This is a genomic window from Rhizobium leucaenae USDA 9039, from assembly GCF_000426285.1.
GTDB lineage: Bacteria > Pseudomonadota > Alphaproteobacteria > Rhizobiales > Rhizobiaceae > Rhizobium > Rhizobium leucaenae.
Window position 1 is genome coordinate 1 of record NZ_AUFB01000014.1, and the last position, 56,812, is coordinate 56,812.

52 protein-coding genes and 7 pseudogenes (1 of these 59 cut by a window edge) are annotated in these 56,812 nt (G+C 58.7%); 23 read left to right on the forward strand and 36 right to left on the reverse strand.

Annotated features, from left to right (window positions below):
- A partial coding sequence (locus tag K290_RS36375) for a sigma factor-like helix-turn-helix DNA-binding protein (RefSeq protein ID WP_202595633.1) occupies nt 1–171 on the reverse strand: 171 nt, incomplete at its 3' end.
- Nucleotides 172–642: 471 nt separating this feature from the next.
- The gene (locus tag K290_RS38755) at nt 643–771 is read right to left on the reverse strand and encodes a hypothetical protein (RefSeq protein ID WP_280749981.1); all 129 of its coding nucleotides are present in this window, start codon (nt 769–771) and stop codon (nt 643–645) included.
- Between the two features lie 429 nt (nt 772–1,200).
- Here K290_RS38755 and K290_RS36380 point away from each other — a divergent pair.
- The 6 genes and pseudogenes from K290_RS36380 to K290_RS0120240 form a co-directional block, all read left to right on the forward strand.
- Nucleotides 1,201–1,509 (forward strand): annotated as a pseudogene (locus K290_RS36380) (DDE-type integrase/transposase/recombinase); the annotation flags it as partial.
- 224 nt (nt 1,510–1,733) lie between these two features.
- Nucleotides 1,734–2,081 carry a BON domain-containing protein gene (locus K290_RS36385; protein WP_081670369.1) on the forward strand — a complete coding sequence of 116 codons (348 nt, stop codon included), beginning with the start codon at nt 1,734–1,736 and terminating at the stop codon, nt 2,079–2,081.
- A gap of 310 nt (nt 2,082–2,391) precedes the next feature.
- The gene (locus K290_RS0120215; RefSeq protein ID WP_028753566.1) at nt 2,392–2,598 is read left to right on the forward strand and encodes a cold-shock protein; all 207 of its coding nucleotides are present in this window, start codon (nt 2,392–2,394) and stop codon (nt 2,596–2,598) included.
- A 689-nt stretch (nt 2,599–3,287) separates the two neighbouring features.
- A pseudogene (locus K290_RS34600) lies at nt 3,288–4,159 on the forward strand (transglutaminase family protein).
- Nucleotides 4,160–4,255: 96 nt separating this feature from the next.
- The gene (locus tag K290_RS0120235; protein WP_028753568.1) at nt 4,256–5,068 is read left to right on the forward strand and encodes a transglutaminase-like domain-containing protein; all 813 of its coding nucleotides are present in this window, start codon (nt 4,256–4,258) and stop codon (nt 5,066–5,068) included.
- Nucleotides 5,069–5,095: 27 nt separating this feature from the next.
- Nucleotides 5,096–5,887: an NYN domain-containing protein gene (locus K290_RS0120240; RefSeq protein ID WP_028753569.1), complete on the forward strand. Its 792-nt coding sequence runs from the start codon at nt 5,096–5,098 to the stop codon at nt 5,885–5,887.
- 246 nt (nt 5,888–6,133) lie between these two features.
- Here the strand turns inward: K290_RS0120240 and K290_RS36395 are convergent, their stop codons facing one another.
- The 6 genes and pseudogenes from K290_RS36395 to K290_RS0120275 all read right to left on the reverse strand — a co-directional run bounded on the left by K290_RS36395 (nt 6,134) and on the right by K290_RS0120275 (nt 11,199).
- The gene (locus K290_RS36395; RefSeq protein WP_081670371.1) at nt 6,134–6,691 is read right to left on the reverse strand and encodes a fatty acid desaturase family protein; all 558 of its coding nucleotides are present in this window, start codon (nt 6,689–6,691) and stop codon (nt 6,134–6,136) included.
- Nucleotides 6,692–6,944: 253 nt separating this feature from the next.
- Nucleotides 6,945–7,445, reverse strand: a complete 501-nt coding sequence (locus K290_RS0120250) for a hypothetical protein (RefSeq protein ID WP_245276596.1) — start codon at nt 7,443–7,445, stop codon at nt 6,945–6,947.
- Between the two features lie 168 nt (nt 7,446–7,613).
- The gene (locus K290_RS38415; RefSeq protein ID WP_245276597.1) at nt 7,614–7,793 is read right to left on the reverse strand and encodes a hypothetical protein; all 180 of its coding nucleotides are present in this window, start codon (nt 7,791–7,793) and stop codon (nt 7,614–7,616) included.
- Nucleotides 7,794–7,973: 180 nt separating this feature from the next.
- Nucleotides 7,974–8,903: pseudogene (locus tag K290_RS36400) on the reverse strand (IS1380 family transposase); the annotation flags it as partial.
- Between the two features lie 301 nt (nt 8,904–9,204).
- Nucleotides 9,205–10,833, reverse strand: a complete 1,629-nt coding sequence (groL, locus tag K290_RS0120270) for a chaperonin GroEL (RefSeq protein WP_028753574.1) — start codon at nt 10,831–10,833, stop codon at nt 9,205–9,207.
- A gap of 48 nt (nt 10,834–10,881) precedes the next feature.
- Nucleotides 10,882–11,199, reverse strand: a complete 318-nt coding sequence (locus tag K290_RS0120275) for a co-chaperone GroES (protein WP_028753575.1) — start codon at nt 11,197–11,199, stop codon at nt 10,882–10,884.
- A gap of 511 nt (nt 11,200–11,710) precedes the next feature.
- Here K290_RS0120275 and K290_RS0120285 point away from each other — a divergent pair.
- The 3 genes from K290_RS0120285 to K290_RS0120300 all read left to right on the forward strand — a co-directional run bounded on the left by K290_RS0120285 (nt 11,711) and on the right by K290_RS0120300 (nt 12,892).
- Nucleotides 11,711–11,974 (forward strand): hypothetical protein, encoded by a 264-nt coding sequence (locus K290_RS0120285; RefSeq protein ID WP_028753576.1) that lies wholly within the window; start codon nt 11,711–11,713, stop codon nt 11,972–11,974.
- Nucleotides 11,975–12,293: 319 nt separating this feature from the next.
- A complete protein-coding gene (locus K290_RS0120295) occupies nt 12,294–12,614 on the forward strand; it encodes a hypothetical protein (RefSeq protein ID WP_028753577.1) in 321 nt (106 codons plus the stop codon).
- Between the two features lie 2 nt (nt 12,615–12,616).
- The gene (locus K290_RS0120300) at nt 12,617–12,892 is read left to right on the forward strand and encodes a DUF1488 family protein (protein ID WP_028753578.1); all 276 of its coding nucleotides are present in this window, start codon (nt 12,617–12,619) and stop codon (nt 12,890–12,892) included.
- Between the two features lie 507 nt (nt 12,893–13,399).
- On the opposite strand, the gene K290_RS0120310 is transcribed toward K290_RS0120300, so the two are convergent.
- Complete coding sequence (locus K290_RS0120310) at nt 13,400–13,747, reverse strand: hypothetical protein (RefSeq protein ID WP_028753580.1); 348 nt, start codon at nt 13,745–13,747, stop codon at nt 13,400–13,402.
- Between the two features lie 298 nt (nt 13,748–14,045).
- On the reverse strand, nt 14,046–15,236 hold the full coding sequence (locus tag K290_RS0120315) for a patatin-like phospholipase family protein (protein WP_028753581.1): 1,191 nt from the start codon (nt 15,234–15,236) through the stop codon (nt 14,046–14,048).
- Here K290_RS0120315 and K290_RS37390 point away from each other — a divergent pair.
- Nucleotides 15,220–15,468 carry a hypothetical protein gene (locus tag K290_RS37390; RefSeq protein ID WP_154668636.1) on the forward strand — a complete coding sequence of 83 codons (249 nt, stop codon included), beginning with the start codon at nt 15,220–15,222 and terminating at the stop codon, nt 15,466–15,468. The two genes, K290_RS0120315 and K290_RS37390, sit on opposite strands and share 17 nt — an antisense overlap.
- Before the next feature lie 325 nt (nt 15,469–15,793).
- Here K290_RS37390 and K290_RS0120320 read toward each other — a convergent pair whose 3' ends face one another.
- From K290_RS0120320 to K290_RS0120330, 3 genes are all read right to left on the reverse strand, one after another.
- Nucleotides 15,794–17,722, reverse strand: a complete 1,929-nt coding sequence (locus K290_RS0120320; protein ID WP_028753582.1) for a DUF3604 domain-containing protein — start codon at nt 17,720–17,722, stop codon at nt 15,794–15,796.
- Nucleotides 17,723–17,846: 124 nt separating this feature from the next.
- Nucleotides 17,847–18,851 (reverse strand): HupE/UreJ family protein, encoded by a 1,005-nt coding sequence (locus tag K290_RS0120325; RefSeq protein WP_051264145.1) that lies wholly within the window; start codon nt 18,849–18,851, stop codon nt 17,847–17,849.
- Between the two features lie 3 nt (nt 18,852–18,854).
- A complete protein-coding gene (locus K290_RS0120330; RefSeq protein ID WP_028753584.1) occupies nt 18,855–19,727 on the reverse strand; it encodes a peptidyl-prolyl cis-trans isomerase in 873 nt (290 codons plus the stop codon).
- Between the two features lie 323 nt (nt 19,728–20,050).
- On the opposite strand from K290_RS0120330, the pseudogene K290_RS38420 reads away from it, so the two are divergent.
- Nucleotides 20,051–20,682, forward strand: a pseudogene (locus K290_RS38420) (recombinase family protein); the annotation flags it as partial.
- A 27-nt stretch (nt 20,683–20,709) separates the two neighbouring features.
- Here K290_RS38420 and tnpC read toward each other — a convergent pair.
- From tnpC to tnpA, 3 genes and pseudogenes are all read right to left on the reverse strand, one after another.
- Nucleotides 20,710–22,044, reverse strand: a pseudogene (tnpC, locus tag K290_RS34620) (IS66 family transposase); the annotation flags it as partial.
- Nucleotides 22,045–22,112: 68 nt separating this feature from the next.
- Nucleotides 22,113–22,466 carry an IS66 family insertion sequence element accessory protein TnpB gene (gene tnpB, locus K290_RS0120340; RefSeq protein ID WP_028753585.1) on the reverse strand — a complete coding sequence of 118 codons (354 nt, stop codon included), beginning with the start codon at nt 22,464–22,466 and terminating at the stop codon, nt 22,113–22,115.
- Entirely contained in the window at nt 22,463–22,825 is a 363-nt protein-coding gene (tnpA, locus tag K290_RS0120345) for an IS66-like element accessory protein TnpA (protein WP_245276598.1), read from the reverse strand. The genes tnpB and tnpA overlap by 4 nt, the downstream gene beginning before the upstream one ends.
- A gap of 540 nt (nt 22,826–23,365) precedes the next feature.
- Here tnpA and K290_RS0120350 point away from each other — a divergent pair.
- On the forward strand, nt 23,366–23,644 hold the full coding sequence (locus tag K290_RS0120350; protein ID WP_028753587.1) for a hypothetical protein: 279 nt from the start codon (nt 23,366–23,368) through the stop codon (nt 23,642–23,644).
- A gap of 56 nt (nt 23,645–23,700) precedes the next feature.
- Here K290_RS0120350 and K290_RS0120355 read toward each other — a convergent pair whose 3' ends face one another.
- Both K290_RS0120355 and K290_RS34625 read right to left on the reverse strand, forming a co-directional pair.
- On the reverse strand, nt 23,701–23,916 hold the full coding sequence (locus K290_RS0120355) for a hypothetical protein (RefSeq protein ID WP_028753588.1): 216 nt from the start codon (nt 23,914–23,916) through the stop codon (nt 23,701–23,703).
- Between the two features lie 235 nt (nt 23,917–24,151).
- Nucleotides 24,152–24,352 (reverse strand): hypothetical protein, encoded by a 201-nt coding sequence (locus K290_RS34625; protein WP_037135863.1) that lies wholly within the window; start codon nt 24,350–24,352, stop codon nt 24,152–24,154.
- 756 nt (nt 24,353–25,108) lie between these two features.
- Between K290_RS34625 and K290_RS37395 the strand changes: the two genes are divergently transcribed.
- Entirely contained in the window at nt 25,109–25,270 is a 162-nt protein-coding gene (locus tag K290_RS37395) for a hypothetical protein (RefSeq protein ID WP_154668637.1), read from the forward strand.
- A gap of 489 nt (nt 25,271–25,759) precedes the next feature.
- On the opposite strand, the gene K290_RS0120375 is transcribed toward K290_RS37395, so the two are convergent.
- Complete coding sequence (locus K290_RS0120375) at nt 25,760–26,005, reverse strand: hypothetical protein (RefSeq protein ID WP_037135865.1); 246 nt, start codon at nt 26,003–26,005, stop codon at nt 25,760–25,762.
- A 188-nt stretch (nt 26,006–26,193) separates the two neighbouring features.
- Here K290_RS0120375 and K290_RS38970 point away from each other — a divergent pair.
- Nucleotides 26,194–26,401, forward strand: a pseudogene (locus K290_RS38970) (DDE-type integrase/transposase/recombinase); the annotation flags it as partial.
- Between the two features lie 282 nt (nt 26,402–26,683).
- Here the strand turns inward: K290_RS38970 and K290_RS0120385 are convergent.
- The 6 genes from K290_RS0120385 to K290_RS0120415 form a co-directional block, all read right to left on the reverse strand.
- Entirely contained in the window at nt 26,684–26,929 is a 246-nt protein-coding gene (locus K290_RS0120385; protein ID WP_028753590.1) for a hypothetical protein, read from the reverse strand.
- Nucleotides 26,930–26,992: 63 nt separating this feature from the next.
- Nucleotides 26,993–27,172, reverse strand: coding sequence for a hypothetical protein (locus K290_RS37400; RefSeq protein ID WP_065091584.1), 180 nt, complete (start codon nt 27,170–27,172; stop codon nt 26,993–26,995).
- A gap of 66 nt (nt 27,173–27,238) precedes the next feature.
- Entirely contained in the window at nt 27,239–27,379 is a 141-nt protein-coding gene (locus tag K290_RS38000) for a hypothetical protein (RefSeq protein WP_172831036.1), read from the reverse strand.
- Nucleotides 27,380–28,082: 703 nt separating this feature from the next.
- Entirely contained in the window at nt 28,083–28,319 is a 237-nt protein-coding gene (gene rpsU, locus K290_RS0120405) for a 30S ribosomal protein S21 (protein WP_028753592.1), read from the reverse strand.
- Between the two features lie 26 nt (nt 28,320–28,345).
- Complete coding sequence (locus K290_RS0120410; RefSeq protein ID WP_028753593.1) at nt 28,346–28,636, reverse strand: hypothetical protein; 291 nt, start codon at nt 28,634–28,636, stop codon at nt 28,346–28,348.
- A 109-nt stretch (nt 28,637–28,745) separates the two neighbouring features.
- Nucleotides 28,746–28,955, reverse strand: a complete 210-nt coding sequence (locus K290_RS0120415; RefSeq protein ID WP_028753594.1) for a cold-shock protein — start codon at nt 28,953–28,955, stop codon at nt 28,746–28,748.
- Between the two features lie 1,380 nt (nt 28,956–30,335).
- Here K290_RS0120415 and K290_RS0120420 point away from each other — a divergent pair.
- Complete coding sequence (locus K290_RS0120420; protein WP_028753595.1) at nt 30,336–31,160, forward strand: hypothetical protein; 825 nt, start codon at nt 30,336–30,338, stop codon at nt 31,158–31,160.
- Between the two features lie 496 nt (nt 31,161–31,656).
- On the forward strand, nt 31,657–32,460 hold the full coding sequence (locus tag K290_RS0120430; RefSeq protein WP_028753596.1) for a cysteine rich repeat-containing protein: 804 nt from the start codon (nt 31,657–31,659) through the stop codon (nt 32,458–32,460).
- A gap of 301 nt (nt 32,461–32,761) precedes the next feature.
- Here K290_RS0120430 and K290_RS0120435 read toward each other — a convergent pair whose 3' ends face one another.
- The 4 genes and pseudogenes from K290_RS0120435 to K290_RS0120450 all read right to left on the reverse strand — a co-directional run bounded on the left by K290_RS0120435 (nt 32,762) and on the right by K290_RS0120450 (nt 39,112).
- The gene (locus K290_RS0120435) at nt 32,762–35,920 is read right to left on the reverse strand and encodes an efflux RND transporter permease subunit (RefSeq protein WP_028753597.1); all 3,159 of its coding nucleotides are present in this window, start codon (nt 35,918–35,920) and stop codon (nt 32,762–32,764) included.
- Nucleotides 35,921–36,034: 114 nt separating this feature from the next.
- Nucleotides 36,035–37,222, reverse strand: a pseudogene (locus K290_RS34635) (efflux RND transporter periplasmic adaptor subunit); the annotation flags it as partial.
- Nucleotides 37,223–37,391: 169 nt separating this feature from the next.
- On the reverse strand, nt 37,392–37,949 hold the full coding sequence (locus K290_RS0120445) for a DedA family protein (RefSeq protein WP_028753598.1): 558 nt from the start codon (nt 37,947–37,949) through the stop codon (nt 37,392–37,394).
- A gap of 32 nt (nt 37,950–37,981) precedes the next feature.
- The gene (locus K290_RS0120450) at nt 37,982–39,112 is read right to left on the reverse strand and encodes a calcium:cation antiporter (protein WP_028753599.1); all 1,131 of its coding nucleotides are present in this window, start codon (nt 39,110–39,112) and stop codon (nt 37,982–37,984) included.
- A gap of 967 nt (nt 39,113–40,079) precedes the next feature.
- Between K290_RS0120450 and K290_RS0120455 the strand changes: the two genes are divergently transcribed.
- A complete protein-coding gene (locus tag K290_RS0120455) occupies nt 40,080–41,120 on the forward strand; it encodes an MBL fold metallo-hydrolase (RefSeq protein ID WP_028753600.1) in 1,041 nt (346 codons plus the stop codon).
- A gap of 185 nt (nt 41,121–41,305) precedes the next feature.
- On the forward strand, nt 41,306–41,989 hold the full coding sequence (locus K290_RS0120460; protein ID WP_028753601.1) for a cysteine hydrolase family protein: 684 nt from the start codon (nt 41,306–41,308) through the stop codon (nt 41,987–41,989).
- Between the two features lie 31 nt (nt 41,990–42,020).
- On the opposite strand, the gene K290_RS0120465 is transcribed toward K290_RS0120460, so the two are convergent.
- On the reverse strand, nt 42,021–42,752 hold the full coding sequence (locus tag K290_RS0120465) for a dienelactone hydrolase family protein (RefSeq protein WP_028753602.1): 732 nt from the start codon (nt 42,750–42,752) through the stop codon (nt 42,021–42,023).
- Nucleotides 42,753–42,963: 211 nt separating this feature from the next.
- Between K290_RS0120465 and K290_RS0120470 the strand changes: the two genes are divergently transcribed.
- Nucleotides 42,964–44,493, forward strand: coding sequence for a S10 family peptidase (locus K290_RS0120470; RefSeq protein ID WP_037135869.1), 1,530 nt, complete (start codon nt 42,964–42,966; stop codon nt 44,491–44,493).
- On the opposite strand, the gene K290_RS0120475 is transcribed toward K290_RS0120470, so the two are convergent.
- Nucleotides 44,490–46,004, reverse strand: coding sequence for a mechanosensitive ion channel family protein (locus K290_RS0120475; RefSeq protein ID WP_028753604.1), 1,515 nt, complete (start codon nt 46,002–46,004; stop codon nt 44,490–44,492). The genes K290_RS0120470 and K290_RS0120475 overlap by 4 nt on opposite strands.
- A gap of 71 nt (nt 46,005–46,075) precedes the next feature.
- Nucleotides 46,076–46,801 (reverse strand): FadR/GntR family transcriptional regulator, encoded by a 726-nt coding sequence (locus tag K290_RS0120480; RefSeq protein WP_051264169.1) that lies wholly within the window; start codon nt 46,799–46,801, stop codon nt 46,076–46,078.
- A gap of 187 nt (nt 46,802–46,988) precedes the next feature.
- Between K290_RS0120480 and K290_RS0120485 the strand changes: the two genes are divergently transcribed.
- The 3 genes from K290_RS0120485 (at nt 46,989) to K290_RS0120495 (ending at nt 50,535) form a co-directional block, all read left to right on the forward strand.
- Nucleotides 46,989–47,882, forward strand: a complete 894-nt coding sequence (locus K290_RS0120485; protein ID WP_028753606.1) for an aldose 1-epimerase — start codon at nt 46,989–46,991, stop codon at nt 47,880–47,882.
- Between the two features lie 130 nt (nt 47,883–48,012).
- On the forward strand, nt 48,013–48,789 hold the full coding sequence (locus K290_RS0120490) for an SDR family oxidoreductase (protein WP_028753607.1): 777 nt from the start codon (nt 48,013–48,015) through the stop codon (nt 48,787–48,789).
- Between the two features lie 159 nt (nt 48,790–48,948).
- On the forward strand, nt 48,949–50,535 hold the full coding sequence (locus K290_RS0120495) for an aldehyde dehydrogenase (NADP(+)) (RefSeq protein ID WP_028753608.1): 1,587 nt from the start codon (nt 48,949–48,951) through the stop codon (nt 50,533–50,535).
- A gap of 79 nt (nt 50,536–50,614) precedes the next feature.
- Here the strand turns inward: K290_RS0120495 and K290_RS0120500 are convergent, their stop codons facing one another.
- The 4 genes from K290_RS0120500 to K290_RS34640 form a co-directional block, all read right to left on the reverse strand.
- The gene (locus K290_RS0120500; protein WP_028753609.1) at nt 50,615–51,520 is read right to left on the reverse strand and encodes an AraC family transcriptional regulator; all 906 of its coding nucleotides are present in this window, start codon (nt 51,518–51,520) and stop codon (nt 50,615–50,617) included.
- Nucleotides 51,521–51,736: 216 nt separating this feature from the next.
- Nucleotides 51,737–52,981, reverse strand: coding sequence for an adenylate/guanylate cyclase domain-containing protein (locus K290_RS0120505; protein ID WP_051264150.1), 1,245 nt, complete (start codon nt 52,979–52,981; stop codon nt 51,737–51,739).
- Between the two features lie 97 nt (nt 52,982–53,078).
- A complete protein-coding gene (locus tag K290_RS0120510; protein WP_028753611.1) occupies nt 53,079–54,695 on the reverse strand; it encodes an MDR family MFS transporter in 1,617 nt (538 codons plus the stop codon).
- 110 nt (nt 54,696–54,805) lie between these two features.
- Nucleotides 54,806–55,978 (reverse strand): HlyD family secretion protein, encoded by a 1,173-nt coding sequence (locus K290_RS34640; protein ID WP_037135875.1) that lies wholly within the window; start codon nt 55,976–55,978, stop codon nt 54,806–54,808.
- A 137-nt stretch (nt 55,979–56,115) separates the two neighbouring features.
- Here K290_RS34640 and K290_RS0120520 point away from each other — a divergent pair, with 137 nt between their 5' ends.
- On the forward strand, nt 56,116–56,812 hold the 5' portion of the coding sequence (locus K290_RS0120520) for a LysR family transcriptional regulator (protein WP_028753612.1). Its footprint extends 206 nt past the window's final position; 697 of the gene's 903 nt are visible here — the first part of the coding sequence; it begins with the start codon at nt 56,116–56,118; the stop codon falls past the right edge of the window.

Here is a 56,812-nt window from a genome sequence, read left to right on the forward strand (position 1 = left end):
CCCAGGCAAGGGCCAGTTTAACCCAGCCGCCGCTGCGCGCTGCAGATTATCCTGCACCGTGCTACGCGCAATTCCCAACACGACGGCAATCTCACGCGAGCTGGTTCCGCTTGCTGCAAGCCGCAGCATTTGTCGCAAATGTCTCATGGTCAGCCTTCTCTTTGCCGGCATCAAAATCCCCTCGTTCACCGCGAGGTATTTGATGCCAAAGTTGCTGACCCAGGGAGTGATGTTCAGTGTCGAAAACTGGCCGGTCTTTGATCGGAACGGTGGCCGGCTTCAAATCGGAATGGTGGCCGGTCTTTGATCGGATTGGCGGCCGGCTTCACGTCGGAATCCGCAGCCTTGTCACCAAACCATGCAATCACTGTTCCGATCGTTAGCCTGAAAATGCTATGGGCCAGCTGCCTACCGCGAGAGCTTTTATCCAAGGTATGTGATCTTGCTCCGGTCGGTTGCTGTTTTCCCATCATCGCAGCGTTTGCGGACGAATAGGTCGATCTCTCTCAATTCGAATGGCTTTAAGAAGGGCAGCTTTTTCGAGGCGTGCGCCGACATCGCCGGTGGTGATATCGCGGTAAACCGTAGCTGTCTTCTCGTGAATTGGACATATGAACCGCTTCTCGTGTGATCTAGCCATGTTCATAGCCCCATCCTAAGTGCCGGAAAGCCGATGGCGAGACCTGCCGTTGCTCCGGCCAATAAGACCGACGCTTCGATGAAAAATAGTGTCAAGCTGTGCCCGTTTAAGGCAAAAAGAACGGGTTTCATGTTCACTCCTTTTATAATTATTTTCTAAGAGTGGCTTACTATAACATATAATTTTAGAATTTTCTCATAATATCTAAAAAACAATAAAATAATCTTTCGCGACGGGTCTGCTTCATGTTCTCTTCGCCCCGGCAAAACCAATGATTCTGAAATCGGCTGTCTGCTTTTGGACGCGCTCCGGCCTGCATGCCGAACGCAGGGCCGGCGATTTAGCGACAGTCAGTTGCCATTCACAACTTTAACCACATGGCTGATTCGCTGTTTCTGGCTATGGTTGCGGCGATTTGTACAACATACTTTGCTGGCGAGATTTCCGAGAACGTTGAGACCGCCGTTCATCGCATACGGCCTCTTAAGCACGCGACAATGTTGGTGGAATATGTCGTCAGAAGGAACGTCAGTGCCGACGCTCCGATTTCTGAATGCAGCACAAGTGCGCCGGAGATTGAAAAGCGGCGGCGTTGGCACCGGTCCAGCCACAACCAACGAGCCGGCGCGTTGACGAAGCGTATGTGAAGGTTCGCGGTCAATGGGCGTACCTGTATCGGTACGTTGACAAATTCGGGAACGCCCATTGAATTTTATTTGTCACCGACGTGCAACGCTAAGGCAGCGAAGCGTTTCCCAGCGAGGCCTTGAATGGCCTCGAAGGATGTGGAAAAGCCAATAATCATCAACACCGACAAGGCCCCGACCTATGGCATCGCCATTGCCGAACTGAAGGCCGAGGGTAAATGCCCTGACGTGCCGGCATTGCTCGCTCAAAATCTTGAAATCCATGCAACAGTGAGGTGATCAGGGTTCCAAGTAAGCGCAAACGTATCCAAAGACCAAAATTTTTAACAGAGCCCTGACCATTGTGCTATCGTGGAATCAGGCGCATGCTCACCTCGTCAGCAGCCATTTTAACGGGCGCTGTTGGTTGAGGGCATAGCCCTCGCCCCAACCGAGAGGAGGGCCTCGTGTCTTCCGACATTCGCCCTGCCATACAAATAGATTCTATTCCCGAACAGGCGACTGCAGCCGCTTCCGTTCGCGACAAAGAAAGGTCAAAACGTAGCGCGACGCATCTACGCCTTGTCTTTAATAATCCCACGCCGCTTCCCAGGGATGCCGATCTTATTTCGGCCGTCCTGAGAAAGTTCGAAGCTTCGGCTCTCGACACACGAGACATGACCGTGACGGCGAAAGGTGCCGACGTGACGCTGCGCGGAACCATTCGCGGCGAAGGAGAGATATTGCGAGCTGTCTCGGTGGCGAGCTCCGTTCGAGGAGTCCGTGTTGTCCATGATGAGCTTTTCGGGCGCTAATTTTTGCATCAAGCGAGAATGTTGGCCCACCTAAACCGGCATTATCATCGAGGCGATTATGCCAACCACGCTGCTAATGGAGTAGAAGATCGACAACCAGCAAGGCACAGATGATAGATTTAGGTCCCGCATGCAGTTTTATCTCCTGGCATCAATAATCCCAGACTTAATTAAACCGTAATACCTCGCTAAGCGGATTAATCGTCTTTGGCCAGCTTGGCTTTCGCGGCGTCAGAGGTTTTCGACCCGCCAATCTTCTCCAATCGCCGATATCGCAACACTGTGACTGGCTATTCCAGGGGAAGTTTTCATGATCAACGGAACGGTAAAGAATTTCGATCCTATTAAGGGCTATGGATTTATCCTTCCGTCCGACGGCAGCCTTGCCGTGTTCTTCCATTCCGAGACGGCGGACAAGGCAGGCATAGCGGGCCTGACGGCGGGCCAGAGACTGAAATTCAGTTTCGAATTCGACATTCAGGGGCGCAGATCGGTCGCCAGTCTCGAGCTTGTATAGCGGTTGCTGCTTACGTTCGTGGCCCCTGAAAGCGACATGTCACCAGAAATAGCGGTCAGAAATGCGGGCACCATGTCGTCCCACCGCCACAGTATGGGCCAGACAGTCGGGCTGAAGGACAGGATTGGCTTATCTCCGATAGCTGCTTATATTTACCGGATTGAAGGCCTCCTACCAGTGAAGGACGGTGTCGGACGATATCGTCTGCGGAATGACGAAATGGGCAGGAGCGTGTCATCTCCGAAAACAATCTCTAAGTCATCGAGCCGATCTCTGATCCTGATGCTGTTTTTTCTGATTGAAGGCATGTTTTTATACGCGCGACAGCCCGATACAGGCCGCCGCTTCGCCCGGCACACGAAGGTCGATCAACGTCATGGAAAACGATCACTGGATCTTCGATGATTTCGGTATGCATTGCGAAATGCGGAACGAAACACGCGAAATAGAAGCACGGCGGCTTGCCGAACTAACGTCCGTCCGCGACATGGATCTTCTTTACTGGCCCGTTCAGATCGCCAGCGAAACCGATTCGACATAGAACGTTTTCTCGGAGCCCATCAGGAGGCACTTGTCAGGCATGCGGACCGCCGCGGACCTGAAATCGATCCGGTTCTGCTTTCGGAAAGTATGAAAGTGGCTCGTGACATTTGGGCCGAACGTCCCGTTTGCGGATAGGGCATGCGATCATGACCATTTTCTCCGTTCGCCATGTCACCTCGTATCGCTATTTCCGTGCTGTTGCCTTTGGGGAGCGCCGAGTGATGTTCCGGCCTCGCGACAGCTTCGATCAACGGCTGATCGAAGAATCTCTGGTAACCTATCCCGAACCCCGCCGTGTGCGCCGGATTCATGATGTTTTCGGGCACCTGCGTCGCGCTCGTCGATATTACATCTTCCGCCCCCGAACTGCATTTCGAAACGTGGATCACGCTCGACCATGCGCTTCCGCCTGCGCTGGATTTCCAGATCGACAGCGCAGCACGGTATTGACCTGTCCGTTCTCCTACGATGCAGATGTGGTTCCCGATCTCGAGCCGGCAATGCATTGTCACTGCGCTGATCCGAATGACGAGATTAGACATTGGGCGCGCCAGTTCGTCCGCCACGGCCAGCCTACGGAAATCGGGCACCTGCTGATGACGCGCTGTTACGCGATTCGCGAGAGCTTTTCCTGCGCGCGCCGCCTCGAAGACAGAACAGAGACGCCGGTTCAGACCCTTTCGCTGCGGTCAGGCTCATGTCGCGATTTTGCGCTGTTGATGATGGAGGCGGGGGCCGCTCGCTCTGGCTCGCTGCGCGCTTCGTGACCGGCTATATTTGCGTCGCTGACCGCGATGGCAGCACCACGCTCGAAGGAGGTCCGCGCATGCTTGCCAAGTCTATCTTCCCGGCGCCGGCTGGATGGAGTTCGACCCGACCAATTGTCGGCAATCGCGACCTTATTGGCGCGGCCATTGCCCGTGAGGCCAGCCAGGCGGTCCCGTTGCGCGGCAGCTACGACGGCAGACGTTCTGGTTTTAGCGGTATGATAGTGCAGGTCAACACTATGACCGGATAAACCGGCAACGAAACGGGCCTGCAGGGACTCCACATTGCTGTCCAGTTTCGCAATTGCCTTCCGTGTATGCTCGATCTCTCACATAAGGAATACAGGATGAAGATACGCGCCGGATTTCACATAGGCTACGAGTGCACGCAGCCCACACCGATGCTGCTTGTGCTGAACATCCATCCGTCCCGCCGCGCCGATCTGTTCTGCGACCAGGTTTTGGCGTTCGACAGGCCGATCGAAGCTTGGAATTACACTGATGTGTTCGGCAATTCCTGCAGCCGAATCGTCGCGCCGCCGGGGCTGACGACGATTTCCACGGAATTCGAGATCTATGATAGCGGGCAGCCAGATATCGTGCCGGAAGGCGCGCTTCAGCATGCGATCAACGACCTGCCGAACGAGGTTCTGGTCTTTCTGCTCGGCAGCCGCTATTGCGATACCGACAGGCTTGCCGATTTCGCTTGGGCGCGATTTTCGCAGACGCCGCTCGGATGGGCGCGTGTGCAGGCCATCTGCGACTTCGTCCATAATCACATCACCTTTGACTATATGAAGGCCGATCCGCTTCGCACGGCGCATGGCGGATTTACCGACAAGACAGGGGTTTGCCGTGACTTCGCCCATCTTGCCATTGCGCTGTGCCGTTGCATGAATATTCCGGCACGATATTGCACCGGCTATCTCGGCGATATCGGCGTGTCGGCCGATCCTAACCCGATGGATTTCAGCGCGTGGTTCCAGGTCTATCTCGGTGGCCATTGGCATACGGTGGACGCCCGTCATAACAGGCCGCGCACCGGGCGAATTTTGATGGCGACCGGCCGTGACGCGACGGACGTCGCCCTGTCAACGGCTTTCGGACCAGCAACGCTTGCCCGTTTTGAGGTGATTACCGAAGAAATGCAGCAAGGATGAATTGAAGCAAGGGAGGCAATATTAATCATGCCATCTGAACCACGATCGCCGCGTCTGGCCGTTCTGATCGACGCAGACAACACCTCAGCGAGAATTGCCGACGGCCTTTTTGAAGAGGTTGCCAAGATCGGCGAGGCAAGCGTGCGCCGCATCTACGGTGATTTTTCGGGTACGCGCTCGCGAGGCTGGGCCGAGATCCTGGCAAAGCACGCGATCATCCCGCAGCAGCAATTCGCCTATACGACAGGCAAGAATGCGTCCGACATCACCCTTGTCATCGACGCGATGGATCTGCTGCACAGCGGGCGTTTCGATGGCTTCTGCCTGGTTTCGTCTGACAGCGATTTCACAAGGCTCGCGGCACGCATCCGCGAACAAGGTATCGATGTTTTCGGATTCGGGGAGCAGAAAACTCCAGAGAGTTTTCGCCAGGCATGCCGACGTTTCATCTATACCGAGAACCTCTTGCCGGGAAAGATCAAGGAGGAAGGCGATACAGCCACGAGCAACAAGCCCCTACAGTCACCAGATACGGCCAGCCTGCTGATAAAGAGGGTCTTGGCTCAGGAAGATACTGATGACGGCTGGATTAGCCTCGGCACGGTTGGCAAGCAGCTTCTCAATTTGGCACCGGATTTCGATCCGCGGACATTCGGATTCAAGAAACTGAGCGACCTCGTCCGCAAGACCGGACAGTTCGACATCGAACGAACCGAAGGCAGCCCTCTCAGGATTCGCATCAGGCAGAAGCCGAGTGTCGAGGGGAGAGCAAAGAGAGGACGCACCCGCGGCTCAGCAAAAAGTCCTGCCACGGAATAACGTCGTTCATCCACGATGACCGGCTAGAGCCGGATGATTTCAGGTCGAATCGACCTGAAATCTGAATCCGTCTCCAAATCAAAAAGTTAGAGCAGGATGTCGCCCGAAAACCGCACACACTTTTCGGCATCCTGCTCTAGATCGCCCGCTATTAGGCGTGCCGCAACTTTGCGGCATCGCGAAACGAGATCAAGCATCGGCGTTGCTCATCCCAGAGAACCAGCTTCACGCAGCGCAGGCTCTCCATCAGCGTGCTACGGCCGACACTCGCCAGTTCGGATGATCCCTCAGAGCTTCCGGCAACCTGCAGTAGGGCGCCCTACTTGACAGGTGGTGAACGTGATGGATGCTGATATTACCGGTTACCCACCGAAGCGCGAGCGGCAGATCGTAATGCGACGCTATGAAGGGCTGCATATGAAAACTGCCATTCTGGCTCTTTCGACTAATGGGTTTCCTCGAACTGGTGCTGCACGTAGAGAAGCCATATGCCCTGCGGCCCGGCCAGCATGGCGATCGGCAGATGCACCAGCAGGAAGGGGAGGACCCGATTGCCCATATCAGTATCGCGGCGATGACAGTGATCGCTAGATTTGTCGCCATGGCAGATATCCAGGGCAGCGAACCGGCTCGCATCATGCCGAAGGGCAGCCGCTGCTTGAACAGGAACGGCCGTGCAGGGCCGATGCCGAACATGATCGCCGGGTGCCCGTGGAGTCGATAATTTAGCCGTCCGAACCACGATAGGGCTTTATATTCCGATACCGCTAATGTGGTTATGTCGCCGACGGCGCGCTCATTCAGATTACCTGCTGAGGCGTGATGGTATAGTAAACTTAATAGTTAAGAGGCCAGACTATGACGCGGTTCGATTTCGGCGGTCATGTCCGGGCGATTTTCGCCCACAGGGTTCCGGTGATCATTACTTAATACACTACAACCGTTACTGGAGCGGAATTAGCCTGTACTACTCTCCTTTGCCGACATTCCTCATGCATTCCCGCCCACCTCGCCATCCTCATCCAGTTCCCGCAGTGCTACTAATACTGAGCGCAGTTCATTGTGGTGTTTGATGTCCGTGATCGAATTCATCTCTGAAGTATTTGGCGTCGTATAAGAATGGGAGAAGCCGAGCCGTTCCGGACACAATCTGGGACCCGGCAGCATTGACCTTGAGGCGGGCTGTCCATCTAATCATATGGTTGTTGTCGGTCGGGTCTAACGTCGGAAACTTGAGATGGCGACTTTGATCAGTTGTGACCACATCAATGGTATAGCTATCGTCTTCAAGGTGTCGATCCGAGATGATCTCCACATGAAACCGGCCACCTTCTGTCTTGGCATCGCCCTCGTAACCACATCGCTTGATGCAACCTGGCAAATCACCCCTGACTGTGAAGGAGATCAATGTGCCGTCCACAAGGTTGGTTTTTCCGTTAAAAGACGGCGGGTTTCCTTCGCTCATGGTAATTGAGAGCATTAAGTCGTTATCGCTGGCCGCAAAGGCAGACGGGACCAGGATGAGCGACAGTGCGGCTACGAAGACGGCATGACGCATAGTAATCCCCCAATTGCCGCCATCATTATCGGGAATCCGGGAAGAGTCGAGTCAACTGTGCGAGCGAGCCTTGCTCCTTGAACGGCATAAACTCATCATCGCCGTCCAGATATTCCAGCTCGTGGTCAATATGATCGATCGCCCAATTCAGGGCCTCGATCTCGCTGTTTAGATGCTCGACGAGATCCGCGGTAATGATGGCGAGATCTGCCGCCGGCAGAGAGACTTTGCTGTGATGATCTTGACCTCGTCGGCCTCAAGTCCGGCGAGATGATGCTTCGTTCGCTCAATCTGAAACAGCAGCTTGCCGCGCTGGCCCAGCAGATATTCTCTCGTTTCATCAGTCATCTGCTTCCCTCGTTTGTCGCCTCTTGGAATGGCGATGACGGGTTCGGAATTAGCTCGTCTTATTCACGAGTGGCGATGGAGCGTAACGTCTGAGCGTGGCGCGCGGCCCATCGGCAGCATCTGTTGCACCGCGGGCATTGGCTGGACTTGTGGAACGCGCTGGAGGTTGACGGTGGTGGGTTCGGCGGAGCCGTTACCAAGGTTGGTGACGACGAAGCGGATGTCGAGGCCCATTGTGGTCGCCTCGATGCGGGCGCAGACGCGCCATCGCGTATTCCAGGATTTCGCCTTGTAGCGGGTCTCGGCATAGCCGCGTAGCACCAGCTTCTGCTCGAGCGCGCGGCGGGTGCGGAAGTCGTCGGCGGCCCTCGACGAGACGCTTGAGAACTCTGTTACCGGCGAGCCCGAACAGATAGTCGATGCTGTTTGTCTCGCTCCATTGCATGACTTGCGCCCGACCATAATGGCTGTCGCTGCGGATCAGGATGCGGGCCGTTGGCCAGTGGACGCGGATGCGCCGGACGAGGCGGCGCAGATGGCCGCGGATCTCCTTGCCCGTTGGCGTCTTGCCGGGACGCAGGATCAGGGCGACCCGTGGCAGCGTCACAGATGTGAGTCGGTAGGAAACTACGCTCGTCGCACTGGCCGTTGAAGAGAGAAAGCTGCTGATGGCCATGAACGACATCGAGCGTGTCGTCGATATCCAGGGTGACGCTTGCGGGCGGTGCGGCATAGCTCGACAGCCACAGGTCCGACCGGTACCCCGGCAAGGCGTATGACGGCCCTGAGGTCGGGCAGGTTCTCCAGCCGCGAACAGGTCGGCTGCGAGCGCAGGTCAAGGCCGCTATCGGGCAACCGCCCGCAGGCGAGCTTGAAGGCTCGGTCAAAGCGCAGCCGGTCGAGATCGTTGGCGTCTTCATAGCCGTACGCGATGGCGAAGATGCGGGCGCACAGAATATCGGCCGCACCGTAGGTCACCCGGTTTGGATCCCGCCGATCACGGATCGCCTCGGCGAGCCGCTCGGCCAGATGAAGGCGCCGCTCGGCCGCCGCCAGCAGCATAACGTCAGCATCCGAGGTGATGCGTCCACCATCGAAAGCGGCTGTAATCTTCTAGCGTCCAATGGCTGGAAAAACAAACGGTAACAACATATCGTCGGTCATGGCGGGTGTGGCTCGCGAGATGTGGTCGACAGGACGGGCTTAGACACCCGAATCCTACGCTATCTCAAATGCTTAAGCTACACCCGTCAGCCCACCCAAAATGCCCCTCGTGAATAAGATAGTTTAAATTCCACGTTCCGTTAAGTTGATGATGCCGCTGTTTTGCATGGCCATGGGAATTCTCCCCGCTTCTCGTTGTTTTGGTTCTGTCGTGAGTCGCGCTGGCCGAACGGTGCGGGCACAGCTCTTAGTATCCAGCCATACCGCCGTTTCCGACCGTCGCGGCGGATTCACTTGCGGGAATGTCGGCGATCATTGCTTCAGCGGTGATGAGAAGTGCAGCGATCGAACCCGCATCCTGCAAAGCGGTCCGCACGACCTTAGCGGGATCGACGATGCCGGCCTCGACCATATCGACATAGGTTTCCGTCTGCGCGTCGAAACCTTGATTGTGATCCTCGCTGTCGATGAGTTTTCCGACGACGATCGAGCCTTCGGCACCAGCATTGTCAGCGATCTGCCGGATCGGAGCTTCGAGCGCCCGCAGTACGATCGAGATGCCCGCCGTCACGTCGGCGTTTTCTCCGCTTAGCCCGGACAGGACCGACTTCGCACGCAACAGCGCCACGCCGCCCCCTGGCACGATGCCTTCTTCGACCGCCGCACGGGTGGCGTTCAGCGCGTCGTCGATGCGGTCCTTCTTTTCCTTGACCTCTGTCTCCGTCGCGCCGCCGACGCGGATCACCGCGACGCCTCCGGCAAGTTTTGCCACCCGCTCCCGCAGCTTTTCCTTGTCATAGTCGGAAGTCGCCTCCTCGATCTGCGCCTTGATTTGCTGAATGCGGGCCCGAATGGTCGCCTTGTCGCCGGAACCGTCGATGATGGTGGTCGCGTCCTTTTCGATCAGCACGCGCTTGGCGCGTCCAAGCATATCGACCGTGACATTCTCGAGCTTGATGCCGATTTCCTCGGAAATCACCTGGCCGGCCGTGAGGACGGCAATATCCTGCAACATGGCCTTGCGGCGATCACCGAAGCCCGGAGCTTTGACGGCCGCAACCTTCAGTCCGCCGCGCAGCTTGTTGACGACCAATGTCGCCAAGGCTTCGCCTTCGACGTCCTCGGAGACGATCAGCAGCGGCTTGCCGCTCTGCACCACGGCTTCAAGAATAGGCAACATCGCCTGCAAATTGCCGAGCTTCCTCTCGTAGAGGAAGATGTAGACGTCCTCCAGTTCGACCCGCATCTTCTCGGCATCGGTGACGAAGTACGGCGACAGGTAGCCACGGTCTAACCGCATGCCCTCGACGACGTCGAGTTCAGTTTCGGCCGTCCTGGCTTCTTCAACCGTAATGACGCCCTCGTGGCCGACCTTGTCCATTGCCCTGGCGATCATCTCGCCAATGGTCGCGTCGCCATTGGCGGCAATCGTGCCAACTTGGGCGATCTCGCCGGAGGACTGGACCTTCTTGGCCCGCGCCTGGATTTCTTTGACGACGGCGGTGACGGCAAGGTCGATGCCTCGCTTGAGGTCCATGGGGTTCATGCCGGCGGCGACGAGTTTCGCACCCTCGCGCAAGATGGAGGCGGCGAGTACCGTCGCCGTCGTTGTGCCGTCGCCTGCAAGGTCGTTGGTCTTTGATGCCACCTCGCGCACCATCTGCGCGCCCATGTTCTCGAACTTGTCGGCCAGCTCGATTTCCTTGGCAACGGTGACGCCGTCCTTGGTTATGCGCGGCGCACCATAGGCCTTATCGATCACGACGTTGCGGCCTTTAGGACCCAACGTCACCTTGACAGCGTTGTTGAGCAACTCGACTCCGCGAAGCATGCGATCACGCGCATCGGTGGAGAATTTGATTTCCTTGGCAGACATGATGTTCGTCCAATTCGGTCTTGAGATTGCGGGATCGGAAATCGGCCATCAGGCAGCTTCCTTGGCGGCCGCTCCGGTCTTCTCGACGATGCCAATGACGTCGGTCTCCTTCATGATGAGGAGTTCCTCGCCGTCGATCTTGACCTCGGTTCCCGGCCATTTGCAGAACAGAATTGTGTCGGCGGCCTTATTGCCGAGCGGGATCAGCTTGCCATTTTCGTCGCAGGAGCCGAGACCGACGGCGATAAATTCGCCTTCCTGAGGCTTTTCCTCGGCGGAATCGGGAATGACGATCCCGCCCTTGGATTTGGTGTCACCTTCGGCACGCCGGATGACGACGCGATCGTGAAGCGGGCGGAATGTCATGAGAAATCTTTCTGCCGCCGCCGCATAGGGCAGCTCCAGCTGCTGATATAACACCTCTGACACTCGATTGATAGGAGTACCGGGAAATATTATTCGGCCAGAAGAAACAGACGAAAATAATATTCTGAATATTTCCCATTCTCGATGGTAGTGTTCAAAACATTCATTGAATTCATAACGTATAAAAAGTGGCGTTTATTTTATTTCATCAGGATTTTCATGAAAAAGTCAAAAAAAGTTTGAGTGCCTTGATTGAAACTCAATCAAGGAGTAAAGATATGTACGTTAATTTGAAGTATCTGGCTTTGCGGTGCCAGAGACTACGCCCCACCACAGATTCCGATTTCTCGTTAGCGAATGCATGCTGCCGTTTCGGCGAGGATATTGCTGCGTGCGAATAGGAACGGACTCGTCGCTGACCGCGGATATACCTGCAGCCTTGGGATCGTTCCGGTTCGAATGTGAATGATAGGGGAGCGGCATCCGTGTGTTCCCCAGGAGACTTGCCTTCATGAACAGTCGCACCACGCAAACCGTCGTTCGCTTTTCGTCTCCGTTCCTGCTGCCGGGCTTCGAAGTGCCGCAGCCAGCTGGAGATTATCGCGTCGATTATGACGAGGAGCTGCTCGAAGGTGTCTTCCGGCTGGCATGGCGACGTATCGCCGCCTTCGTCTACCTGCCGGCGATCGCCATGCAGGGTTCGGCGCAACAGATGGTGGCGATCAGCATGTCGGACCTCGAAACCATCCTCGAAAAGCACCGCCAGCAACCATGACCACACCAGTTATTTTACACCGTAATGGCCGCCCGATCCTCGCGTCGCAGCGACACATATCTTCGTGGTGGGGCAGTCCCTCCAGCTCAAGGACGGCTTCCGCATATTCCCTTCCAAGTCGGCGTTACACCAGCACATTGCCGACGAGAGGAAATATGTTGCAATACCGCATCCGCAGCGAGGACGAGCGCCATGAACGCGTAAACGACGGAAGATATGCTCTCGAGCCGCTGCGGATGTTGCCCAGCGGCGCCGGCGAGCCTCACGGAGAGGACTTCGGCCACGGCTGAGGGACGGGACACGTAAAGGGATTAGCATCGTGACCATCGACGACGACAAGACAGAACGAAGACCGAATGCTACCGCTCTCGGCAGATGGGAAAACGAGGGCGGCGCTCTCGGCCAAGATTCGATGGACATCCAATATGGCCGCCGCGTCGAATCCGACCGTTCCTGGACCGTTTATCATGTCTTTACAGGCAATCCGGCGCGGGTAGACGGCCAGACCCTGACCGGAATGAGCCGATCGGACGCGACCAAGGGCATGCTGTCCCTCAATCTCATCAATACTGCACGCCGCAGAGAACGGACCAGACTATCGGAACTCGCTCTGACTGCACACGAAACGACAGCAGGCTAGTCATGACCCTTTCTTTCCCCAATCCTAGCCGCAGCTTCGACGCAATCAGAAATGCCGTCCGCTTCATCGGCCACGACGGCGTCTTCGAGGTCCTGTTCTTTGTCGAGGTCGACGCACTCGCCAAATCCGATGCCGAACTGCAAAGAACCCGCGCCTCGGAAACCAAATGCCTCTCCGCCTTCGACGCCTTCCGCGCGTCGATTCAAGAAGTCGCCCGTAAGGTCTACTCCCGTCGTCACGGCAACTGCGTTACTCTGACAGCAGCGGATTTTCGTTAAAGGGGTGCGAATACGGGAGCTTAGTCAGCCGCATCCTATCAAACATGTTGTCATGTTCAAGAACGCGAAAGCGCCTAATACCTTCTCGATTGTTGCGGTCGTAAGCACATTTTCTATCGTACACGACAGCGCAATGAAATTGATGTTCGCGCACGCCATATAATCGCTATCAGTGGTATCTGAAACGGGCGCTGCCGCATGGGGAGCAGAGAGTATCTCAGCCGCAAAAAAAGGGGAGGACAGCATGTCTTTCGCCCTTAGCATTTATCCTCCAAAGAATCCGGAGCGGGCTGTTCGTAAGCGCTGTCCCTCTCGCACGTTGATCGCGAGGTTTATACCGTTTCGAACAACGCCGCCATGTCCGGGACGGCAGCTTCGCGCCCCACTTGCGGTCATTGCGCGACAGCCAGTGGCGTTTGCCCAGTTTTTGAAACCCAACCTGTCTTAAGCTCGTGCCGAAATACACCGCGGCCGACGCCGCAGCCTTACCGCATCCCTGCGCGGGCATCACTCGGCCTCGCCGCCACGCCACGTGCGAGCGAGCAGAACGGACAGGACTGCATGCAGGACGACTGCTGGCCAAAGCAGAACGCCCGTCAGCCCATGGCCCAGGCCGAGATAGGCAAGATAGAGGCCCACAACCGTGCTGTAGAACAGCATCCCTTCGAGGGGCCTACTCCGCCAGCAGGCGATCCCAAGTCCGATCAGCGCCATGCCGGCTACACGCGCGGCCGCAGCCGCCACACCCACGAGTGCCTCCCCAAGCAGTAACTCACCGACGAGCGCGGGAATGGCGACCAACGCGAGGCCGGTCACGATTTCAACGATGGCAGCGACAGCCAATGCCCTGTTCATTGCGCCCGATCCTCTCTCTGACACTTAGGTCAGGACGACGCTCAGCATTAGCACGGGTTTCTAATCTCCACTAGGGCGGAGCCAGGCGAGCGTTTCGGCTCCACACTGCAGTTGTTCGCCAATGGCTGACGATGAGGCGCTACGGCGCTGGGTTCATGCCCTGGCAAGACCAGACCGATGGAACGGCGATTTCCCCGACGCGGTATGGATGGCTTGCGGGTCGGGGGCTATGCGCGGGCTGGCGGAATGGTTGACGCGTTAGGCGCTCAGAAGCGTAAAGCCATCTCCTCACCCCCTATTACCGCGACGCCGTTTCCGTCGGCGTCTTGAGCAGGCCCGGCGGAGCCTTGTCCCAGGGGTGACCATTGCGGGCCTTCTGATAGCCATAATCAAACAGCGACCGCATATAGGTCTGGTCGAACATTCCCGGATATGGCTCCGTGAAATCAGTGCCAATATAGGTGAGGTTATAGTCGACATGGTCCCGCTGCGTGTTCGCGTACATCCGGTACATGTCACCGATCCCGCTGGCGCTGATGAGGAGCGATATGGCCCGGCCGGCGATCGAGATCGTCTGCTTGTCGACCTTATCCGGCGTCGGTGACAGCCTCGAATTGCGGATGATATAGGCGACCCGCTTGCGGCCATTCTGCTTCAGATGGACGCCCGGCGTGTAAAGAAAGGATTGAGCCACCGCGCCGCCGTCCACATGCAGTTCCTGGTAGGCGTTTCCATTATACTCGACGTTGAACATGACCGGCGGGAAGGCGGCCGGTATCGCGGCTGATGCCAGCAGCACCTTTCTGATGGTTTCGATCGCCTGCGGTCCGCCATGCTTGGCGATGGCCCCGATGTTCCAGATCACCGACTTCGCGGCATCGAGATCAGTCGTCATAATCAGCAGCAGGCGGCCCTTGTCATATTCGGCGGCGATGCGCGACACCATCTCTTCGTTCAGGTGCTTCGAGATCAGCGCATAGAGCGGTGCGGTATTGGCGAGAGCGTCGTCTGTCAGCGCGGCCGTGACGAACCGCTTCTTGAACACGGAATCAGCATTGATTGTGGTGAAGACCTCTTTCAATTCCGCATCGTAGCTCGGCCCAAGAAAGGCGAAAGGCGCAATCAGTGCGCCGGTGCTGATGCCCGTCACCAGCTTGAACTGGGGCCGTGTTCCTGCTTGCGTCCAGCCGTTCAGGAAACCGGCGCCGTAAGCGCCGTCGTCGGCTCCGCCGGACAGCGCCAGAAAATACGCGGTCGGCAAATCCCGGTGCGCGGTTTTCTTGTAATATTCACGCTCGCGAACAGCGGAGCGATCATATTCGGCGGCAAGTCGCTCGGAGTCACCCGGCACGAAATAGCGGGCCTCGGCTATGCCTGGGATGACCGCTTGCGTTGCGACCTTCTCCGGAACCGGATCGACCCGAGAAGTCTCGCACCCCACGAGCAGGGTCGAAAAGAGGAGCAGGATCGAGATGAAGGATTTTGACACGCTAGAGCCCCCCGCCCGAGGAGCACGTTCCACCAACGATACTAACGAGTTTGTCGCGCGCGGCGCGGATTCTGCTGCAGTGCAGTTGCGTCTCAAGCTTGCCTCCAAACAATACTTTGCCGGCCGGCGTGTCCCGCAACGCAGCCGCAATACTCAATGCCACGCAGGATCAACAATCAGCGTTCTGCCCGGTTCTGTCTGGAATTCCCGCAAGGACGACGGCTTGCTGTAGCATGGAGTGGCGAGAATGGGAGCGTATAATACCGTAAAGAACGCCGTGAGACTGGTGCGACCGCTGTCCACCGTAGCGCACCGGAATGCGACGATGACGCCTCTTCTGCAACAGATCCCGTTGCGTTTCGAAAGCACCCTCGCGCTCTTTTGCGATCGCTGCGATAGCGAGAACAGACCGGCACCTTCGGTCTCCGAATCCTTAAGAGCCGACATTCAGGTTGGGCTTGGGCATCGTCCTGACGCGATCCTACCCACTTTCCCTTTCTTTTAGGGAAGGTCTCCGATACGTCGGACAGCACCCCTCGCGGCACTAGGCGCTCGGCTCACGGCGTGTACCAGATGGGTGACGTGTAGGCCCGCTCCGTAACCGTCATCGTCGCCCCCTGAGGCGGCTCGACCCCAAATCGCTTGGCATCGTAGGCGGTCCAACGTGGCGTTGGAATCTCGATCACCCTGCCGTAATAGAAGGCGGACTGGCTGGGATCGAACTCCGGGTCCTTCCACACCTTGATCAGTTCGGGCGCGCCGATGGTGTTGGTCCAGGTCGCGTTCGCCACATCCACCGTGCTGCCGACCGACGGCAGCTTGCCGTCGGCTTCCGGCTTGCGGTCGCCCGACCAGGCGACGTCGTAGATCTTCTCGTGCAGACCGCCGTCCTTATCGAGCCAGCCCTTGACGATTTGGTAGCGGTCGAGGTTGGCGCCAATCGGGTCTTTCAAGGCAGCGACGAGGAAGGTCGGCACCTTGCCGTGCGGCGCCGTGTGCAGGTCGCCGCCCATCGGCACTCCCTTGGCATAGCCGATCTGCGCTGGCAGGCGGTTGTTGGCATCATCATCGGCGAAATCCCATCCGCCGAAGAAGCGCACGATCATGCGGCTTCCGGTCGTGGCATACGTCTCCTTGCGCTGCATTGCGTCCCAAAGCGATTGGCGCGTGTTCTCATTGGCCCACACCCCGGCATAGCCGGATGCGGAAACCTCCCAGTCCATGATCTTCACGCCGGTCTGCTTGTTGTCGATGAATGCCTCCTGCATGCGCTGCGGACTGGGTTCCTGGGGGACAGTCTTGCCGAAGAAGTTGTCCTCCTCCACCGCGGTGAGGCCGGTGTGCGCGTCGGTGCTGCCGACAAGGCCGAACTTGTACGGGTTCGTGCCGAGTTCCTTTTCGAGCTTCAGCCCGTTCTTGTAGGCGGACCGGGTGTACTCGAACTCAAGCATCTCCTTCTTCTTGGCGACGCTACCGTCGAGGTTGCCCTTGTCCCAGATCTCGAAATTGGCGAATTCGTCGGTCGGCGACAGGAACGGATGCGCCTCGCCGGTTCCCTTCGTCTGGGTCGTCTCGTAGAGGCGTTCCCATTTCGCGCGGGTCTGCGCGTAGTTGCTGTCGAGCTTCTTGCCGAAGGCTTCGACCACCGGAAACATCAGCCCGTTGCTGAGGTTGCCGTTGTGGGCAATCGCCAGCACATTGCCACCGGTCTTCTTCTCGTAGGCGTCCATCCATTTCCAGAGATCGACCGGGTTGTCACTGCCATAGGGCGGATAAACTGTGAACGGATCGACCTGGCTGGCCTTGTCGCCGTTGTCGCGGAAGACGACATTGCGGTGCAAATTGTTGCCGCCGGTGTTCGACGTCCACTCGTAGCCGATGAAGGCGGTGAAGCGGCCCGGCTCGTTGTACTGCTCGGCGGCGGCGATCTCCTCTTCCCAGGCGCTGCGGTAGGCCCGCGTTCCCGGGAAGTACATGAGGTCGCTGGGGAACGTGTTGTGTGAGAAATTGACGATGATATCGATCGCGGCATCCGCTCCCTTGCCGGTCTGGATCTGATCGTACCATTGGCGGCCCTTGGGATCTGCCAGCAGTTCAGGCTTGCCTGCAAAGAGATCCGGGAAGAAGCCCATATTGTCGGAGTGGTCGCTAACCATCAGGAAGTCGAGCGGCCGCGACAGCTTCACCGGCTGCCCCGTATTGGATATCACCTGCTCCCCGCGTGCAAAGCGATAGGCGTCCCTCGGCCCGAGCCGGGCGCCGAACGCGCCGGCATCCATGGAGAACGAGGTGTGCAGGTGGGTGTCACCGAAGAACGGACGGGTCGGATATTCGCGATTGGCATAGGGCGAATAGGTTGGCTTTGGCAGGGTCTTTCCCAGCTCTTCGGCCGAGGGCACTCCGACATCCTGGCCCCAGGCGGATGAAGCGAGGCCTGCTATCATCAAGCTCGCAAGGGCTGTTCCCTGCAGCAAGGTTCTGTTCATCGATTTTCCTCCAGACTCATATCGTTATCTCTTGGTGTCCCGACAGCAGCCGAATCGGACGCGGCAAGGGGACTGGAGCAGGCGACAATTCAAGGAGCGGATTGCGCTTGACCGGCTCCTCCCCTCAAAACATCGCGACACGTTGGATGGTCCAGAACATCGCAAGGCTGCCGATCGCATAGGCGGGCATGCGCGCGACCCATGACGGCAGTGCGAGATGGGTGCGCCGCACGATGGCCACGATCGACAGGACCGCGCCGACGAAGATGAGTTGGCCGGCCTCGACTCCGAGGTTGAAGAAGAGCAGCGCCAGCGGAATGTGCCCCTCCGGCAAGCCGATCTCGCTGAGCGCACCGGCGAAGCCGAGGCCGTGCAGCAGGCCGAAGCAGAAAGCCACCACCCATGGCGCTCGCGCCGCGATCCCTTCCTTGCCCTGATCCCGACGGACGATCTCGGCGGCAACGAAAACGATCGAGAGTGCAATCGTCGCCTCGACGGGTGCCTGCGGCACATGGACGAAGCCCAGCGTCGCCAGCGCCAGCGTGATCGAATGCGCTATCGTGAAGGCCGTGACGGTCTTGACCAGCAGCCATGACCCGCGCGTGATGATGAGGAGCGCGAGCACGAACAGCAGGTGATCGACGCCGAACAGAATGTGCTCGATGCCCAGGCTGAGATACACGCCCGCCACACTCGGCGCTGTGTCCGACGACGGGATCACGGCAGACGGCTCGCGCGCGGTGAACCGTCCTGTCCACGATGTGCCATCCAAGTATTCCACGCGCACCAGCGCGTCGGTCATAGTGGCTTCGAGCCCGTCGATCGTGAGCGTCTGACCGCGCAATTCCGGCGCGCGCAAGGTCCACGTCCTGATCTCCGCGCCGCCGCCGTCCCGGGCCACGGCCGTGGAGGCCTCCGTTTTGCCGGAGAATTGCGGCTCCAGGGCGAGCCTCATGTCGCCCTGCATCGGAACCTTCCACAGCACGACGAATTCGCCCGGCCGCTCCTCGTGCAGTTGCAGGTAGGCCGGGCGAACCTCGTGGGCGAATGCTGCCGGCATCGACAGCAACGTCAGCAACCCCAGAAATTTGAGCGCGAGAAGGAACCTTGCGAGACGGGCCTTGCTCATCGCCTACTCCAGGTCCGTCTCTGGCGAGCCGACAAGCGCCTTGACGCTGTCGTCTATCACGATCTGGTATTTCTTGAAGAGCTCATTGAAGTATCGCTTGTCGGCCTCCTGCCGTCGCACTTCGCGCCATTCTTCGAGCACTCGATCCCTGACCTCGGGAAAGGGCTGCTGCTCTGCGGGAGTGATCGCCGAGACGCGAACCAGATGCAGCCCGTAGGCGGACTCGATGGGTCCGTTCCACGTGCCCGGCGGCAGTGCGAATACTGCGCGGGCAAAATCTTTGCCGAACTGCGCCGCGACGGAACCCTCGTCGGCATCGCGCACCTCGGGTTCGATCAGCAGTTGGTCGCCCTTGTCGGCGACAAGCGTCGCATCGCTCGCGCCGACGAGCTCGACCAGGGTTCGCCGCGCTTCGGCGTCTGCTCCGGCTCGTGCGCGGTCGAAAAAGACCTGCGTGAACGAGACCCGGGCCTCACGTCGGAATTCCTGGTCGTGAGTCCGGTAGAATTGCTGCAGTTCCTCGTCGCTCGGCTCCGCCGATCCGGAGGTGTCCTCGATCATGAAGGTCATTTTTTGCGCGAGGCGACGCCGAACCACGGCGTCGTCCTTGTCGAGCCCAAGCTCGTGAGCCTCGCGTGCAAGCACCTCTTCCCTGAGGATGTCCCGGACCAGCCCGCGAAGTTCCTCAGGAGACGGGCTTCTTTGCCACTGCCGCGTCCAGGTTTCGGCCGCCCAGCGCACATCCGCCTCGCCGATCCGCACCTGATGCTGACTGTCCGTCGCCTGCGTCGGCGTACGAGCAACGAACGCGTAGGCGGCGAACAACGCAGCGCCCGCGAGGAAAAAGTGAACAAGAGGCTCCCTCAGCAACTTCATTCGAAATTCCCTCTGGCTGACGGCGGCGAATTGCCTGTAAGGCCCGCGAACCGTCGGATAGCGCGAAATTTAGCAGCCGAAGTGACGCGGCGGAAGTAAATTACAGTATCGAGAGAGGTAGTCTTTTGGTCGTAACTGTAGACTCCCCTCGTCGAATTTCATCATATCGCGCGAGCGCCACCGCTTCAGTCGTCAACGGCTGCGTCCGCTGTACGCAATGCCGGCGACCGCCGCGATAGATCGGGAATAATCTCGCACTGCCACGACCGAGCATCGCCAAAGAAGCTCACGGCTCCTGGTGTCTTTTCGGGTTGCCTGCATGGACCTTTACAAACCTCGCTGATAATCTGCACACGGCCTGGGAATCGCCTGATGTGACCATGCGCGTGCGCCAGCAATTGCTTCGTACCTTGATTGCCGACATTGTCGTGGATGTCGACGATGCGGTGCGTGACGTGGTGCTGACGATTCATTGGAAAGGCGGCAAGCACTCGGAGTTGAAGGTTCGCAAACCTCGGACCGGTGAACACGGCTGTGCCACCACGGACGATGCTCTGGCGGTGATGCGCAGCATGGCTGGTCGCTGGTCCGATGAACATATCGCCGCATCGCTCAATCGAATGGGTATGCCCACGGGGCAAGGAAAAACCTGGACCGCACACCGGGTCGCTTCTGTAAGGCACGTCCGCGCAATCCATGCGTACAAATCAGCGGACAAAGACGGCGAATGGCTGACCATGACAGAGGCTGCGACGGCCTTGGGCGTGACCAACCATCGGATACGCCATCTGATCAAGACGAACGTGTTGTCTGCCGAGCAGGTGGTTCCCGGCGCGCCCGTCAAATCCGGGCCAGCGACCTGACTTCTGCGACGGTCCAAGCCGCGGTAGCCCGAAAGGGCCGCCCGTGTCGCACCACTGACACGGAGACGCTTCCAATGTTTACAGACACTTAGAGAAGGAGTGCACAATGACTCAGGTCCGGCGTGCGGCCGGATGGTTCTTTCGACGGCGTTGTTGTCGATCTCGATGCGACCGTCGGTCAGGAAGATGCAGAGGCCATCCCAATGTTTGGCGATATAGGCGAGCGCCTCGCCGAGAGGCGACTTGCCAGCGACGCGGGCGCGATGGTGCGTGAGCCAGGTCCGCATGTCTGCGATCAAAGGCGCTGACCGTGCTTGCCTTCCGGCTAGGCGAGCGTCGGCGTCGAGACCGCGCAGTTCCGCTTCGACGCGATAGAGTTCGCAGATCCGCTTCACGCCGTCCTCGGCAATCGGTGCTGCGCCTGTGCGGGTGATCTCGACCAGCTTGCACCGTGCGTGCGCCCAACAATAGGCGAGTTTGATGTCGGGGCCGACACGATTCGGTGCGATCAGTCGATTATATCCCGCATAGCCGTCGACATGAAGGACGCCCGTAAATCCTTGCAATATCCGCTCGGCATGGTGCCCGCCGCGACCTGGAGCGTAGGTGAAGGCGACGCCTGGCGGCGCAGCTCCGCCCCACGGTCGGTCGTCACGGGCCAGCGCCCAGATGTATCCAGTCTTGGTTTTGCGGGAACCGGGATCGAGGACCGGCGCACGGGTCTCGTCCATGAACAGCTTCGTCGACCGCTTCAAATCGGCGATCAGAGCATCGAAGACCGGGCGCAGTTCGAATGCCGCCCGGCCGACCCAATCGGCGAGCGTCGAACGGTCGAGATCGACACCCTGGCGGCTCATGATCTGGGCTTGCCGGTACAGCGGTAAGTGGTCGGCGTACTTCGACACCAGCACATGCGCGATGGTCGCCTCTGTCGGCAACCCGGCCTGGATCAATCGTGCAGGCGCTGGAGCCTGAGTCACTCCGTCGGTGCAAGAACGGCAGGCGTACTTGGGACGACGGGTAACGATGACGCGGAATTGCGCCGGGACGACATCCAGCCGCTCGGACACGTCCTCGCCGATGCAATGAAGGCCTCCGCCGCAAGCGCAGATCAGGCTTTCCGGCTCGATGATCTCTTCGATACGCGGAAGGTGAGCGGGAAGAGAGCCGCGATTGGCGGCGCGGAGTTTGGGGTGTGGTTTACCAGAAGGGCTATCGGCCTCGTCTTCGGCATGGACAGCGGCGATAGCCGTTTCCAGGTCCTCCAGTGCAAGATCGAATTGCTCAGGATCGACCTTCTCGGATTTGCGGCCGAAGGCGGCTTGCTTAAAAGCGGCGACCAACTTCTCCAACCGTTCGATCCGCTCGTCCCTACGAACTTCACGGGCTTGCGCCGCGATCAGCATCGCCTTCAGAGCAGCAATATCGTTGGGAAGATCAGCGGCGTCCAACATGCTCGAAGTCTATCAAACCCAGCCACGCCTCGCTGGAGGAATTTGCCGTCTGAGTCATCGTGCCGCATCTATTCGATGGCCTCGGGCGTTCTCGCCTCCACGGCACGAACCCGACGCCAATCGAGGCCTGCAAACAGCGCCTCGAACTGGGCATAGCCCAAGGTCATCAAGCCGTCCCGGACGCCCGGCCAGGTGAAGGTGTGTTCCTCTAGCCGCTTGTAGGCCATCACCAAACCGCTTCCGTCCCCATAGATCAACTTCAACCGATCTGCTTTCCGCGACCGGAATACGAAGACTGTCCCTGTGAACGGGTCTTTGCGCAGCTCGTTCTTGACCAGCGCCGCCAATCCATCATGGCCCTTGCGGAAATCGACCGGCTTGGTGGCCACCATGATCCGAACCCGATTCGATGGAAAGATCATGCCGGAACCGCACAGGCACGCGCGACCGCGGCGATGCGGACGGCAGAAGCGCCTTCTTCCAGGCGGATCGTGACCGAACCGATGATAATCTCGGGACGGCTGGCTTTCTTGATCGGCGGTTCCGAAACGGGTGGATCAACTATAACCGCTGCGAACTCCACCGCGTCCTCGGGTGCAGGCAGAACTAGCTTGCCCTGCCGCTCCATTGTTCGCCAGGTGGACAGGTGGTTCGGCTTCAAGCCATGCCGCTCTGCCACTTCATTGACCATCGCGCCGGGTCTCAAGCTCTCCGAAACGATCTGCGCCTTGACCTCATCAGGCCAATGCCGGTGAACCTCACGTCCAGGCTTCCTGGTCATGAGAACCTCCGATGTGCTCTCCATGGAGAAACTCCCTTCGTTCGTCCATGGAAAGCCGATCACAGATCAGGGCGGCGAGGACAATGTGGGAGCGGAACTGCGGTTACGGCTGTTCGTCGGTTCCGCCATGTGGATTTCTCAGCAACTCCACCCGGCAATCTGTGACGCTTATCATCTACGTAGCGCTCCGGGGCATCCTCTGAGAACGCCAGTCATTTGCTTCTTGGTGCGACAAAAACAATAGATGAATCTCCCAATCGCATTCGGGGCGGACTCCATCGTCGTCCTCTCATTCAGATAGCGCTCACATTTAACGTTGACTTGATGAAGTAATGGCCGTTATCGCCTCGCAGGCTGTTGATGCTGACAATCTATTGTCGTTTTCGGCCTCCCCTATAGTGTCCTTCCTCTCTTAAGAGAGGTGCAGCTACTTGGAAATGACCTCATATGCCCTAAGTTATAAGCAGGCATTATTCGGCGCATGGTTGTCGCCCACCTTCTCGGTCGTCCTTCGGATAGCGCCTTCCTTAGGGGAGAGCTATGGCTAATCAAAAGCGAATTGACGAGATGTCGCAGGCCGAGAAAACAAATGTTCTCCTGGTCTTAAGCAAAACACTACATTTGTCGGCGATGATTGCCCGGAGGTCGAATGATGGCTCCTGGGATGCGATGGAGCAATTGTCCGACAGGCTTCTTACCGAGTGCGAAGCTATCGCAGCTGACGAGGGAGAACGGGCCATCACTGTCGTACATGAAGCAATTCGGCTTCTGGGGGAATTCGAACTTAGTAATCCCCACATCAGCGTGACGCGTCACTGACCGCAGCCTTTCGACAGATTTGCCTGGCATGCGGTGGCTCGCAGCTAAAGACCCTGTTACTCCACTCCAAGACGAAGCCGGACAGAACCCTCCAGTTCTTTTGCAAAACTAAGTGCGGACTGAAGAACCGTCGTTTCATTAGAAGCGACAGATCCTTGGTCCTTGATTGCGATCGGCAATTCCATCTTACCTGCGGTTGCGGTCACGCGAACATTAAATAGAAGCTGGCCATCAGGCCGCTCCTCAACTTTGATCAATTCGACATTTGCCACTGTCACTCTCCCATGCTGGCAACCACTACTCATGACCAGTTCCTTGTCGGCTGACCACGATGGCAGGCCCGAATGCGCCTCCGGGATTATGCGGTGTGATCGGTACGTTGTACCCGGTCGCCGACCGAGGACGATCCTCGTTATGCTGTTGACGCCAATCCTGCAACTTTTCGCGAGCATTTGCGAGGAGCAGGTGCCACATCGCATTTTCTCTTCACGGGGCTTGGATGTGGTTCTAGACGGCATCTCTACTCGGAGTGTTGGTCAGACCTTCCGCAGCAGCTATCAATTTCGCTTGTGCCGCAATTGCTGCAGCCAGCTTTTCCTTCTCAAGGCCGCGCAACTCCATGAGAAGGTGCCTTTGGGAGGTGTCATTCTCTGTCGGCAACAAAGATTTGAAATTTTTTATGTTTTCTTTTGCGATGAAGACGTCCATTGGGTTGCCTCGCTTTCATTGTTGGAGGCGGGAACCAGCGTCTGAGGAAAGCCGGTTGGCAAAAAATTATGCCGGTCGAAGACTGTGTCGTAGGGCTATACCATAAAAACGAGGCGATGCATCCTCTTCTCCGACTGATAGTGAGAGTAGGCTCATTATTGACAGGAAGCAAATAACCCGGGTCACGAAATTGCAATAGTGACGGCCACCCTGGACCAATAGCGAGAGTTCGACTGGATCAGAGGGCCTTCCGCCTTGGGGGAGCGATTCCGGACGACGTTGCGACAATTCCACCTGCCTTCTGCGCGGCCTGCACCGCGCGATTGCGCTCTGCGATGAGGCGGGCATTTTCCGTTACACACTCCGCTCCCCCATTTGTAAGACCTGGATCGGGGGCCGTATGCCGGTCCCGAGCGAGGGCTTCTGATGCGGATGTGGAGCAAGATCGCGCGTCACCACGCCATCCAATCGCCGACATCACGTCATCCTCGATCCAAATCGGATAATTTTACGGTGCCCAAAGTTTGTCTATCGAAATCGTTGCCAGTGGCAAACCACCTCGGTTGTAATCGATAACTATAAATTCGCTATTCTCAACAGTCCTTCTGGGCGCCTCACCGGGCCGTTTGCGACCGCATTGGACGATCTCGCTCGATGCGAAGCGCTTTAAGAAGGGCGGCCTTTTCAAGCCTAGCACTCACGTCACCAGTAGTAATCTTCCGGAAGACCTTTTCAGTCCTCTCGTGGATTGGACATATGAACCGTCTGCGAACCTTGGTCATGGCCATAACGGCTATCATTGCGGCCATCAAAATCGATGTCTCTATCAGCCATCGTGTCAACCGGCATCCACCGCCGGAAAGAAGAATGTTTTTCATTTTTGGTCACCGTTACAATTATTTTTCTTATGAAGAATAGTATAGCACATTTTTTAGAAAAGTTTTAAATCGTAAAACAATAGTATCTAGCGTGTTTCCTTTTCATGTCCCCGCATTAACTTGCCCCGTATGTCACGCGTGGCGTCGATTGTTCAGAGGAATACCTTTGTGTAGCCGACGACAACCGCCGCCTTCTTGGTGGGACGGCGAAAGGTTATGGACGCACTCGCGAGGTTTTGCGCTACTCCGGCCTGCGGCTCACCCGTCTTTATTTTCGAGAGCTTCGCGAACGATAAGGCGACCTGTGGCACGCACGGAGGCTTTGTCGTAAGGGGTAACAAGTAATATTTCAGATGCAAGGTATAGATCGAGTGCGCGCGGATCTGTTGGACTTCCTATCCGATCTTGATCAGGCTGCGCCAATTTGGCAGTTTCGGGTCAGGTCTCCTTTGTGGTCAGCTGCCAAGGCAGGCGCCGCTTGCTGGATAAAAGTGATAAGCCAGGGGAAGGTCCCCTGGGGTTGCCCGCTTCACTTCCGATCCCTGATGTTGCGGAGAGCGGCGTCTTTTTCGTTAAGAATGGCGCAGAAAACCCGCGCTTCCTTTTCGGGTAAGCTCTCAAGCTTCCAAGTCGATGGCCTTGCCGGCAGGCCAGTAAATACGTCGAAAACAGTCCAGGAAAAATTCATTTCCTGGCGAACGTCATATCGTCTGGTATGGTTAGCCATCGCATCTTCTTGAAGGATGGCAGCGGCCGAAACGGCCTGTGCATTCATCGATCAATTACAAGATACCACACGATAGTCGAATAGTCTGCCATTAGGTGGTAGTGGCGATTTGAACTGATGCGGTGGATGCCCCTTCGACTAGCCTTGACGTGTGATGCCTGCTGTGACGCTCCCGAAAGGGAGGCAGATGGCAGCGGTGCATACTCTGCAATCGACCTCGCAAACATCTGCAGGGATCAGTCGGCAGGGTCGGCGACAAATGGCTACATCGACGAGATCGTCGTCACCATTGCCGGAATGAGTCATTGACTATGGCGTCGATCAGGACGGCTTCCCTCTCGATATTCCGGGCAAAACCGCCGCAGTGCCAGAGCAGCAAAACGTGTGATGCGAAAGCTTTTGAGAGGACAAGGCAGCGCGCCACGCGTGATGGTCACCGACAAGAGCAAAATGGCTGCTGATTTCGGCTACTTTACAACCGAAAATTTAGTTAGCGTTCGGAAGTTGTCGACCGCGCGGATTGTATGGATGCCGTGGAACGATTGAAGATGTGAAGCCTGATGTGGCAATCCTAGACGTCCAGCGGGATGAAGAGACGACGTTTAGCAAGGCACCGGCGCTCAGGAACGATACGACCCTTCCCAAGCTGGTGGATTGGGCTATGGTCCAAGTGACACTGAGGCGGATGCTTGATGTTGCCCGCTATGGACTTAGGTAACTTTGCGATCACCGCGTTCGGCGCAAGAGCGGGAATCCGGGTGCGTCGTAGAGCATGCGGATTTGGCGCTCGTTGAAGCGGGCCTCATCAATTTCGAGTATGGAGCCGCGCAATTGCGAACCGGGCAAATCTTCAATGGCAAAGCGAACCGCTTCGGCGGCAGTCTCGAACCGTTTATAGCGCGGACGGCTGCTTCCCTTGAGCTTCTTGCCCGCGTAAAGCCCGGCTTCGGACATGTAGTTGAATTCGGTCACGCGATTGTCCCTGATCATGCTGAACTTGGCTGAGGTTTGGAGACGATCTCTTGCAGTGAAAGCTCAAGATGGATTGCCGGCTCGTTTTTCCTGGCGGGCTCGTCTCTCCGAAGATCGCAGTTCGCGCTTGCGCAACCGCAATCGCTTGCGCAGGTCCAGGAGTTTTTCGGCTTTGGGGCCGGTTTCGGTGTTCAGAGGGCGGAAAAGATGGTCCGCCGCTCTTCGGGTGATCTCGATATTCATTTTGTATCCTATCATGGCTAAAGGGTTGGCCCGTGTTGCCGCGGACCGGTATGTTGAAATTCGATGCTACTTCTTCTTGCCGAAACCCGTCGCGTTGCCGCCTACCAGCTTCACTTGCGATCCGGCCGGGGAAGGAGAGGGCGCGATGGTCTTGTCTTTCTTCGGTTTGCGGGCCTCACGGTTGCCGCGTATCTGGCCTTTGGCCATAGGTTCCTCCTCGGAGTATCTTATTGGAGTGTAGTCTGGGTTAGAGCCATGGGCGCTCCTCACGGATTATGCGAGTGGAAATGAATGCCCACACTAAGTAATGGAACGTTTCGCGGACACCGCGTCAGGTCAACGCCACGGAGCCATCCGAATGCGCGCCTCCCTCTTCCACGCGAAATCGGTGAAAGCCAGGAAATTCGCCGAAGACGAGTCATGCCGGCGTCAAGTTGAATGGCGTCGTCGGGACGAGAGAGGAACTTCGCGTTCTCGTGGTAGCCGAACGTTCCGGCCCGGACCAGATTGCGTGAGACGCATGCGGGATAGAAATCGGAAGACATCACGTCCTCCTTTCTTTGGGAAAGGGCCATCAACCTTGAGCAGCGGCGCCCTTGAAACGACTGCACATCAAAAAAGTCGGCGCCTGCATCGGCGGTCCGTCAAGCAGTTTCACGCCTGCGGGACCTAGAAAGCTTTGTCCGGCGCATAGAAGTTGGCGGGATATTTTCCAGCTTCTGACGCCTCGCGCGCTTGGCCAAGCCGTTCCGTCTTGCGAGCACGCTGGGCTGCTTCGCTCGCAACGATCTACCTTGCGGCGTGATCCGTGGCTGAAGCCTTGTTCTGGGAGGACATTTTTCCAGGCTTGAAGAATTCCTCCTTCGTGATCGTCATGACGACCTCCTTTTCGGATGGTGCGAGGAAACGTTCAGCGTGCGCGAGCAACCTTTTTGGGAGCAGGAAGCAGCCCTTCGCGCTGCAATTTCTTTCTGGCCAACTTGCGATGACGTCGGATGGCTTGTGCTTCCTCGCGGACGCGTTTTTCCGATGGCTTCTCATAGGAGCGTCGCGCTCGCATCTCGCGGAAGACACCTTCGCGCTGCAATTTCTTCTTCAGAATGCGAAGGGCCTGTTCGATATTGTTTTCCCAGACTATGACCTGCAAAATCTCTCCTTATATGACGATCGTCGCTATTTTTTCGCTTTGATGATAGACAGGTCGATCCAGCTCGAGCCGCCCTTATCGCGTGCAGATGCGGTGTTGGAGTCCGGCCTGTGGATGATCGATGCCTCGGCGTCGATATCGTCCTGGCCGATATTCCGGTCGAAATTCTCGTTGTTCAAACGCACCCTGTAACGCACCGCGCCCCGCGTTTCCGGCAACACGGCGACAATCTGTCCAGAGCCCCTCGGCTCAATGCTTCCTAGGGAGCGATGCTTCAGGACGATCGAATCGCCGGGGCGATACTGGATTTCGTGCATGGGTCTCACATGACTATGAAAAACAAAAGGCCGGGCGCTAACCCGACCTCTCACAATCACTCAGCTCTGCTGCCAGTACATCCGTGGTCAGCTGAAGCGAGTGAGAAAATCAAGCCGTCTGAATGTTATCGGCGGAACTCTTGCCTGACTTGCGGTCCTGTACGATGTCATAGGTGATCTTCTGACCATCAGCGAGTGACCGAAGACCGGCGCGCTCTACCGCGGAGATATGCACGAAGACATCCGTGCTGCCGCTGTCGGGTTGAATGAAGCCGAAGCCTTTGGCGGCGTTGAACCACTTTACGGTGCCAGTGTTCATAACGATTTCCTTTCGAAGCAATCGTTGTTGTTCCCGCGATACTTTTGGGGATAAGATCGATGTTTTGAGAGGAAATCCCACGAATGCTCTTAAGCCCTGGAACGACGTCACAAGCAATGGTCGATAACAATAATCTAGGCTCAATTTTTGATTTTACAAGTGCTTTCCCGCACTATTCGCCGTAGGGGAGATTAATTTGCCTTATTGGGGCGTTGGAGCGGCACGCGGGATGATCAATCAAAGCTGAAGTTTAGTCCTATGAGGTCGCCCGGCCGTGCCTGCGAAAAATTGATATTTACATAATAATATCAATAAATTAGCGTTCTTTGGACGGAACTAGCTCGGCAGATTTGCCGGTATGTACATTGAAACGCCCGCTCTTTCGGCCGCTGCCCGAAGCCATCTCTGGTCCATAAGGCTGCACGCTATCAAGGAGGACCGATGCCAGCAGGTGGACATCTATATAGGCATATCGATGGATGAACTTGGCGAGCGGGTAACCTCATCGCCGATCGATCGGGAAGCCACCGATTTAGCCCAACTTCGGAGTCCTCGGCTGGTCGCACGATCTCCCGCCCTCGATCACTCTGGGGATCGGACGATGAGCGGGGTCGGCTGGAGCTGTCTTGGCGGCTCTCACTGCCATTGCCCCTTTGGACCCTTAGGATCAGTTCCTCGCCGTCGCCGCGTCCGGCCGGGAGATGCATAGGCTCTCGCGCTGCGCCGAAGAGAGCAGGAGCATTGCCACAGGCATCTGCAGCGAAACCGTTTCAGATCGTGGACATGTTGGCGTCGATCCGGAGAGATCGGCCAGGACAGGCGATAGTTCGTACCTCGTCAAGAGCAACACCAATAACTGTTATGCTGCCAGTTTCGGTATCGCACGTTCGACCAATCGCAGGAATCGGGAGTTGCGAGCCCCCGCAACCAAATCTCTATCAAGTCCCACATCCGTCGGCTTTCCGGTATCCCTCATCACATCATCCCCGAGATCTTATCGCTGGCCCGAAGACTGCCAGCTTCGCTCGCAATCGTAGCTCAGCGTCCTGCCCACCATAACATAACGCCGCACGCGCAAATCCTGGTCCGCCTAGCTTTCCCCTTCTTGGACCACAGCCCGCCTCTCGCGGGCTTTTTGGGTTTCCCTGTGTACGACCGGCATCGCTCCGGGCGCAAGAGCTTCGAGCCGAACCGGTCGGCACCGGCGCGCATCGCCAGATCTAAAAACAAGATTTCTCACAAATGCCATTGCGAGGAAACATTCAGACATCCTCGGCTCTCGGCAATCATCTAAACATCGAGGCTCTGCTCAGAGCGAGCACCGCTCAAATCGCTTTCGTCATTTCTGATAGAAACATTCGTTACGGAGCCTGATTGCCGATGTTTTTCGCAAATTTGTGGCGGCGAGAACAGCTAAGGCATGTTGTCGTGACGACCTTTCATGAAAAGGGTTACCGCGACTATGGGAAAAGATGCATTGAGACCTTTCTCAAGCACTGGCCCGAGGACATTACGCTCCTGAGCTATGCAGAGGATGTTCATGTCGAGGAGAAAGATCGCAGGCTTCAGATCCTGGATCACGGTGAAGCTCTCCCGCGCTTGCTCGAATTTCGTCAAACGTTCGCCGACAATCCGCTAGCCAACGGAATTTGTTTGTCCAGTTCCAGTCTGCAACGGGATTGCCGGTGGGATGCCGTTCGCTTTTCCAACAAGGTCTTCGCTGTCACAGATGCGATCCGGCGATACCGCACGACGGCTGACCAGTTGATATGGCTCGACGCCGATACGCTTACTCATAGGGACGTTCCGCGAAGCCTGGTCGACAGAATTGCCCCGAGAGGGGACCAGCTTGCCGCTTACTTAAATCGTCGAATGTACCCCGAATGCGGATGGGTGGGCTACAATCTGCATCATCGGGAAATATTGACCTTCGCGGATCGCTTCGAGCGCATCTATACGTCGGGATATTTCCTGGCGATGAAAGAAAGCCATGACAGCTTTGTCTTCTGGAAGATCGCTCAACAAATGGAGCAGGACAAGGAAGCAAGTTTCAAGCTGCTGGGTTCGAACCGGGCAAAATCGCATGTTTTCATCAACAGTGTCCTTGGCGGCTACATGGATCACCTGAAGGGCGACAGGAAGGCGGCGGGCAAAAGCCGCAAAAGCGATTTGACATGGCGAAGGCGGGAGGACTGGTGGAGGTAATCAACTGTTCCCAAGAATGCCGAAGACGCTTCGCCACTGAAATGCTCTGTTCCTTTTGATGATGATGGCCTGCGCCCTCTTCTTGTATCGAAGCGTCGCAGCCATAGGGAAGCGTCGTCCATTCGACCGTCGGAGATGCGTGCCGGAAAATCTGTCGGATCAGCCGGGTTTCTCAAGTGTTGCAAGGTTCTTCACCCAGGCCCCTATAGCCACGCCACAAACTGCCTATCAAGTTTATCGAAGCAGGCGCAGGCATGGAGAACTGTCGTAGATTTCGGAACGCGCATTCAATTAGTGGCGAGCCTACCGCCAAATGATTATGGCCTTCCAGACTACCTCTTCGCGAATATCTCTGGTATGGTAACCTAGGAGTAGTCGCGATGCCTCTGCATATCGGCCGCACAGAGCTTCCATTTCATCCAATTTTCGATTTCATTACTTCGGCTGACAGGTTTCTGCGACAAGCGCGAAAGTTTTTTCTTTTGGGGGAAAAACAATGGGGAAATCTGCATCCTTCCTGACGGCCGTTCTGCGTGGGCGGCATCCTTTTTCATCGGCATACATGATGCTTTGCGCTTTGACGTTCTGCCTGTCTGCCGGCGCCGTTCATGCGCAACAGCCGACCGATGCGCAACGCAACGCCATCCGATCGGCCTGCCGTTCCGATTTCATCGCACAATGTTCCGGCGTGACCCCGGGCGGCATGGAGGCGCTGACCTGCCTGCAGCAGCATAGCGCGACACTTTCTCCCGCCTGCCGCAGCGCGGTATCGGCTTTGGACGGAACGAAAAAGAAGTCCAGCGCCGCCGCGCCCGCCGAAACGCCTGCAACGGCGCCGGCACAATCCAGCACTGCCGCTGCTGGAAAGCCAGCGGCCCAGCCGACGCAGGCGCAGCGCAATGCGGTGAAATCGGCCTGCCGGTCTGATTTCATGGCCCAATGTTCGGGTGTGACGCCGGGCGGCTCCCAGGCGCTTGCCTGCCTACAGCAGCATAGTGCAAGTCTTTCCCCATCCTGTCAGCAAGCGGTTGCGGCTCTGGGAGGTAGCGCTTCGGCGCCTGCTGGCGCTGCACAGACGCCGGCAGGAGGTGGCGCGGCGGCAATGCCCAGTGCGCATGCGGCGATGCCATCGTTCACGCCGCGCGAAGAATTGATCGTCCTGCGTCGGACGTGCGGGCCGGACTTCCGCGCTTTTTGCCGCTCCGTGCCGCTTGGCGGAGGCAGGGGCATTGCCTGCCTGCGGAACAATATGCAGCGGCTGTCTCCTATGTGTCAGCGGGTATTGACCAGCGGGTTATAGGTTGCCGCCTCTCTTTCAGAGCGTCCCGCTTCGGGTGATTTCACCTCAAGCGGATAAAGACGCTTATGATCAGAGGAGGGGAGCGATCTCTGTGCGTGCAAATGACTGGACGGAGCTTCAACGTGCCGAGCATCTCAATCGTCACGTTGCAGATCCGGCTATTGTGCCAAGAGTGGCGGCGCCTGTGTTCCGGTCGTCGTGCCGTAAAGGGTGGCCGACCGGATGGTTCTTCTTCAACCGAAGGCCGGCTCGCGGCGCATTGCTCTCGAATAGCACCCGCATCTGGACAGTTTTCCCGCCCTCAATCTGCCGCTTGCGAAACCGGCTGCGTGACCGGCCGGCGTTTTCGATATTCCTCGATTCGTTGCAGCACGACATAGAACGAGGGAACGAAGAGCACTGCGAGACAGGTCGAGGCGATCATGCCGCTGAAGACGGATATGCCGATCGACTTGCGGGCGGATGCGCCGGCGCCTGTCGCTAGCACGAGCGGCACGACGCCGAGGATAAAGGCGAAGGACGTCATCAGGATCGGCCTGAAGCGCAAGCGCGCCGCCTCGACTGCCGCATCCAGAATCTCCATGCCCTGTTCGCGTCTCTCCCGCGCATATTCGACGATGAGAATGGCGTTTTTCGAGGCAAGCGCGATCAGAAGGATAAGCCCGATCTGTGTGTAGAGGTTATTGGCGACGCCGGCAGCGCTCAACGCTCCCACCGTTCCAAGCAGGGCAAGCGGCACCGCCAGCAGCACGGCCAAAGGCAGGATCCAGCTTTCATATTGGCCGGCGAGCACGAAATAGACGAGAAGCATGGCAAGCGCGAAGATGAAATAGATCTGACTGCCGACTGCCTTTTCCTGATAGGACAGCGCCGTCCATTCGAAGCCAGAGCCGGGCGATAGCGTGCGGTCGGCTATCTGTTCCATGACATCGAGCGCCTGTCCGGAACTGAAGCCGTTGGCGGCTCCGCCGACGATCGTGGCGGTGGGATAGAGGTTATAGAGGCTGATGAGGGACGGGCCCTGCATGCTGGTGACGTCTACCACCGTGCCGAGCGGCACCATGGTGCCGTCGCCGGCTTTGACCTTTAGGTTGCGGATATCGTCGGGGCGAATACGAAACTCGGGAGATGCCTGCACATAGACCTGGAAGGTTCGTCCGAATTTGTTGAACTGCGTCACGTAACTTGATCCGACGTAACCGGAGAGCGCCGAGAACACTTGTCCGACGGTCACCCCGAGCGTCTCCGCCTTGATGCGATCGACGGAAACGGAGAGCTGCGGAACATCAGCCCGGAAGGACGTGCTCAGCCGCTGCAGTGCCGATTGCGCATTGCCGTTCTTGACGATGGTGTCGGCGAGACCCTGAAGCAGCGGAAAGTCGAAATTGCCGTTCCGGATCTCGACCTGCATGGTGAAGCCATTGGCATTGCCGATGCCCTGGATCGGTGGGGGGACGACCACCAGCGTCTTTGCCATCAATATATTCTGCAGGGCGCCGTTCAAATGCTGGTAGATCGACAGCAGGTCCTGTCCCTTTTCCTTGCCGCGGATGCCCCAATCCTTCAGCACGACATAGGCGACGCCGGCATTGGGCAAGCTCGCGCTATTGTCGAGGATGGAGATGCCGCTGATGGTCAGCACCTGGTCGACGCCGGGCGTCTGCTCAGCAATCCTGCCGACCTGTTCCATGACCGCGTCGGTACGCTCCTTCGAGGCGCCGTCGGGAAGCTGAGCGTTGATCAGCACGTAGCCCTGATCCTCGACCGGCAGGAAAGCGGTCGGCAGGCGCGTGAGTCCCCACACCGCGACGCCGATCAGCGCCAAGGCAACGAGGACCGCAATGCCGCTATGATGAACCATGCCGCTGATCAGCCTGGCATAGGCATGTTCCGCCCGGTCGTAGACCTTGTTGAAGCCGCGGTAGAAAAAGTTGCGCCTTTCGGGCGGCACAGGCGGGCGCAGCCAGAGCGCACATTGCGTCGGCTTGAGTGTCATTGCGTTGATCGCGCTTATGAATGCAGTCGCGGCAATGACGAGTGCGAATTGCTTATAGAGCTGGCCCGTCAGTCCGGGGAGGAAGGCCGCCGGGATGAACACTGCCATCAGCACGAGCGTGATGCCGATAACGGGGCCGAACAGCTCGTCCATCGCTTTTTCGGCAGCAGGTTTGCCCGGCATCCCTTCCTCGATATGGCGAGCGACACCCTCCACTATGACGATGGCGTCGTCGACGACGATGCCGATGGCAAGAACGATGGCAAACAGCGTCGAGAGATTGACGGTGAAGCCAAGCGCCGCCATTGCCGCGAAGGCGCCGATGATCGTCACGGGCACGGTCGTTGCCGGCACGAGCATTGCGCGCCAATCCTGGAGAAAGACGAGAATGACGACGAGCACCAGGACACCGGCCTCAATCAGCGTCACGTAGACTTCGTCAATCGACGCCGTCACGAACTTGGTCGTGTCGAAGGGAACCTGATAGGCAAGCCCCGGCGGAAAGCTCTTCGAGAGCTCCGCCATTTTCGCGGCGACGTCCTTTGCGACGGTGATGGCGTTTGCTTCCGGCAATTGGAAAATGCCGATACCCGCCGCGGGGTGCCCGTTCTGCATGAAGGACTGGCCGTAGGTCTGGGCGCCGAGTTCGACGCGACCGATGTCGCGGATGCGTGTGATGCGTCCGCCATTCTCCTGATCGACCTTGACGATGATGTTTTCATAATCGACGGCGTCGTTCAGGCGCCCGCTGACATTGAGCGTGTATTGGAAATCTTGGCCGGGCGGCACAGGCGGTATGCCCACCTGACCGGCCGTCACTTCCTGGCTCTGTTGCTGCACGACGTTGATGACGTCCTGCGGGGTCAGGCCGCGTGCTTGCAGGAGATCCGGATTCATCCAGATGCGCATCGCATATTGGCCGGCGCCGAACACCGAGACATTGCCGACGCCGGGCAGGCGGGCCAACTCATTCTGCAGGTTGATGACGGCATAGTTGGAGAGGAAAAGGCTGTCATACCGGCTGTCCGGCGAGGTGAGGCTGACGAATTCGAGAATGGACGTCGATTTCTTCTGTGTCGTGACGCCTTGCTGCTGAACGGCTTGCGGCAGCGAAGACATGGCTATGGCAACACGGTTCTGCACGAGGACCTGCGCCTGATCGGGATTCGTGCCGATCGCAAAGGTTACAACCAGGGAATAGGTGCCGTCGCTGGCGCTCGTCGACTGCATATAGAGCATGTTCTGCACGCCGTTGACCTGTTGTTCGATCGGCAGGGCAACCGTGTCGACGAGGGTTTTCGCGCTCGCGCCGGGATAACGTGTCGTTACCTGGACCGTCGGCGGGACGACGTTCGGATATTGCGCAACCGGCAATTGGAAGAGCGCAACCGCGCCGACGAGGACGAAGACAAGCGCCAGAACATTCGCGAGCACCGGCCGCTCGATGAAGAAGCGCGAAATCATGCTGTCCTCCTCGGATATTGGCGTGAGAACGAAAGCGAGTTATGGCGTATCGGACTTGGCCGTATCAGATTTTGCCGCCTCGGATTTGGATGCGTCGGCCTGAGGCGTATCGATTGTCGTCGCAACATTGCTCGACGCGTTTGCTGTTGCGACTGCGTCGATCGCGACCTTCTCCGGCGCGACCTTGCTGCCGGGAATGGCCTGTTGAATGCCTTCCGTCACAACCCAATCGCCGGCATCAAGTCCGGATTCGATGACGCGCAGCGGCCCTTCGCGCTGGCCGGTTTTCACCAGCTTCTGCTCGACCGCTTCATCTTTTCCGACGATCAGCACGTAGCTGCCCTGCTGGTTGGTGCCGATCGCATCGTCCCGCACCAGCAGCGCCTTGTCCTCGTGACCGAGGGGGACGCGCACGCGGACGAAAAGACCGGGCAGAAGGGCGTGATCCTTGTTGTCGACGATGCCCCTCACGGACAGGGTTCCGGTGGAGGAATCGACTTGCGGCGAGGCATAGTCGAGATGACCCTTGAAGGGGTAGTCGGCCTCGCCCTGCAGGCCGAGTTCAACCGGTATCGCCGGGAGATCGGTCTGCGTGAAGGTGCGACCCTGCGCCGCCATGCCCCGTTTGATCATCAGCACCTGCGGCTCGCTGACGCTGAAATTGACATAGAGCGGATCCGTCTGGACGATGGTCGCGAGCTTGGTCGGGCCGGATACGCCGACAAGAGCGCCGATATCGACGAGATGGGCAGTTACGAGACCGTCAAAAGGTGCCAGCACCTTCGTATATCCGAGATTGATCATTGCAAGATCAAGGCTCGCCTTGGCATTTTGAATGGTGGCGTTCGCCTGATCGAGCGTGGCTTTGGCGCTGTCGAGGGCCGTCTGCGTCGTGACCTTCTGCTTGGTGAGATTGAGCTGCCGCTGATATTCCTGATCGGCGCCGACCTGGGATGCCTGCGCGGAGGCAAGCGTCGCTTGCGCCTGATCCACTTGGGCTTGGTAGGTATTGCTTTGGATGCCGAAGAGCTGCGTGTCCTTCTTGACCGGCATACCGTCCCGGTAGTCGATCGACTCGACGAATCCCTGGACGCGCGCCTCTATATCGACGGAATTGATCGCTGCGGTATTTCCCGTCAGTTCGAAATATCGGGTGACGGCCTGCTGCAAAGGAAGCGCTACGCGCACCTTCGGCGGCGGCGGGGCGACATAGGTATTGTTGCTGCCGTCGCATGCCTGAAGAGAAATCGTGCAGACGAGCACGCCGCAAAATTGTAGACCTTGAGAAAATCCCCCACGCATTCCTGACACCCCCCTACTTGCGAGTTCCAGTCTTCATGCGCACCTCGCCGGCGACCAAGCAGCGCCGATGGATCAAGGCATGTGACACTATGAAGCGGCATTGCTAAAAATTGCAATAGCCCCTTGGCCTGCAATTAGTATGAGCCGCACCGGAGAGGGCCGAAGCTGATCACGCAGGCCGGCTTTTTCGGAACGTCATCATGATAAGAAGCAGGACGATAATGATCCCCGCTGCAATCAGGACGTGGTGGTGCAACGGCAGATGGCCGAAGGCTTGCTCGATACCCTGCCCGAACAGATAGCCTATTCCAGTGAAGAGCAACCCCCAGATCAAGGCCGCTGCGGCGTTGATCAAGGCGAACTTTATCGCTGAAACGCCTGACATCCCGATGGCGACCGGACTGATTGCCCTCAGACCATAGATGAACCTGAAGGAGAAGATGAAGCCGGTGGGATGGCGCTCCAGAAGATGCGTGACGCGTGCGAACGCCGGTTTCGCGATGATTTTCTGGACGCGCGGATAGTGCCGGGCATAACGGCCGATGAAAAAGAGCGTCTGGTCGGCGATAAAAGAACCGGCGCAAGCGGCCGCGGCTGCGTTCCAATAGGTCATGAGGTGACGATGCGAGAACACGCCACCGAGGATCACCATGGTTTCTCCCTCGATGGCAGCCCCAAGGAAGATTGCCAGGAGGCCATATCTTGCGATCAGAAGCTCGATGGTCATATGAGTGGCCCTGGACGGGAATGATGCGAACTTTACCGCTGAAAGATGAGCAGCACGTAAGACAGGAAAAGAACGAGGTGAACGGCACCCTGCATGACATGGGTCCGGCCGCTGGCGAAGGTAATGATACTGACGACAAGCGTCAGAACGAGCATGACGAGATCGCTGCCTTCAAGCCCCAGCGTCACGGGATGGGCATAGAGATAGCTGACGGCGAGCATGGCGGGGACGGTGATCCCGATCGTCGAAAGGACCGAACCGAGGAAGATATTGATCGAACGCTGCAAGTGGTTGGCGGCGGCGGCCCGCACCGCGCTGATGGCTTCCGGCGTGGCAACCAGCACGGCCATGACGACGCCGCCGAATGCGACGGGGGCGTGCAACGTTTCGATCACGTAGTCGATCGGCTTGGCAAGTTCTTCGACCAGGAAGACCACCGGTCCCATATAGGCGAACAGCAGGAGGGTATGATGCCATATCGCCCTGCGGCCGGGGCGAGGCTCCGGTTTGGTCGGCACTTCGCCCTCCTCGGCGAAAAAATGGTGGTGGCGGCCCGCCTGAAGCATCAGAAATATGCCGTAGAGGCCAACAGAGATGATTCCGAGCACCATCTGTCGCGGCAAGGAAGGATGCGGGCCTCCGGTGCTATATAGAAAACTCGGCAATATCAGGCTTAGCGTCGCCAGCGGCACGATAAGACCGAGATAGGCGTTGGCGCCCTGCAGGTTATGCGACTGCTCCGGTCGGCGCCAGCCGCCGAACAGCAGTGACAGTCCCACCATGCCGTTGAGGATGATCATGATCACCGCAAAAAGCGTATCACGAGCAAGAGTAGGATTGTTCTCGCCATGGATCATGACGGCGGAAATAGCCATAACTTCAATCGAAGTGATGGCGAGCGTCAGGATCAATGTGCCGTACGGCTCCCCAAGTCGTTCCGCGAGATGGTCGGCATGCCGGACGACGGAAAGCGCAGAACCAAGCACGGCGGCAAAAAGCCCGAGGAAAGTTATTGCGAGCCAAACTGGATCCGACAATCGCCGAAACAGGTCATCTTCGGAGCCGAAGATCACTAGGCAGGTCAGAATGCTGATCGCCAGAAACCATTCCTCGCGGCAGAGACGGGTTAGTCCGCGAGGACGAAATGCGAGACTGTCCGTCATTGGAATGACGGCCCTGCAGAAAACTGTAGCTGCGAAGCGATCGTCAATGCCATCATATCCCCCAACCTGCGTCGCCGGACGCCCGCAAACCGACTGGACCGTATCGCCTGAGTTCAAAATTCTACACGTGTTTGCTGCTTTTCGCGAGATCAGCCATTGATCGTCCGATGAAGGCGCGTGCCGGTAGCTGAATCGCAGAGTAGATCATGCCTTTTCGAACGGAGCGTCGGAGCTTTTTATAGGCTCGGCCGTGCCGGTTGTCTTCTCGGCAAAAAGGGCGAAGAGGGGTGTGATGCTCTTAGGGCTGGCTGCTTGCCAGCTTTTTCATGCGCAGCGTACCGCATTGATCGGAACTGACCTCGTGCGGTTCGGATAGTGCTGATTTACTACGCTCCGCTCCCTTCTCATATCTGAGGGAGCTTTCCCCGCTTTGCCCCGCCTCATCCGATTGGCGGGGCTTTTTCTTGGGGCACGTAGTGCCGTTTATGTATATGTCGGATGATAGTGTAATAATTATCTCTGCCGTCAGGCGAGGCCAAAATTTCCATAAAGCTTATTTAACGATTGACGATATTTAATTATCGTTTAGCTTGAACTCGTTGAATATTTAACGCCTGCCTGTTACCGCTTTGCAGGTGGGCGCTTTTTTCCTTTAGGGGAACATAGAAGTATTGTCATATTATTGAGATACTTCTTTAGGGACCTTGCCATTGCCTTTTGCTGGTCGCTGCAATTCGATCATTCCGAGGGATTCGATGGCGAGCATTTCGGTCGAGGTTTTTCAAAAAACTGCTCGGCTTCCCTAAATTTGGCGTCGTCCTTACGAGAGAAAATCCAAGCATCCGTGCGGCGCCTTCGGGGCGAAAGAGATCCTCATGGTTTGTCGTTGCCTAAATTATTAAAACGTAGATAACTATAACCAGGAAAAGATTTGATCCGGGGCAAGGCTTGCGCAAGGGAGCCGCAGATGATCTTTCGCCAGCTCTTCGACAGTGTATCCGGTACCTACACTTACCTCATCGCCAGCCGGCGGGGCGGCGAGGCGCTCATCATCGATCCCGTGCTCGAGAAAGTCGACCGCTATCTTAAGCTCGTGGAGGAGCTGGACCTCAAGCTGGTCAAGGCCGTGGATACGCATTTGCATGCCGACCATATCACCGGGTTGGGTGCGCTGCGCGACCGCACGCATTGCATTACGGTGATGGGCGAGCAGACGCTTGCCGACGTCGTTTCCATGCGTGTGGCGGAAGGCGACCGTGTTTCGATCGAAGGTTTGAGCCTCGACGTGCTCTATACGCCGGGCCACACGGACGATTCCTATTCCTTCCTGATGGGCGGCCGCGTGTTCACCGGCGACACGCTTCTCATTCGCGGCACCGGGCGCACCGATTTCCAGAACGGCAACCCGCTTCAGCAGTACGATTCGATCTTCAACAAGCTCCTGAAATTGCCGGACGAGACGCTGGTCTATCCGGCCCACGACTATAAGGGCGATACTGTTTCGACCATCGGTGAGGAGAAGCTGTTCAATCCGCGCCTCAAGGTTCGGTCGGCCGACGAGTATGCGGACCTCATGAACAGTCTGAAACTTCCCAACCCGAAGATGATGGATGTGGCGGTGCCGGCCAATGTTCATGTCGGCTTTCATCAGGATGAGATCGCGCGCAAAGGCTGGGCCGTCTCGGCCGCCGAGGCATTGGCGTTGCGCGGCCGTCCGGATATCGCGATCGTCGATCTGCGCGAGAGGAGCGAGCGCGAAAAGCACGGAACGATCCCCGGCTCGTTGCACGCACCCTATCCGGATTTGCTGGAAAACATCAGCGCGGGCGGCATGCTGCATGAGTTGGCAGCGGCCACCGGCAAGCGGATCGTCTTCTATTGCGCCTTCGGCGAGCGATCGGCGATGGCCGTGCAAGCGGCGCAGGACGCCGGCCTGACAACCGCCTGTCATATCGAGGGCGGGATTGCTGCCTGGAAGAAGGCGAATGGGCCGGTGGCCACGCCGTAGACATGCGGAGCAGGCCAGCTCCTAGTTCGCCGTCCGCCTTACTTTGTCTCGTCCCAAAAGACATCGGATACCCTCTCCGATAACACCGGGATCACGAAGAGTTTCGTTATCAAGCTCCGGGGTTTGACCTATCCAGGTTGCAGCGTCGGGCCAACGGAACCTTTGGGGTTCAGGAGAGCGATTTCATGAGACATATCGGCAGCATGGTGCAAAAGGCTGCTTTTGCTTTCGGCGTTAGCTTTGCCTTGAGCGCGACCATCGGTCCTTTCGGCACAATTCCGGCTTCCGCCCAGACTATTATCGACGACTGGCAGAAGGTAAAGCCGCCAGCGGCGCCGGAATTGAAGCCGGTGACGGTGGATGTGAAGACGACGGCGCTGCTGATCCTCGATTTCAACGGCGCGCAGGACCCGACCAAGGGGCCGTGCAACAAGAACATCAAGCCGCGTTGCCTCGCCTCCGTGCCGAAGGTCAAGACAATGCTCGACGAGGCGCGCGCCAAGGGCGTGTTCGTGGTCTATAGTCTGGCCGGTGCGGGCGAACCTCAGGATATCGCCACGGACCTTGCGCCGCTGGCAAGCGACCCGATCGTCAAGTCCGGCCCGGACAAGTTCATCGGCACCAATCTCCGCAACATACTCGCCGACAAGGGCATCAAGACCGTGATCGTCACTGGCACGGCGTCCGAGGATGCGGTTCTCGACACGGCAACCGATGCGGCGCTGAACGGGATGGACGTCATCCTTCCCGTCGACGGCATGTCGTCCACAGAGCTCTACGGCGAACAATATGTCGCCTGGCACATGGTCAATGCGCCGGGCGTTTCACGGAAGACGACGCTGACAAGGATCGACATGATCAAGTTCTGACACCGCTTCCCTTGGAAAAGGGTAGGTAGCGTCAAGCCAGCGTCTCTTGAAAGAGGTTCAACAGGCGCTTCCAATGCCGTTCGGCGCCGGTCTCGTCGTAGACGCCGTGGTCGGGAACGGTCCAGCCATGCGCCATGCCGACGTAGTTCTCGATCGCATGATCTACACCGCCTATGCGAAGCGCTTCGGCGAGACGGGCGGATTGCTCCGGCGGGAAGCTGTTGTCGACACCGGCAACACCGATATAGAGGCGGCCTTTGATATCCGCGGCCAGACGATGCGGGCTATCCTCAGCGTCGCTGGCAAGATTTCCGCCGTGGAAAGTGGCTGCGGCTGCGACGCGGTCGGAATAGGCGGCCGCTGCCGTCAGCGCACGCGCACCACCCATGCAATAGCCGACGGTGCCGACCGGCCCGATGGCGCCGGCGGCCTTCAGCGCATCAAGGAAAGCGGCGCTGTCGCGCTTGGTCATCTCCTGCGACGTGCCGCGTACCATCCCCATAATTGTTTCGCGTGAGGCCGGATCACCGAAGGACGTGCCGTTGAAGGGGCCATAGGTGCCGAAGCGATAGAAGAGGTCGGGCAACAGCACGATATAGCCGGAATCGGCAAGCCGCTGTGCCATGGCGTAAAGCGCTTGGCGGGGACCCATAGCGTCCATATAGAAAATGATGCCACGCTCGGCGGCGGCGCCGTTGTCGGGGCGGAAGATGGCGGCTTTTGCGACGCCATCGGCAGCATTGATTTCGATCTCTTGTTTCATTATCAAATTCCTTGCGGTCTGGTTCGAGTGTTCGCTTCCTCGGACGGCACTTTGGCAAATGGCCGGATGGCGCTCAATGGCCTTTTGCTTTCAAAGGGATGCGGCGAGCCGATCGGCGATCAACATCTCTTGAGTTTCCGCTTTCGCGGTCAGTGGAATAGTATCCGAAGCGACGGCGTCGATGCGCGGGGCCGATGGAGGATGCGTTCCAATGTCTTTTCGCCAGATCGTTCCGAGCCTTGCGCTGGTCTTTTCCCTCGTCTCGACACTGGCCCTTGCCGCACCGCCGGAGCAAGGCCGCCCTGCCGGCGGCGGAGGTGGCGGCGTGCTCTCCCTGTTGCCGGCCGATGCGGTCAGCGACCATGTGCTGAATGCCGAAGGTAAAAGCATTCCCTATACGGCGACAGCGGGCACGCTCGATCTCTTCGGCCAGGACGGCGAGCGCACTGCGGCGATCTTCTATACCGCCTATGTCGCCAAGAACCGGGATGCCGACAGGCCGGTCACCTTCGTCTTCAATGGCGGTCCGGGCGCTGCATCGGCTTTTCTCAGCCTCGGATTGGTCGGACCGCGCATTCTCGATTTCGGCCCCAGCGGCCGGGACGGCGCCAATGCCAGACTGATCGACAATCCCCATAGCTGGCTGAACTTCACCGATCTCGTCCTGATCGATCCAATCGGCACCGGCTGGAGCCGAACGGTCAAGCCAGATGACGCCAACCAGTTCTACTCTACGCGGGCGGATGCGGAGAGCCTCGCGAAGGCGCTTGCGCTTTATATCGCCCACAACGGACGCGCAGCCTCGCCGAAATATATTCTCGGCGAAAGCTATGGCGGGCTGCGCGCGGCAAAAGTCGCCACCAGCCTGCGGCAGGATCAGGGTATTCTGATCTCCGGCATTGTCATGCTGTCGCCGCTGATCGAAGGGCGGCTTGTCTTCGGAGCGAACGATTTGGCACTCGGTGCGGCATTCGAATTGCCGTCGCTGGCCGCCGCCGAGTTGGAGCGGAAAAATGCCTTCAGCGAGCAGGGTGTCGCCGATGCCGAAAAATTTGCACTGAACGAATATCTGCCCGCGCTCGCAGGCAAGCCACCAACCGGCGATGCCGGTCGCGCTTTCTACGATCGCGTTGCCAAGCTGACCGGCATTCCCGAAGATGTCGTCGCAAAGAACCAGGGCTTTCTCGGCGGAGTGTATCAGAAACATTCCGATGGCGACGGCGCCGATATCGTCAGCTCTTACGATGCTTCGTTCCTGGCGCCGGATCCCTATCCGGAATCGGAGGCCGGCCGCAGTGACGACCCTATCCTCGATGGCTTCGTTCGCGCCTATGGCGGCGCTTTTTCGAGCTATGCGCGCGACGAGCTCGGTTTTCATACCGACATGACCTACAATCTGCTGTCGAGTTCGGTAAACGAGCATTGGAACTGGGGCGGCCGTAACGGCGGTTCGCGCCTGCATGCCAGCGGGACGGATGACATCAAAGAGATGCTGACCCTCGTACCGTCTTTCCGGCTTTTGGTAGCACAGGGCTATAGCGATCTCATCGTGCCCTTCGGCGTCAACAAATACGTGCTCGACCATCTGCCGCCGGCCTTTGCCGACCGCGTGGCGTTAAAGCTCTATCGCGGCGGGCACATGTTCTACACGCGGCCGACATCGCGTGAAGAATTCAGCGCAGATGCCAGGACGTTCTTCACGGCACCGCCTGTGATGATACCTCCGGCGCAGTCCAACTAGTCGTGTTGTAGCTGAAACAGATGCTTGATGCGTGAGGTCAGAGAGCCGATGGGCGCGCCGTTGACCAATATGTCGCTGGTGCTGAAGAGATGGCGCTCGGCCTCGATGCGCTTCGACATGATCGTCCCCAGCTCTTCGGCTATGGAAGGCCGGTCGTGCAGCAGGGGCGCCAGGCAATCCTCACCGATCTCGTAGGTTACCACGAAGGTTAGTGCCCGGATCGTGCCGACTTCGCCGGACCCCATCAATAGGCCGCCTTCGCCGAAATAATCGCCGGGAGCGAGCCGCGTCAGTTCGATCTGTCGCTGTGCCTCCCTGCGAGTGATGCTGATAACGCCTGAGCGCACAATGGTAAGCGAGCGCAGCAGCGAATCCTGTTCGGCGATGACGGCATCCTTGTGATAGGTGCGGCGCTGCATACGGGACGCCAGATGTTCCTTCTCATCTTCGGTAAGCGAGGAGAACAGCGGAATATTGTTGAGCAGCCGCCACGGCGTACCGGGATGCTGGGCGGCGCTCGCCGTCTCGGCCTGGGACTCCGACGGCATCGTGATGGCGTCGGGCGGGCCTGCGAGCTTCAACCCGCCTGCTTTCGAATGACGATAGATGAGGTCGTTGATCTCATTTTTGGCAGCCGTCATCTGCGATATGTCACGGATGCGGAAATTGAGCTGCAATTCAATGGCCTGCCCGTCGATCGAATTGATCATCACGCTGGGCTCGGGCGTCTTCTGGATGGTGTTGCAACTGATCAGCACGTTGCGCATGACATCCGCGATGACTTTGGGCTGCGTGGTCGGCTGGACTCGGACGGTGATGGTGACGCCGTGGCTTTCGTCCGGACTGGAAAGATTGGTGATCCGGCTTTTGGCAAGGGCGCTGTTCGGGATTACGACAAGATCGTTGGTGCCGCTCAGCAGATGCGTGGCCCGCCAGTTGGTCTCGACCACACGGCCCTGGACATCATTGTCGAGCACCACCCAATCGCCGACGGAATAGGGCCGGCCGAGATTGAGCGCGATGCCGGAGAAGACGTCGCTGAGCGTGCTCTGCAGCGCAAGACCGAGAATGATGGCGAAAACGCCCGAGGTCGCGATCAGCGTGCCCACGGGTACGCTGAAGACATCCGCGACCACGGAGAGAACCGCACCGAGATAGATGACGCCGACGACGAGATCCTGCAGCAGCCGGGCTTCGCGCGGCTTGCGCTCGAAGATCAGAAACAGGCGCACGAAGGCGACCAGCACCCAGGCGCCGTTGATCCACCAGACGATCTTGGCAAAGCCGGTGAAGACACGCAGCGTCACCGTGTCCTGCGCCTGCGGCGGCGTCGGCTCATAGGGTACGATGCCGTGATAGAGCAGCAGCGCGGTCAGGCTGACGAAAAACGCGATCTGTCCGATCAGCCGCCCGGCGCGCCGGTGGCGAAGCAGGAAACGGCTGACGAATGTGCCAACGACCACCAAGATGCAAAACTGGACGATCGGATCGGCGAGGAGCGCAATGGACATGACAACTTGGCCGCGTTCAGTCTTTCGGATGGCCGGTAAATTGGCATGAACTCGGCCGCAATACCATACGGTTAGGTCCGGGCTTTCCTTAGCGCATCCGAAATCTCATCGCGGGCAACGCCGATCAGGCGCTCCATGGCGCTGCGGGCATCGTCCGGGCGGCGCATGCGGATGGCTTCCAACACCTCCTGATGCATGGCGATCGCCTGTTCATGCGACGGACTGGCACGGTTGGTCAGGCGGAAGCTGGCGAGCAGGGCTGCGCGAATGGCGGTGGCGAATTGCAGATAGACCCAGTTGCCGCTGGCGCGAATGATCGCGGTGTGAAATTCGAGATCGGCCCGGCTCCAGGCCTCGCTGTCGCGGGCATTGGCCTCTACCATCTCCTCGAAGGCCTTCGATATGCGAAAGAGGTGGTGAGCATTGGCATTGGCGGCGGCCTGGGCCGCGGCGGCCGGTTCCAGCAATTGACGGGCCTCGATCAGCGAGGCATGAAAACGCTCGTCATTGCCGAGCCGCAGGGTGGCGTCGAGCACGAGCGGATCCAGATAGTTCCAGTTCTCCCGCGGCAGCACCGTGGTGCCGGCGCGGGTGCGCGAACGGATCATGCCGAGGGCTGCCAAATATTGCATGGCTTCGCGCAGGCTGGTGCGGCTGACGCCGAATTGCTCGGTCAGTTCCGCCTCGTTCGGCAGCGTCGACCCCTCCGCCATTTCGCCGGAGATGATCTTGTCGATGAAGCGTTGCAGCAGCGCTTCGCGCACGCTGCGCTTGCCACCCTCCGAAAGCCCGGGCATCGCCGCAGTCAACTTTTCCCTGGTTTTGCCGCCGCCCACGTCCCCTCTCCGATTATCCCCCCGAGATCGCCAAGCGCCGCGATCCCGCAACGGACTCTATATAAATACTACCTATGTTGACAATAAATATGATGAAAACTACCGTCCGAGACGAATTCACCGATGCATGCGGAGGATAACGGCGGAGATGACGGTGGTAGAGCTCACGGGCAGCAGCTTGACCGCACGGCTTTCCACGCGCGGCGGCATCGTGCTCGGCCTCTGGTGGGAGCGGAGCGGCACGCGTCTGTCGTTGCTGCGCGAAGCACAGTCTGACGATGCCGATGCGCTCTCCTCCGCTTGCTATCCGCTCGTTCCTTTCGGCAACAGGGTCAAGGGCAATCGCTTCACGTTTCGGGGCGGGGATTATGTCCTCGAGCCCAATACGGATTGGGACCCTCATTATCTGCATGGCGAAGGCTGGCAATCGGAATGGGCTGTTCTGAGTCAGAGCGGCAGCGAGGCGGAATTCGGCTTCTCACATGAAGGCGGTGGCACGCCCTATGCCTATGACGCGCGGCAGCGCTTCGCCATTCATGACGATCGCTTCGACATGTCCCTTCAAGTCACGAACCTCGGACCGGAGGCGCTTCCCTTCGGCCTGGGGTGGCATCCCTACTTCCCGCTGACGCCCGCGACGACCCTCAAGGCGCCGGCGCGGCAGTTCTGGACGGAAGTGGAGGGCTGGCTGCCGGGAGAGGCGGCGGACATTCCCGACGACCTGGATTTCGCGATGGCGCGTGGATTGCCGCATCGCTGGGTCAACAACGGTTTCGAAGGGTGGAACGGCGTCGCTGAGATCGCTTGGCCCGAGCATAATGCGCGGCTTCGCCTGACGGCGGATCGGCGGCTCAAACAGTATTTCATTTTCATTTCGGATGCGGGCTTCGATCCAGGCTTCCAGCGCGACTATTTCTGTTTCGAGCCGATGTCGCATCTGGCAAACGGCCATAACCTACCGGACCTCGGCGATCTCACCGTGCTGGAGCCCGGCGAGGCGATGATGGTCAGCCTGCAATTGCGCCCGGAAACGATCGCCTAGAGCAATTCCAGGAAAAGTGCGTAGCGGTTTTCCGTCCGGAATTGCGTGAAAACAAAGAGATAGAGCAGTTCAGCAATTCCGTGAAGCGCTGAGCTGCTCTAGCGGCTTCCAGTTCAAGAAAGGAACCCTCATGAGCAACCGTCTTTCGGGCAAGCGCATCCTGATCACCGGCGCAGCGCAGGGTATCGGTCTGGCGATCGCCAAGGCCTGTGCCGCGGAGGGCGCAAGCCTGTTTCTTATCGACATGGACGGCGCATTGTTGACGCGCGAGGCAGAAGCGTTGAAGGCGGCGGGTGCCGCGCTCGGCTATGCGGCGGCTGACATAACCGACGCCGCAAGGATCCAGGCTATGGTGGCGCAGGCGGGCAGGGAGATTGGTCAGCTCAATGCGCTGATCAACAATGCCGGCGTGAATGTTTTTTCCGAGCCGCTGGCGACGAGCGATGAGGAGTGGCAGCGCTGTTTCGACATCAATCTCAAGGGGGCCTGGAATTGCTGCAAGGCAGTGCTGCCCGGCATCATTGCCGGGGGTGGCGGCGCGATCCTCAACATTGCCTCCACGCATGCCTTCACCATTATCCCGCACACTTTTCCCTATCCGCTTGCCAAGCATGCCCTGCTCGGCATGACAAAATCGCTGGGGCTCGAATATGCGGCTAGGGGTGTCAGGGTAAACGCGCTGGCGCCGGGCTATGTCGCGACACAGAAGGTAATCGACTATTGGAACAGCTTTGCCGACCCTGAAGTTGCCAAGGCGGAGACGCTGCGGCTGCATCCGGGTGGACGGATCGCGACGCCGGAGGAGATCGCGCTTGCCGCCGTCTTCATGATTTCCGACGAATGCCCCTTCATGAATGCCACCTGCCTGACCGTCGATGGTGGCTTGAGCGTGCAGCAGCATCCTTGATTTCGCGGCGCCGGGGTGCATAAGGTCGCAGCCGCTTTATCTGCCCGGATAAGGCTTGATATTTAGATGACGGTTATCATCTTACATCTGTCATTTCATCTTGCTATCTGCTTCTGAGGGGCGCAACTCCCGGCGCTCTGGCATCATCAAGGAATACCCATGACACAGTCTTTTGTGATTAGCGGCGATCTGCTGATCGGCGCGGATTCGACCGGCGACAACAAATCCGTGCGCGCCATCAACCCGGCGACGGGCGCGAACCTGGAGCCAGCCTTCGCAATCGCCAGCGAGGCGGAGGTCGCCCGCGCTTGCGAGTTGGCCGGCAAGGCGTTCGACATCTATCGCGCTACCAGCCCAGAGGCTCGCGCGACGTTCCTGGAGACGATTGCGACCAATATCCTAGAGATCGGCGACGCGCTGATCGAGCGTGCGACCGAAGAAACCGGTCTGCCGGTGGCCCGCCTTCAGGGCGAGCGCGCCCGTACGGTCGGTCAGCTTCGGCTGTTCGCGCAGGTGGTTCGTTCGGGCGAATGGCTCGACCTGCGGGTCGATCCGGCATTGCCGGAGCGCAAGCCGCTGCCGCGTCCGGACCTGCGCCTGCGCCAGATCCCGCTTGGCCCTGTCGCCGTCTTCGGCGCCAGCAACTTCCCGCTCGCCTTCTCGGTTGCCGGTGGTGATACCGCTTCGGCGCTGGCGGCCGGTTGCCCGGTCGTGGTCAAGGGCCATCTTGCCCATCCGGGTACCGGTGAACTGGTCGGCCGCGCCATCCGCGCCGCCGTCGTTGCCTGCGGCCTGCCGGAAGGCACCTTCTCGCTCCTGACCGGCGCCAATGAGACCGGTGCCGCTCTGGTGCGCAATCCGCATATCAAGGCGGTTGGCTTTACCGGCTCGCGCGCTGGCGGTGTGGCGCTAGGCGCAATCGCCGCGGCCCGGCCGGAGCCTATCCCGGTTTATGCCGAGATGAGCAGCGTCAACCCTGTCTTCCTGTTCCCGGCAGCGCTTGCGGCTCGCGCGGAAGCGATCGGCACGGGCTTCATCGACTCCCTGACGCTCGGCGCCGGCCAGTTCTGCACCAATCCGGGCCTGATTTTTGCGATCGATAGCCCCGATCTCGACCGTTTCGTCCAGGCTGCCAGCAATGCCCTGACCGGCCGCGCGCCGGCACCGATGCTGACGCCGGGCATTCACGCAGCCTTCGATAAGGGCGTTGCCGCGCTCGCAGAGCATGAGGCGGTCAAGACCGTCGCGCACGGTGCACCGGCCGAAGGCGTCAATCGCAGCCCCGGCATTTTCTTCGAGACGGATGTCGAGCCTTTCTTGGCCGATGAGCGCCTGGGCCACGAAGTTTTCGGTGCGGCAAGCCTTCTGGTGCGCTGCAAGGACATCGAGCAGATGATAGCCGTTGCCGAAAAGCTTGAAGGTCAGCTCACCGCCACGCTGCAGATCGAAGCGGGCGACTATCCCACTGCCGCCAAGCTGCTGCCGGTGTTGGAGCGCAAAGTCGGCCGCATCCTCGCCAATGGCTGGCCGACCGGCGTCGAGGTCAGCCATGCCATGGTGCATGGCGGCCCGTTCCCGGCGACATCGGATAGCCGCACGACCTCGGTCGGGACGCTCGCCATCCGCCGCTTCCTACGTCCGGTCTCCTACCAGGACTTGCCGGCAGGGCTGCTGCCGGTCGAGCTTCGCGACGACGGCGTCAAGTCGCTCCCGCATCTGCTGGATGGCGTGCGCGGCGGCTACTGAGGAGGTTCGGCGGGGTGATGGTGCGGCGCCTTTGCGCCGCGCTCTCATCCGCCATCCTGAACCCATCTACGGGCGGGCGTCAAACAACCGTGATCGGTGCCATGTCGAAAGCGGCTGATATCTGCGATTCCCGCCATCGGCCCGGCGTGAGGCCAACGGTATGGGAAAAGACGCGGGTCAGGTGGCTTTGATCCGAAAAACCGCACATCAGCGCGATTTCGGCTAGGGGCATTCCCGCCCGCATCAGTTCCTTGGCGCGATCGACGCGGCGTTGCATCACCCAGCGATGCGGCGGGACGCCGGTGCTGCGCGCGAAGGCGCGGGCAAAATGGCTGATGGAGAGGCCGCAGTCGCTGGCAAGCTGCGCCAAAGACACATCCTGATCCAATCGGGCATTGATCGTGTCGCGGGCGCGGCGCAACTGCCAGGGCGTGAGGCCGCCGATCACGGCGGATCGCGCCATCTGCATGCGCCCATAGCGCTGGGCAATATGGGCGTTGAAAGCCTTGCCGACGTGATCGATGAACAACGCGCTCGTCCGGTCGGGCTGTTTCAGAGCCGGGATCAGACAGGAAAACAGATTTTCAATGACGGTGTCGCCGGTGGCGATGCCAGGCGCGAGCGGAAGTTCGACGATGCGCTCGGTGCCAAGCGTGTCGGCGATCTGGTCGAAGGTCCGACGTGACAGATAGACATTGATCGTTTCGTCGCGGCGCAAATGGCCTGATGGGTCGAGGATCAGGCTGGCAAGCCCAATCGTACCTTGCGGGAAGGGAATGATGGGAACGAAATAGTTGCCGAGCTTTATCCGGTCCAGTGCCGGCTCCTGACGCTGCAGGCCCAACACGAAACCGGCTTCACCGGCACGGCCCGCAGCCGTCGCGGGATAGTCCAGGGTAATTCCGTTTTTGCACAGGATGGCGTCCAGCGCAGACGCTGGCGTGCTCAGCCTGAAATAGTCTTCGGACCCCGCACCATGATGCATCGTTGCTACGCCCCAGCCTCACAACAGCCGGCCCCTTCTCAGACCGATGCAGGTCACGATTACCAATTTTTAGAACACTATCCTAGATAGTATTGCGCGAAAGCGGCAAATTGAGTCCAAATGTGATATAAATGTGCCATTGCTAATATTGCATCCGCGTCAGCGTCTCACCGCTTGAATTGATGGAAATATCCTCGCTCTGATGCAGCATAAGTTTCAAGGAGCGGACGGCGCAAACAGCTCGATCTTTTCGTCAAATCCCTTTAGGGATCGGCTGCCGATCGAGATGCTCGGTTGATGGCTGAGCTTCTTTGCAAAGTGCTGTGACATCAGCAGCGCCCTGCCGCTATCGCTGCATACGCCCTGTATCCGGCTGACGAGATTGACGTCCGGGCCGATGACAGTGAAATCCAGGCGGCGGCCGGAGCCGATATTGCCGTAGCTGACCTCGCCGTAATGCAGCGCGATGCTGGCCTGCAGGCGAGCATCGGGGAAATGCAGTATTTCGAGGCGCTCGAGGATGACTTTGGCGGCAGCGAGCGCGGCATCGCTTGAGCGGGTTGCGTCATAGCCGGGGAAAACCGCGAGGACGGCATCGCCCATGAATTTCAGGACTTCGCCGCCTTCGCGAGCGATTGCCGGCACGACGACGTCAAAATAGACGTTCAGCAACTCCAGCACGCGCTCGCCCGGCAGGCGATTGGAAAGCTCGGTGAAGCCGCGCAGGTCGCAGAGCATGAGTGCTGCCTCCATGGTCTCGATCTCGCCCTTGCGGATATGACCGGCGAGGATGCGCTGCGCTGTCATCGGACCGATGTAGATGTCGAGCAGGCTGAGCTCGACCTGGCGAAGCGTCCGCAGTTCGCAGGCATTGCGCAGCGACGGCATGATGCGCTCGATCACTTGCCGTTCCGGGGGTGTGAAGCCGCCGGGACGTTTGGTGCCGAAGGAGGCCGCACTGACGGGACCGTCGGCGTTGCACAGCGGCACGATCATCACCTCCACCAGATCACGGCCGGCAAACGTGTCGAGCTGTTGCCATTGATCGCTATCATCATCCCGGCCGGCGATGACGATATCGCGCGTGTTCATGGCCTTCCATAACGCGCTGTGAAGAAATGTCTGGGTGATGGCCCCGTGCTCGCGGTCGCGGATTTGTACAGGTTCGTTCGGCGACCAGGCGACGGAGCGTCCGAGGATTTCCGGATGCAGGGTCATGAGATGCAGGCTCAGCCGGTCGACCGGAAGGCCGAGGCTTCTCAGACGGCGGCCAAGGCCGAAGGTCAGGCCGGCCTCATCCAGCGCGTGGGCCTCGTCGCCCGAAAGCCATTCGATGAGAGTGAGAATGGCGGCCGGGCTGATGGCGCCCCGCTCGGAGACGGGTTGTTCGATGTCGAGAAGATCGGACAATGAAGAGGCAACCTGGGAAGCTGCTGCCTGGCGAGTCTTGACGGTGGTCATGATCGTATCTCCTGGGGCGAGGGAGGGAGCGGCGCTCAGTCTTTTGTTTTTTCGCAATTCCGGACGGAAAACCGCTGCGCACTTTTCCTGGAATTGCTCAGTGAGCGCCGCCGCCTTCGATATGGCCGGGTTTCTTCAGCAACAGGCTGGCGATGAGCGCGGCGACCAGCGCGATGCCGAGCAGGTAGAAAGTGTCGCTATAGGCCATGATATTGGCCTGTTGCCGCAGGCGGAGCGCGATGGCGACGATGGCCTTGTGCTGGGCGGTCGCAATGTCCGAGACGCCGTGATTCATGAAATAGATGGTCAGTTTCGCAATCCGGACGCGGGTAGCTTCGTCGAAGACCGTGACCGAGTCCGTCAGGATGTTCGAATGGAACTGTTCACGCTTCTGGGCGAAAGTCTGCAGCATGGCGATGCCGACAGCGCCGCCGAGATTGCGCATCATGTTGAAGAGCGACGAGGCGGAACCGGCATTTTCCTTTTCGATGCCTGAGGTGGCGATGGCCGACAGCGGCGTGAAGACGAGGGCCTGGCCGATGGCGCGGACGATGTTCGGCCAGAACAGTTGGTCGCTGGCATAGTCCGCCGTCATATAGATATTCATGAAGTTCGAGGCGGCGAAGAGGGCGAAGCCGACGACGATCATGATGCGCAGGTCGAGACGCTTCATCAGGCGGGGAACCAGCGGGATCAACAGGAGCTGCGGGATGCCGGTCCAGGCGAGCACCATGCCGATCTGCTCCGAATTATAGCCCTGAATGCGGGTCAGATAGATCGGCAGGATGAAAACCGAACCATAGAGCGCGATGCCAAGCAGGAAGTTGGCGAGGATGCCGAAGCCGAAGTTGCGGCGCACCAGCAGGCGCAGGTTCAGGAGCGGGTGGGCGGCGCGCAGCTCGATGATGAGAAAAAGGCTCAGCGAGACGGCGGCGATGACAGACAGGCGAACGATGAAGGGCGAGCCGAACCAATCGTCCTTGTTGCCTTCTTCCAATACGGTCTGCAGCGCGGCGAGGCCGATCGCCATGGTGATGATGCCGGGCCAGTCGCCCTTTGCGAGCAGACCGAGATTCATCGACGCGCGGTCGAGCGAAGCCCAGAGCATACCGACCATGATCGCGCCGGGAACGAGGTTGACGTAGAAGATATATTCCCAGCCCCAATTCTCGGTGAGATAGCCGCCGATGGTTGGGCCGATGGCCGGCGCGAAGGTGGCCGACAGCGCGAAGAGGGCAAGGCCGATCGGCTGCTTGGCCTTCGGCAACAGCGTGATGATGATGGTAAAAGCCATCGGGATCAGCACGCCGCCGGAGAAGCCCTGAATGGCGCGCAGAATGATCATCTGCTGCAGATTGGCGGCAAAGGCGCAGGCAACCGAGAAGACGAGGAACAGGATGGCGTTGACGAGGAGATAGGTGCGGACCGAGAACACCCGGGCGAGCCAGCCGGTCAGCGGAATGACGACGATCTCGGCGATCAGGTAGGAGGTCGAAATCCAGCCGCCGTCATCCGTGCCGGCGCCGATCGCGCCCTGGATGTCTGCCAGCGACGCATTGACGATCTGGATGTTCAGGACGGCCATGAAGGCGCCGAGCGTGGAGCCGATGACGGCGGTCCACATCTTCAGCGGGCTCATGGTGGCCGCGCCGCCGGCAGCGGGCGCGGGTTTTGCGGAGGAATTGCTGTTTGCGGCGATCTGAAGCGTAGCCATGACGTTTCTCCTCTGGCTCTCTGGAAGAGACAGTCTCACGGGGTGGTCCGAGTGATAATCGAGGAAGGAAGGGAAGGATCATCCAGTCTGGCTGGATAATCCCTCACGCATCAATGCTGGCCTTCAACAGCGGCCTTGGTGTCGATCTCGGGTTCGACCGACATGCCGGAGCGAAGCAAACCGGCAAGGCTTGCATCGTCGAGCGTGATCTTGACAGGGATGCGCTGGACGATCTTGGTGAAGTTGCCGGTGGCGTTGTCCGGGGGCAGCAGCGAGAATTCCAGCCCGCTTGCGGGTGACACGCTATTGACGTGGCCCTTGATGGCGGCATCCGGGAAGCTGTCGACCTTGATTTCGACCGGCTGGCCGGGGCGGACATTGGTCAACTGCGTTTCCTTGAAGTTGGCGACGACATAGACTGCGTTCAGCGGAACGACGGCCATCAACTGCGTGCCCGCGGTGACGAACTGCCCGACGCGCAGCGTGCGGGCGCCGACGGTGCCGTCTACGGGAGCCACGATTTCGGTATAGGAAAGGTTCAATTCGGCCTGATGGGCGGCGGCAGCGCTGCGATCGCGCTGGGCAACGGCCTGGTCATGCTGGGTCTGAAGGACCGCGATCTTCTTCTGTTCGGCGACGAGAGCGGCCTGATCGCGTTGAAGATTGGCTGCGGCCTGGTCGCGTGCAGACTGGCTCTGCTCGGCGCGCTGCGTCGTGCCGGCGCCATTGCGGATCAGGTTCTGCGAGCGCTGCGAATCGGCTTCGGCAAAGGTCAGCGAGGCCTGCGAGGCAACGATGGTGGCCTTGGCCTGGTCGATGACGGATTGCTGCAGAGCGATCTGCGCGTCGAGATTGGTAATGGCGGCCTCGGAGGCTTTGACATCAGCCTGGGCCTGGGTAAGGGCTGAACGATAGTCGCGGTCGTCGATGCGGGCGAGCACCTGACCGGCCTTGACATGGTCGTTGTCGTTTACCAGCACCTCGGCGATGTAGCCGGAAATCTTCGGAGCAATCGTGGTGTAGTCGGCCTTCACATAGGCATCGTCTGTTGATTCGATGAAGCGGCCGGTCGTCCAGTAATGATAGCCGTAGTCGCCGGCGAAGGCGGCGCCGGCCAGCAATGCGGTGGCGACGATCATACGCTTGGCGATTTTGCCGCCCGACTTGGCTTTCCGAGTTTCGGCGGCAGGGGTGCCAGTAGCCGGAGCTTCGGCGACGGCGGGGGTTTTCACATCTGCTTCCAGGAGAGTCTGGAACTGTTCCTTGCGCGGCAACTCGACCATTGTCTTTCTCCATGCTTTCGACCTCGGTGCGGAGGCCGGTGTTTCGTTGCCTGGAGAATGCTCCCTGACGCGTCGCGTGATAATGTGCTTAAATCGGGAAGGATCATCAACTCAGAGCGGATAATCGAGGGATCAATATGGACAGGCTGACGAGCCTCCAGGTGTTCGGGCGCGTGGTGGAGTGCGGCGGGTTTTCGGCAGCCGCCAGGCGTCTCAACATGTCCGTCACCATGGTCGGCAACCATATACAATCATTGGAGGATCGGCTCGGCGTGCGACTGCTGAACCGCACCACGCGCAAGGTCAGTCTCACCGAAACCGGCAAGCTTTATTACGAGCGGTCGAGCCAGATTCTCGCCGATCTGGAGGAGGCCGACAGCGCTGCCGGCGCTGCGACGTCGACGCCGCGCGGCACGCTGAAACTCTATACCAGCACGCATATCACCCGCTTCCTGTCGCCCGTCATCAGCGAATATCTGAGCCTCTACCCCTCCGTGACAATCGACTTGAGCATCGGCGAAAGGATGATCGACCTGATCGAGGAAGGCTACGACCTTGCCATCCGCACGACCATGCCGCCAGATTCCAGCCTGGTGGCGCGACGACTAACGCCCTGGCGGCATGTGCTGGTCTGCTCGCCGGACTATCTCCGGACACATTCGGCCGTGACCGAGCCAGCCGATCTCGAAAGCCACAATTGCCTGCGCTATTCCTATTATCCCTATGGCGACGACTGGCGTTTTTTCACCGAGAGTGAGGAACAGGTCGATGTGAAGGTCGGCGGCAATATCGTGACGACCAGTGCCGAGACCCTGCGTTATATGGCGCAGAACG

Bases quoted from the DNA above. Each gene is read 5' to 3' on its own strand.
- K290_RS37390 (WP_154668636.1), top strand. From the start codon at position 15,220: ATGAAGGATTTTGACACGCTAGAGCCCCCCGCCCGAGGAGCACGTTCC.
- K290_RS38000 (WP_172831036.1), bottom strand. From the start codon at position 27,379: ATGGCCAAAGGCCAGATACGCGGCAACCGTGAGGCCCGCAAACCGAAG.
- K290_RS0120250 (WP_245276596.1), bottom strand. From the start codon at position 7,445: ATGCGTCATGCCGTCTTCGTAGCCGCACTGTCGCTCATCCTGGTCCCG.
- K290_RS0120420 (WP_028753595.1), top strand. From the start codon at position 30,336: ATGTTTTTCGCAAATTTGTGGCGGCGAGAACAGCTAAGGCATGTTGTC.
- K290_RS0120485 (WP_028753606.1), top strand. From the start codon at position 46,989: ATGACGGTGGTAGAGCTCACGGGCAGCAGCTTGACCGCACGGCTTTCC.
- K290_RS0120495 (WP_028753608.1), top strand. From the start codon at position 48,949: ATGACACAGTCTTTTGTGATTAGCGGCGATCTGCTGATCGGCGCGGAT.
- K290_RS0120475 (WP_028753604.1), bottom strand. From the start codon at position 46,004: ATGTCCATTGCGCTCCTCGCCGATCCGATCGTCCAGTTTTGCATCTTG.
- K290_RS0120285 (WP_028753576.1), top strand. From the start codon at position 11,711: ATGAACAGTCGCACCACGCAAACCGTCGTTCGCTTTTCGTCTCCGTTC.
- K290_RS0120465 (WP_028753602.1), bottom strand. From the start codon at position 42,752: ATGAAACAAGAGATCGAAATCAATGCTGCCGATGGCGTCGCAAAAGCC.
- K290_RS0120330 (WP_028753584.1), bottom strand. From the start codon at position 19,727: ATGAAGTTGCTGAGGGAGCCTCTTGTTCACTTTTTCCTCGCGGGCGCT.
- K290_RS0120300 (WP_028753578.1), top strand. From the start codon at position 12,617: ATGACCCTTTCTTTCCCCAATCCTAGCCGCAGCTTCGACGCAATCAGA.
- K290_RS0120310 (WP_028753580.1), bottom strand. From the start codon at position 13,747: ATGAACAGGGCATTGGCTGTCGCTGCCATCGTTGAAATCGTGACCGGC.
- K290_RS34625 (WP_037135863.1), bottom strand. From the start codon at position 24,352: ATGGACGTCTTCATCGCAAAAGAAAACATAAAAAATTTCAAATCTTTG.
- K290_RS0120320 (WP_028753582.1), bottom strand. From the start codon at position 17,722: ATGAACAGAACCTTGCTGCAGGGAACAGCCCTTGCGAGCTTGATGATA.
- tnpB (WP_028753585.1), bottom strand. From the start codon at position 22,466: ATGATCTTTCCATCGAATCGGGTTCGGATCATGGTGGCCACCAAGCCG.
- K290_RS37400 (WP_065091584.1), bottom strand. From the start codon at position 27,172: ATGAATATCGAGATCACCCGAAGAGCGGCGGACCATCTTTTCCGCCCT.
- K290_RS0120350 (WP_028753587.1), top strand. From the start codon at position 23,366: ATGGCTAATCAAAAGCGAATTGACGAGATGTCGCAGGCCGAGAAAACA.
- K290_RS37395 (WP_154668637.1), top strand. From the start codon at position 25,109: ATGAACCGTCTGCGAACCTTGGTCATGGCCATAACGGCTATCATTGCG.
- K290_RS0120510 (WP_028753611.1), bottom strand. From the start codon at position 54,695: ATGGCTACGCTTCAGATCGCCGCAAACAGCAATTCCTCCGCAAAACCC.
- K290_RS0120460 (WP_028753601.1), top strand. From the start codon at position 41,306: ATGAGACATATCGGCAGCATGGTGCAAAAGGCTGCTTTTGCTTTCGGC.
- K290_RS0120415 (WP_028753594.1), bottom strand. From the start codon at position 28,955: ATGAACACTGGCACCGTAAAGTGGTTCAACGCCGCCAAAGGCTTCGGC.
- K290_RS0120235 (WP_028753568.1), top strand. From the start codon at position 4,256: ATGAAGATACGCGCCGGATTTCACATAGGCTACGAGTGCACGCAGCCC.
- K290_RS0120445 (WP_028753598.1), bottom strand. From the start codon at position 37,949: ATGACCATCGAGCTTCTGATCGCAAGATATGGCCTCCTGGCAATCTTC.
- K290_RS0120435 (WP_028753597.1), bottom strand. From the start codon at position 35,920: ATGATTTCGCGCTTCTTCATCGAGCGGCCGGTGCTCGCGAATGTTCTG.
- K290_RS38415 (WP_245276597.1), bottom strand. From the start codon at position 7,793: ATGACTGATGAAACGAGAGAATATCTGCTGGGCCAGCGCGGCAAGCTG.
- K290_RS0120490 (WP_028753607.1), top strand. From the start codon at position 48,013: ATGAGCAACCGTCTTTCGGGCAAGCGCATCCTGATCACCGGCGCAGCG.
- K290_RS0120455 (WP_028753600.1), top strand. From the start codon at position 40,080: ATGATCTTTCGCCAGCTCTTCGACAGTGTATCCGGTACCTACACTTAC.
- tnpA (WP_245276598.1), bottom strand. From the start codon at position 22,825: ATGACCAGGAAGCCTGGACGTGAGGTTCACCGGCATTGGCCTGATGAG.
- K290_RS0120430 (WP_028753596.1), top strand. From the start codon at position 31,657: ATGGGGAAATCTGCATCCTTCCTGACGGCCGTTCTGCGTGGGCGGCAT.
- K290_RS0120410 (WP_028753593.1), bottom strand. From the start codon at position 28,636: ATGCACGAAATCCAGTATCGCCCCGGCGATTCGATCGTCCTGAAGCAT.
- K290_RS0120375 (WP_037135865.1), bottom strand. From the start codon at position 26,005: ATGAATGCACAGGCCGTTTCGGCCGCTGCCATCCTTCAAGAAGATGCG.
- groL (WP_028753574.1), bottom strand. From the start codon at position 10,833: ATGTCTGCCAAGGAAATCAAATTCTCCACCGATGCGCGTGATCGCATG.
- K290_RS0120275 (WP_028753575.1), bottom strand. From the start codon at position 11,199: ATGACATTCCGCCCGCTTCACGATCGCGTCGTCATCCGGCGTGCCGAA.
- K290_RS0120240 (WP_028753569.1), top strand. From the start codon at position 5,096: ATGCCATCTGAACCACGATCGCCGCGTCTGGCCGTTCTGATCGACGCA.
- K290_RS0120505 (WP_051264150.1), bottom strand. From the start codon at position 52,981: ATGACCACCGTCAAGACTCGCCAGGCAGCAGCTTCCCAGGTTGCCTCT.
- K290_RS34640 (WP_037135875.1), bottom strand. From the start codon at position 55,978: ATGGTCGAGTTGCCGCGCAAGGAACAGTTCCAGACTCTCCTGGAAGCA.
- K290_RS0120500 (WP_028753609.1), bottom strand. From the start codon at position 51,520: ATGCATCATGGTGCGGGGTCCGAAGACTATTTCAGGCTGAGCACGCCA.
- K290_RS0120450 (WP_028753599.1), bottom strand. From the start codon at position 39,112: ATGACGGACAGTCTCGCATTTCGTCCTCGCGGACTAACCCGTCTCTGC.
- K290_RS38755 (WP_280749981.1), bottom strand. From the start codon at position 771: ATGAAACCCGTTCTTTTTGCCTTAAACGGGCACAGCTTGACACTATTT.
- K290_RS0120480 (WP_051264169.1), bottom strand. From the start codon at position 46,801: ATGCCCGGGCTTTCGGAGGGTGGCAAGCGCAGCGTGCGCGAAGCGCTG.
- K290_RS0120325 (WP_051264145.1), bottom strand. From the start codon at position 18,851: ATGAGCAAGGCCCGTCTCGCAAGGTTCCTTCTCGCGCTCAAATTTCTG.
- K290_RS0120470 (WP_037135869.1), top strand. From the start codon at position 42,964: ATGTCTTTTCGCCAGATCGTTCCGAGCCTTGCGCTGGTCTTTTCCCTC.
- K290_RS0120215 (WP_028753566.1), top strand. From the start codon at position 2,392: ATGATCAACGGAACGGTAAAGAATTTCGATCCTATTAAGGGCTATGGA.